At 59.6% G+C, this 53463-nt stretch carries 49 protein-coding genes; 23 read left to right on the top strand and 26 right to left on the bottom strand.

Annotated features, from left to right (window positions below):
• Positions 1-467: IS110 family transposase (locus MHK09_RS09245; protein ID WP_250413368.1), on the bottom strand; the 467-nt coding region annotated here is incomplete at its 3' end.
• A gap of 444 nt (positions 468-911) precedes the next feature.
• Here MHK09_RS09245 and MHK09_RS09240 point away from each other — a divergent pair.
• Entirely contained in the window at positions 912-1772 is an 861-nt protein-coding gene (locus MHK09_RS09240; protein WP_005325125.1) for a PspA/IM30 family protein, read from the top strand.
• A gap of 79 nt (positions 1773-1851) precedes the next feature.
• On the opposite strand, the gene MHK09_RS09235 is transcribed toward MHK09_RS09240, so the two are convergent.
• Genes MHK09_RS09235 through MHK09_RS09225 form a run of 3 tightly spaced genes read right to left on the bottom strand, consistent with a single transcriptional unit; the run spans position 1852 to position 3739 of the window.
• A complete protein-coding gene (locus MHK09_RS09235; protein ID WP_250413367.1) occupies positions 1852-2472 on the bottom strand; it encodes an energy-coupling factor transporter transmembrane component T family protein in 621 nt (206 codons plus the stop codon).
• A gap of 11 nt (positions 2473-2483) precedes the next feature.
• Positions 2484-3176, bottom strand: a complete 693-nt coding sequence (locus MHK09_RS09230; protein ID WP_250413366.1) for an energy-coupling factor ABC transporter ATP-binding protein — start codon at positions 3174-3176, stop codon at positions 2484-2486.
• Positions 3176-3739: a biotin transporter BioY gene (locus tag MHK09_RS09225; RefSeq protein WP_200435532.1), complete on the bottom strand. Its 564-nt coding sequence runs from the start codon at positions 3737-3739 to the stop codon at positions 3176-3178. Before MHK09_RS09225 ends, MHK09_RS09230 begins: the two co-directional genes overlap by 1 nt.
• A gap of 163 nt (positions 3740-3902) precedes the next feature.
• On the opposite strand from MHK09_RS09225, the gene MHK09_RS09220 reads away from it, so the two are divergent.
• From MHK09_RS09220 to MHK09_RS09200, 5 genes are all read left to right on the top strand, one after another.
• Positions 3903-4118 (top strand): DUF3046 domain-containing protein, encoded by a 216-nt coding sequence (locus tag MHK09_RS09220; RefSeq protein WP_005325117.1) that lies wholly within the window; start codon positions 3903-3905, stop codon positions 4116-4118.
• A 182-nt stretch (positions 4119-4300) separates the two neighbouring features.
• Entirely contained in the window at positions 4301-5437 is a 1137-nt protein-coding gene (recA, locus tag MHK09_RS09215) for a recombinase RecA (RefSeq protein WP_005328639.1), read from the top strand.
• 50 nt (positions 5438-5487) lie between these two features.
• Positions 5488-6090 (top strand): recombination regulator RecX, encoded by a 603-nt coding sequence (recX, locus tag MHK09_RS09210; RefSeq protein ID WP_005325115.1) that lies wholly within the window; start codon positions 5488-5490, stop codon positions 6088-6090.
• Between the two features lie 45 nt (positions 6091-6135).
• On the top strand, positions 6136-7698 hold the full coding sequence (gene miaB, locus MHK09_RS09205) for a tRNA (N6-isopentenyl adenosine(37)-C2)-methylthiotransferase MiaB (protein ID WP_200435534.1): 1563 nt from the start codon (positions 6136-6138) through the stop codon (positions 7696-7698).
• 22 nt (positions 7699-7720) lie between these two features.
• Positions 7721-8350 (top strand): Rv2732c family membrane protein, encoded by a 630-nt coding sequence (locus MHK09_RS09200; RefSeq protein ID WP_250410072.1) that lies wholly within the window; start codon positions 7721-7723, stop codon positions 8348-8350.
• A 14-nt stretch (positions 8351-8364) separates the two neighbouring features.
• Here MHK09_RS09200 and MHK09_RS09195 read toward each other — a convergent pair whose 3' ends face one another.
• Positions 8365-9495: a GNAT family N-acetyltransferase gene (locus tag MHK09_RS09195; protein WP_250413365.1), complete on the bottom strand. Its 1131-nt coding sequence runs from the start codon at positions 9493-9495 to the stop codon at positions 8365-8367.
• Positions 9495-10799 carry a DUF349 domain-containing protein gene (locus MHK09_RS09190; protein WP_250413364.1) on the bottom strand — a complete coding sequence of 435 codons (1305 nt, stop codon included), beginning with the start codon at positions 10797-10799 and terminating at the stop codon, positions 9495-9497. Before MHK09_RS09190 ends, MHK09_RS09195 begins: the two co-directional genes overlap by 1 nt.
• Before the next feature lie 136 nt (positions 10800-10935).
• Between MHK09_RS09190 and MHK09_RS09185 the strand changes: the two genes are divergently transcribed.
• Genes MHK09_RS09185 through dapF form a run of 3 tightly spaced genes read left to right on the top strand, consistent with a single transcriptional unit; the run spans position 10936 to position 13297 of the window.
• Positions 10936-11535, top strand: coding sequence for a hypothetical protein (locus MHK09_RS09185; RefSeq protein WP_250413363.1), 600 nt, complete (start codon positions 10936-10938; stop codon positions 11533-11535).
• Entirely contained in the window at positions 11523-12431 is a 909-nt protein-coding gene (miaA, locus tag MHK09_RS09180; protein WP_200435536.1) for a tRNA (adenosine(37)-N6)-dimethylallyltransferase MiaA, read from the top strand. Before MHK09_RS09185 ends, miaA begins: the two co-directional genes overlap by 13 nt.
• A gap of 5 nt (positions 12432-12436) precedes the next feature.
• Positions 12437-13297 (top strand): diaminopimelate epimerase, encoded by an 861-nt coding sequence (gene dapF, locus MHK09_RS09175; RefSeq protein ID WP_005325108.1) that lies wholly within the window; start codon positions 12437-12439, stop codon positions 13295-13297.
• Positions 13298-13329: 32 nt separating this feature from the next.
• Here dapF and MHK09_RS09170 read toward each other — a convergent pair whose 3' ends face one another.
• Both MHK09_RS09170 and MHK09_RS09165 read right to left on the bottom strand, forming a co-directional pair.
• Positions 13330-13941, bottom strand: coding sequence for a hypothetical protein (locus MHK09_RS09170; protein WP_251068738.1), 612 nt, complete (start codon positions 13939-13941; stop codon positions 13330-13332).
• 36 nt (positions 13942-13977) lie between these two features.
• Positions 13978-14775, bottom strand: coding sequence for a hypothetical protein (locus tag MHK09_RS09165; RefSeq protein ID WP_250413361.1), 798 nt, complete (start codon positions 14773-14775; stop codon positions 13978-13980).
• 75 nt (positions 14776-14850) lie between these two features.
• Here MHK09_RS09165 and hflX point away from each other — a divergent pair, with 75 nt between their 5' ends.
• From hflX to MHK09_RS09150, 3 genes are all read left to right on the top strand, one after another.
• The gene (gene hflX, locus MHK09_RS09160) at positions 14851-16344 is read left to right on the top strand and encodes a GTPase HflX (RefSeq protein WP_250413360.1); all 1494 of its coding nucleotides are present in this window, start codon (positions 14851-14853) and stop codon (positions 16342-16344) included.
• A 31-nt stretch (positions 16345-16375) separates the two neighbouring features.
• Positions 16376-17656: a uracil-xanthine permease family protein gene (locus MHK09_RS09155; RefSeq protein ID WP_250413359.1), complete on the top strand. Its 1281-nt coding sequence runs from the start codon at positions 16376-16378 to the stop codon at positions 17654-17656.
• Positions 17657-17787: 131 nt separating this feature from the next.
• Positions 17788-18777, top strand: coding sequence for an HNH endonuclease signature motif containing protein (locus MHK09_RS09150; protein WP_250413357.1), 990 nt, complete (start codon positions 17788-17790; stop codon positions 18775-18777).
• A gap of 68 nt (positions 18778-18845) precedes the next feature.
• On the opposite strand, the gene MHK09_RS09145 is transcribed toward MHK09_RS09150, so the two are convergent.
• Genes MHK09_RS09145 through MHK09_RS09135 form a run of 3 tightly spaced genes read right to left on the bottom strand, consistent with a single transcriptional unit; the run spans position 18846 to position 22281 of the window.
• Positions 18846-19115: an HPr family phosphocarrier protein gene (locus MHK09_RS09145; protein ID WP_005325102.1), complete on the bottom strand. Its 270-nt coding sequence runs from the start codon at positions 19113-19115 to the stop codon at positions 18846-18848.
• A 54-nt stretch (positions 19116-19169) separates the two neighbouring features.
• The gene (locus MHK09_RS09140; RefSeq protein WP_250413355.1) at positions 19170-21302 is read right to left on the bottom strand and encodes a PTS fructose transporter subunit IIABC; all 2133 of its coding nucleotides are present in this window, start codon (positions 21300-21302) and stop codon (positions 19170-19172) included.
• 13 nt (positions 21303-21315) lie between these two features.
• A complete protein-coding gene (locus tag MHK09_RS09135) occupies positions 21316-22281 on the bottom strand; it encodes a 1-phosphofructokinase family hexose kinase (protein ID WP_250413354.1) in 966 nt (321 codons plus the stop codon).
• A 197-nt stretch (positions 22282-22478) separates the two neighbouring features.
• Here MHK09_RS09135 and ptsP point away from each other — a divergent pair, with 197 nt between their 5' ends.
• Positions 22479-24167 carry a phosphoenolpyruvate--protein phosphotransferase gene (gene ptsP / locus MHK09_RS09130; protein WP_250413352.1) on the top strand — a complete coding sequence of 563 codons (1689 nt, stop codon included), beginning with the start codon at positions 22479-22481 and terminating at the stop codon, positions 24165-24167.
• A 26-nt stretch (positions 24168-24193) separates the two neighbouring features.
• Here ptsP and sugR read toward each other — a convergent pair whose 3' ends face one another.
• Both sugR and lexA read right to left on the bottom strand, forming a co-directional pair.
• On the bottom strand, positions 24194-24976 hold the full coding sequence (gene sugR, locus MHK09_RS09125) for a transcriptional regulator SugR (RefSeq protein WP_005325096.1): 783 nt from the start codon (positions 24974-24976) through the stop codon (positions 24194-24196).
• 359 nt (positions 24977-25335) lie between these two features.
• Positions 25336-26040, bottom strand: a complete 705-nt coding sequence (lexA, locus tag MHK09_RS09120; RefSeq protein WP_204608703.1) for a transcriptional repressor LexA — start codon at positions 26038-26040, stop codon at positions 25336-25338.
• 730 nt (positions 26041-26770) lie between these two features.
• Between lexA and nrdR the strand changes: the two genes are divergently transcribed.
• Positions 26771-27229, top strand: a complete 459-nt coding sequence (nrdR, locus tag MHK09_RS09115; RefSeq protein WP_005328590.1) for a transcriptional regulator NrdR — start codon at positions 26771-26773, stop codon at positions 27227-27229.
• Here nrdR and hrpA read toward each other — a convergent pair.
• On the bottom strand, positions 27226-31113 hold the full coding sequence (gene hrpA / locus MHK09_RS09110) for an ATP-dependent RNA helicase HrpA (protein WP_250413350.1): 3888 nt from the start codon (positions 31111-31113) through the stop codon (positions 27226-27228). The genes nrdR and hrpA overlap by 4 nt on opposite strands.
• Before the next feature lie 106 nt (positions 31114-31219).
• Between hrpA and MHK09_RS09105 the strand changes: the two genes are divergently transcribed.
• A complete protein-coding gene (locus MHK09_RS09105; protein WP_250413349.1) occupies positions 31220-32128 on the top strand; it encodes a hypothetical protein in 909 nt (302 codons plus the stop codon).
• A gap of 89 nt (positions 32129-32217) precedes the next feature.
• Here MHK09_RS09105 and MHK09_RS09100 read toward each other — a convergent pair whose 3' ends face one another.
• The gene (locus MHK09_RS09100) at positions 32218-33162 is read right to left on the bottom strand and encodes a hydrogen peroxide-inducible genes activator (RefSeq protein ID WP_250413348.1); all 945 of its coding nucleotides are present in this window, start codon (positions 33160-33162) and stop codon (positions 32218-32220) included.
• 160 nt (positions 33163-33322) lie between these two features.
• Here MHK09_RS09100 and MHK09_RS09095 point away from each other — a divergent pair, with 160 nt between their 5' ends.
• Entirely contained in the window at positions 33323-33916 is a 594-nt protein-coding gene (locus MHK09_RS09095; protein ID WP_005328586.1) for a peroxiredoxin, read from the top strand.
• Between the two features lie 97 nt (positions 33917-34013).
• Entirely contained in the window at positions 34014-34538 is a 525-nt protein-coding gene (gene ahpD, locus MHK09_RS09090; protein WP_204608707.1) for an alkylhydroperoxidase, AhpD family, read from the top strand.
• Positions 34539-34626: 88 nt separating this feature from the next.
• Here ahpD and MHK09_RS09085 read toward each other — a convergent pair whose 3' ends face one another.
• Both MHK09_RS09085 and MHK09_RS09080 read right to left on the bottom strand, forming a co-directional pair.
• Positions 34627-37170 carry a DEAD/DEAH box helicase gene (locus MHK09_RS09085; protein ID WP_250413347.1) on the bottom strand — a complete coding sequence of 848 codons (2544 nt, stop codon included), beginning with the start codon at positions 37168-37170 and terminating at the stop codon, positions 34627-34629.
• A 34-nt stretch (positions 37171-37204) separates the two neighbouring features.
• Positions 37205-38269 (bottom strand): PAC2 family protein, encoded by a 1065-nt coding sequence (locus tag MHK09_RS09080; protein ID WP_250413346.1) that lies wholly within the window; start codon positions 38267-38269, stop codon positions 37205-37207.
• A gap of 242 nt (positions 38270-38511) precedes the next feature.
• Between MHK09_RS09080 and MHK09_RS09075 the strand changes: the two genes are divergently transcribed.
• On the top strand, positions 38512-39597 hold the full coding sequence (locus MHK09_RS09075; RefSeq protein WP_250413345.1) for a DUF4192 domain-containing protein: 1086 nt from the start codon (positions 38512-38514) through the stop codon (positions 39595-39597).
• A gap of 12 nt (positions 39598-39609) precedes the next feature.
• On the opposite strand, the gene galE is transcribed toward MHK09_RS09075, so the two are convergent.
• The 9 genes from galE to MHK09_RS09030 all read right to left on the bottom strand — a co-directional run bounded on the left by galE (position 39610) and on the right by MHK09_RS09030 (position 49278).
• Positions 39610-40596 carry a UDP-glucose 4-epimerase GalE gene (galE, locus tag MHK09_RS09070; protein ID WP_150850346.1) on the bottom strand — a complete coding sequence of 329 codons (987 nt, stop codon included), beginning with the start codon at positions 40594-40596 and terminating at the stop codon, positions 39610-39612.
• Positions 40593-41276, bottom strand: a complete 684-nt coding sequence (locus tag MHK09_RS09065; RefSeq protein WP_150850347.1) for a metal-dependent transcriptional regulator — start codon at positions 41274-41276, stop codon at positions 40593-40595. Before MHK09_RS09065 ends, galE begins: the two co-directional genes overlap by 4 nt.
• 222 nt (positions 41277-41498) lie before the next feature.
• Positions 41499-42512 (bottom strand): sigma-70 family RNA polymerase sigma factor, encoded by a 1014-nt coding sequence (locus MHK09_RS09060; protein WP_005325073.1) that lies wholly within the window; start codon positions 42510-42512, stop codon positions 41499-41501.
• 182 nt (positions 42513-42694) lie between these two features.
• Positions 42695-43480: a helix-turn-helix transcriptional regulator gene (locus MHK09_RS09055; protein ID WP_236587092.1), complete on the bottom strand. Its 786-nt coding sequence runs from the start codon at positions 43478-43480 to the stop codon at positions 42695-42697.
• 156 nt (positions 43481-43636) lie between these two features.
• Positions 43637-45010: an L-serine ammonia-lyase gene (locus tag MHK09_RS09050; RefSeq protein WP_250408415.1), complete on the bottom strand. Its 1374-nt coding sequence runs from the start codon at positions 45008-45010 to the stop codon at positions 43637-43639.
• A 46-nt stretch (positions 45011-45056) separates the two neighbouring features.
• Complete coding sequence (locus tag MHK09_RS09045; RefSeq protein ID WP_005325068.1) at positions 45057-46472, bottom strand: SLC5/6 family protein; 1416 nt, start codon at positions 46470-46472, stop codon at positions 45057-45059.
• A 358-nt stretch (positions 46473-46830) separates the two neighbouring features.
• Complete coding sequence (dtd, locus tag MHK09_RS09040; protein WP_200435550.1) at positions 46831-47274, bottom strand: D-aminoacyl-tRNA deacylase; 444 nt, start codon at positions 47272-47274, stop codon at positions 46831-46833.
• A gap of 42 nt (positions 47275-47316) precedes the next feature.
• Positions 47317-48888: a DUF7782 domain-containing protein gene (locus tag MHK09_RS09035; protein ID WP_250413344.1), complete on the bottom strand. Its 1572-nt coding sequence runs from the start codon at positions 48886-48888 to the stop codon at positions 47317-47319.
• Positions 48889-48903: 15 nt separating this feature from the next.
• Entirely contained in the window at positions 48904-49278 is a 375-nt protein-coding gene (locus tag MHK09_RS09030; protein WP_086587548.1) for a DUF3099 domain-containing protein, read from the bottom strand.
• A gap of 137 nt (positions 49279-49415) precedes the next feature.
• On the opposite strand from MHK09_RS09030, the gene MHK09_RS09025 reads away from it, so the two are divergent.
• From MHK09_RS09025 to MHK09_RS11755, 5 genes are all read left to right on the top strand, one after another.
• Positions 49416-49667, top strand: a complete 252-nt coding sequence (locus MHK09_RS09025; protein WP_005325062.1) for a DUF3039 domain-containing protein — start codon at positions 49416-49418, stop codon at positions 49665-49667.
• Complete coding sequence (locus MHK09_RS09020; RefSeq protein WP_250413342.1) at positions 49664-51430, top strand: DEAD/DEAH box helicase; 1767 nt, start codon at positions 49664-49666, stop codon at positions 51428-51430. Before MHK09_RS09025 ends, MHK09_RS09020 begins: the two co-directional genes overlap by 4 nt.
• Positions 51431-51701: 271 nt before the next feature.
• Positions 51702-52166 (top strand): hypothetical protein, encoded by a 465-nt coding sequence (locus MHK09_RS09015; RefSeq protein ID WP_005325057.1) that lies wholly within the window; start codon positions 51702-51704, stop codon positions 52164-52166.
• Positions 52167-52399: 233 nt separating this feature from the next.
• Positions 52400-52990 (top strand): hypothetical protein, encoded by a 591-nt coding sequence (locus MHK09_RS09010; protein ID WP_005325049.1) that lies wholly within the window; start codon positions 52400-52402, stop codon positions 52988-52990.
• A 188-nt stretch (positions 52991-53178) separates the two neighbouring features.
• A complete protein-coding gene (locus MHK09_RS11755; RefSeq protein WP_366511723.1) occupies positions 53179-53355 on the top strand; it encodes a 6-carboxyhexanoate--CoA ligase in 177 nt (58 codons plus the stop codon).
• Positions 53356-53463 lie beyond the last annotated feature (108 nt).

The following is a 53463-nucleotide window of genomic DNA, read 5'->3' as shown; positions in this document are numbered from 1 at the left end:
GCACTTCGAATCTGATTGATGAGCCTGGTGTAGGAGCGCGCTAAGTCTTCGTCGATACCGTTGAGGACCTTCAATTGGAGGAAAGCTTCTTCGACACGGTCGACGCTGCGGAGGGATTCCGGAAGGTTCTTTGCAGCATGGGCGATGATATAGGCGTCCCGGATATCAGTTTTGGCATTGCCAGCGTGGATGCGTGAGAGTTGACGCATGGCCAAACCGGGAAGGTAGCGCACGTCGATCCCGAGATCTTGAGCAACCGCGACAGTTAGTCGACCAATGTTATTTGGCTGGTCCACGACGACAAGGACCTTGTGGTCGTGTGCGCTGAACGTTGAAAACAGTGCGCGCAGGGATTTTTCGTTTTGGTTGATGCGCTTAGATAGCACCTGGGTGCCGTCGATATCTAAGACGCAAGCGTGGTGAAAGTATTTACCAACGTCCATGCCGATGACATAGTCGTAGGTCATAGCAAACCTCCAAGCGAATTGAATGAGTATGGGACTTATTTCATCGCTGGTGGTCGGACATACTTCACGCTGGCATCCACATTACTTTGAGACCTCGCACATTCTGTGCGGGTCAGGTTCCTATTAGCAGTCTGGAGTATGTCACTGCCTTCGGCGGCATCACCCCCCGGATCATTTTCAGACAGGGACGAAAACAAGCCATACCGAAGCCAGCGACTAGTTCCACTGCAACAAGGCAGAAGGAACGCAGATAAACATAGCCTGCCCCAGCATGGGGCTAGGAGTACGAATCCTGAGTTCCTTCAAGCGGAACTGCCAACAACGTAATGGGCGTCGGCAAGCGCCCGCGACCGCGGGGAGTACAAGCGGCGGAAACAGCGCTTCGCTAGTATAAACAGCAGAACATTACGCACATTTTTTAACCTAGAAAGGTTGAAGCACACCATGGCGAACCCATTTGTTAAGGGCTGGAAGTACCTGATGGCACTCTTTGATAATAAGATCGAGGAAAACGCCGATCCGAAGGTGCAGATCGAGCAGGCTATTGAAGATGCTCAGCGCCAGCACCAGGAGCTGTCTCAGCAGGCGGCCGCCGTGATTGGTAACCAGCGCCAGCTGGAAATGCAGCTTAACCGCCGTTTGGCAGAGGTAGAAAAGCTGCAGGGCAATGCTCGCCAGGCTCTGGAATTGGCTGATCAGGCCCGTGCTAAGGGCGATGAAAATAAGGCCGTGGAGTACGAGAACGCGGCAGAGGCCTTCGCCGCCCAGCTGGTTACGGCTGAGGAGTCCGTGGAGGATACCAAGAAGCTGCACGACCAGGCACTACAGCAGGCAGAAAAGGCCAAGAATGCGGTTCAGCGTAATAACGCCGCGCTGCGCGAAAAGGTCAATGAGCGTTCCAAGCTGCTTTCCCAGCTGGAGCAGGCAAAGATGCAGGAAAAGGTCTCTGAGTCTTTGAACTCCATGAACGAGCTGACTGCCAATGGCAATACGCCGTCTCTGGATGCTGTGCGCGATAAGATTGAGCGCCGTTACTCCAAGGCACTCGGCCAGGCTGAGCTTGCTGAGAACTCCGTGGAAAACCGCATGGCCGAGGTACAACAAGCTGGTATTCAGATGGCCGGTCATTCCCGCTTGGAGCAGATTCGCAGTGAAATGAACTCTTCTAAGTCCGTGGAAGGTAATAAGGCTCAGGCCATTGAGGGCAATAAAGCGTCCGGCTCTGCTGCCGACAACGCTGCTCAGCCAGGCAGTGCCAACAATGATGCTGTGCAGGCCCGGCTGCGTGAGCTGCGTGGGGAGTAAACCCCCGACAGTCTTTTAAATAATTATCGCCTCCCTCGGCCATCATTTGGTGGTGCGTGGGAGGCGATAACTATTGCTGCTAGTCGCCGACGCCGCGGGCCTGCAAAGCGTCACCCATGGCGCGCGCTCGCCGGATGGAGCGAATGATAACCGGGGTGCCAAATGCGAGTGGGGACATTCCGGCACCGCGCGCTTTACGGGCATCAAGGACCTCATAGACGGTTTCAAACATCAGCGGGATGAGCCGAATAGTCAGTGACATAGCCAAGCTGATGTTTTCTACCGGTATTCCGAGTCGCTTTAGGGGCTGCAGCGACTCTTCCAGCGACTCCATGATCTCATCGACCGTGGAGGTCAGCGTGAGCAAGAAGGCAGCCATCATAGCGGCGAAGACATTGAGGAACATCACCGCCGCATAGTCGAAGTCCTTGGCCCACCATTGAAAGCCTGCCAAGGGGACTAGGAAAAAGAGAGGCGGCCAGATCTGACTCCACGCAATGCGCAGTGGAATCCGGGCGCAAGCATAGAGAAAGACGACGAAAATGACGCCGCCTGCTGCCCACGGAATGGACTTGAAAAAGATGCTGGTGACCAGGATAAAGACTAAGAGGAATGCGATCTTCCAACTAGGCTTGATGCGATGAACAAAGCTGGTGCCATCAACATAGACGGAAAGTGGGAGATTCGTGCGTCGTTGCATGACAATTCTCCCTACAGCGGCCGCTGGGCCATGAGGTCTTGGTAAAAATCTATGACCTCCGCCGGCCGGCCATCCGCGGCGATGTGGTGGTCATCGATGCAAATGACCCGATCAAAATCGCGCAGAAATTCCAGATCGTGCGTCACCACAAGTAGTTGCTGTTCCAATCGCGCGAATTCTCTTCTGATTCGATCGCGGTTGCGCAGATCCAGCAGGGTAGTGGGCTCATCAGCGATGATGAGAATCGGGTCGATGACCATGACCGCTGCCAGCGCGAGTAGTTGCTTTTGTCCGCCGGAGAGCGTATGCGGTGAGCGTTCAGCAAATTCGGCGAGACCGAAGCGCTCGAGGGTAGCATCCACGCGGGCGAGGCGCTCGTGTTTGGGCAGCTTAAAGCGGCGGAGCGAAAAGGCGACGTCATCGCGCACATTGGGCATGACAATCTGGTTTTCGGCATCCGAAAAGACAAACCCCACCTTTTCGCGCACCTTTTTGCCCTGCTTGGCGACGTCCATCTGGTCCACCGTCACCGTACCTTCACTAGGCTCGCCCAACCCATTAATGAGCCTGGTCAAGGTGGATTTCCCGCCACCATTCTGGCCGATGATGCCAATGCGTTGTTCGGTGAGGGTGAGGTTGATGTCCTCGAGCACCACGGTGTCATCAAAGGCCACCGTGACCGAGGAAAAGTCGATCGTGGGCACTAGGCAGCCTTTCGTCCCATCAGATCGGGGAAGGCTGAGTGAACACCGAGAGCGATGATGACGGCAACTACAAGCTTTCCGGCATCGACAGGGATGAAGGGCAATTGGGCGGCGAAGGCTGGACCAATTTCCAAGCCGGAGCGGATCATGAGACCAAAGGCGCCGCAGATGTATTGGACGGCAAGGCCGACAATTGCGGCAACGGCAAGTACGACGGCCATGCCGCCCTTGTTCTTAGGGGAGCGGTAGGCAATTGCACCTGCAACCGCAGGCGAGAGAACATAGCCGATGATGTAGCCCGCGGTTGGGCCTGCCAGCGCGCGCAGCGTGGTTCCGCCACCTGCCAGAACTGGGAGGGCAAGGCCCAGGAACAAAAAGAGGAGTCCCACGTATCCGCCGCGCTTGCTGCCCAAAATTAGGCCGGCGAGGATCAGTGCTGCGTTTTGCAGCACGATGGGCACGCCGGCCGAACCGATGGGGATGGACACGAAGGCAAGGACGATGACGAGAGCGGTAAACACGGCAACATAGGCAATGGTGGTTGCCAGAGAGTTCTTTTTCATGCTCAAGAGGTTAGCACTGCATGAAAACTGCAGACAATTGAGGGTTTTGAACGGTGTTCATCCGAGGCTGATAGTTGTGAGGCAGGGCCATTGCGGCGGGCTCCCAATCGACGCTTTCTGGACCGCTGGCGCCCGTGCTTAAGTGCTGAGTAGGATAGCGCGCATGCGATTGACCGAGTATCACCAGCTCATTGTGGACGAATTTGGCGAGTCTAAGGGAAAGTGGATTAGCCACTCCCATGTCTTGCCCGACCTCGGGGCGACGCCCGATGAGCTTATCGAACGCGGCGTCGATCCGCGTCGCGTATGGCTGAGCCTGTGCGATGACTTTGATGTACCGAAGGAGCGCAGGTTGGGAGTCGATTACCCTACTTTATAGCGCCGTTGAATGTGGCGGACTGGCGTGTCCACTTTCGAAATTCGAACAGATGTATGTAATATGGCGGAGGTGTCGATGCAGTCGTCTACAGTGGGATGGCGTTGACGGAGGGAACCGTTTGAGTTCCACGGCAGTCTAATAATGCGTTAGTACATCGTCGTTAAAGATAAGGATGAAAGTTAATGGCAACCAAAAAGAAGTCTTCTTCTGCCGCCTCTAAGGGGGATGACCGCCAAAAGGCCCTCGATGCCGCGATGGCCATGATTGAGAAGGATTACGGCAAAGGCGCTGTGATGCGCCTGGGCGATGACAACCGCCCACCGATTAAGGCCATTTCTTCCGGTAATACCGCAATCGATGTCGCTCTTGGTATTGGCGGTTTCCCGCGCGGGCGCATCGTAGAGATTTATGGCCCGGAGTCTTCCGGTAAGACCACTGTTGCGCTGCACGCTATTGCATCCGCGCAAAAGGACGGCGGCATTGCCGCGTTTATTGACGCCGAGCACGCGCTCGACCCGCAGTATGCTCGCCTGCTTGGCGTGGATACCGATAACCTCTTGGTTTCCCAGCCAGATACTGGCGAACAGGCCTTGGAGATTGCCGATATGCTGGTGCGCTCTGGCGCAATTGACATCATCGTCGTTGACTCCGTAGCTGCCCTTACCCCGAAGGCGGAAATTGAAGGTGAGATGGGCGATAGTCACGTCGGCCTCCAGGCCCGCCTGATGTCCCAGGCGCTGCGCAAGATGACCGGTGCCCTGTACAACTCCGGTACCACCGCTATCTTCATTAACCAGCTGCGCGAAAAGATTGGCGTGATGTTCGGCTCGCCAGAGACCACCACCGGTGGTAAGGCGCTCAAGTTCTACTCTTCCGTGCGCTGCGATATCCGCCGCATCCAGACCTTAAAAGATGGCCAAGATGCCATCGGTAACCGCACCAAGCTCAAGGTAGTAAAGAACAAGGTCTCGCCACCATTTAAGATTGCCGAGTTCGACATCATGTATGGCGAAGGCATCTCTCGCGAGTCCTCCATCATTGACCTTGGCGTCGAAAACGGCTTCATCCGCAAGTCCGGCTCTTGGTTTACCTACGAAGGCGACCAGTTGGGCCAGGGTAAGGAGAAGGCGCGTAATTTCCTGAAGGATAACCCGGATCTGGCCAATGAAATCGAGCAGAAGATTTTCCAGAAGCTCGGTATCGGCGAGGCCGCGGCCGAAGGCGAGGAGGGTGCCGCGATGGACGTTCCTGGTGCCGATGACCCATTGACTGATGAGTCCGTGGATCTCGTTCCAAACGTCGATTTTGACGACGACTAGAAACGTCTAACCCGTCCCCACACAGTCCGCGTACTATTTGAATCTGCATCATGAATCAGCCCGCCCCCGAAAAGCTCGCCCAACTCCGTCAGGCCCTCGAGGCCTATGAGAATGGAGCAGCTGGGGGTGGGCTTTTTGATCGAGAGGCAGAAGAAGCCAAGGCCAAGGTCCGCTCTCGGGCGCTGGGTCTTTTGGATCAGCGTTCTAGGTCCCGGAAAGAGCTTTATGATCGTCTAGTAAACGCCGAGTTCGAGCCAGATGTCGTGGAGGACGTGCTGGATGATTTGGCCCACGCGGGGCTGGTGAACGACGCTGCTTTTGCACACGAGTGGGTGCGCCAACGACATAAGCGGCGCGGCAAGTCCAGCTCGGTTCTCAACAGGGAATTGCGGGAAAAGGGCGTGAGCGAGGCCGATCGTGCTGAGGCGCTCGAGCAGATTGACCCTGCCGATGAAGAAGCCATGGCACAGGCCCTTGCGGAAAAGAAGGCTCGCTCCATTAAATCCGTACCGGAGGATCGCAAGGAGCGCGACAAGGCCCTACGTCGCATTGTGGGGGTGCTGGCACGCCGCGGCTTCAATGAAGGAATGTCGCTGCAGATCGCAATCGCAGCCCTTGACGCGCGGTGCGTGGAGCTGCGCGCAGAGGACTGATACGGCCAAGGCAGGGTAGCGCCGGAATGGCTAAGTCCGGCAGTTATGAGATGCCTAGCTTCATGGCTAAACTATGCCGACGTGGAGCAGACAATCGCAGATAACCGTACTTATGAAGTCCGAACTTTCGGCTGCCAGATGAATGTGCACGATTCCGAGCGCATCTCTGGTCTCTTGGAGGAGGCCGGCTACGCGGCCGCCGGCGAAGGCGTGGAGCCAGATCTCATCGTCTTCAATACCTGCGCCGTGCGCGAAAATGCCGATAAACGGCTCTACGGCACCTTGGGTGCCTTGAAGAAGACAAAGGAAAATCATCCCGGCATGCAAATTGCCGTGGGCGGTTGCTTGGCGCAGAAAGACAAGGACACCGTCCTAGATAATGCCCCGTGGGTTGATGCTGTCTTTGGCACCCACAATATGGCGGCCCTGCCGACGCTGCTAGAGCGCGCCCGGCACAACGATGAAGCACAGGTGGAAATCGTTGATTCCCTCGAGGCCTTCCCGTCGGTCTTGCCAGCCAAGCGTGAGTCTGCCTATGCCGGCTGGGTTTCTGTTTCTGTAGGCTGCAATAACACCTGCACCTTCTGCATTGTTCCTTCCTTGCGCGGCAAGGAAGAGGATCGCCGGCCCGGCGATATCTTGGCCGAGGTTAAAGCCTTGGTGGACCAGGGCGTATCCGAGGTGACTTTGTTGGGGCAAAACGTCAATGCCTATGGCGTCAATTTCGCCGATCCCGATATGCCGCGTGACCGTTTCGCCTTTTCTAAGCTGCTGCGCGAGGTGGGCAAGATCGAAGGCCTTGAACGCCTGCGCTTTACCTCCCCGCACCCAGCGGAGTTTACTTCGGACGTCATCGACGCCATGGCCGAGACCCCTGCCGTATGCCCGCAGTTGCATATGCCGCTGCAGTCCGGCTCCGACAAGGTCCTTAAGGACATGCGCCGTTCCTACCGCACTAAGAAGTTCCTGCGGATTTTGGACGAGGTACGGGACAAGATTCCGCACGCCGCAATCACGACCGATATCATCGTGGGCTTCCCAGGCGAGACCGAGGAAGACTTCCAAGACACCATGGAGCTTGTGCGCCGCGCTCGTTTCGCCTCGGCCTTTACCTTCCAGTATTCGCCGCGTCCGGGAACCCCGGCTGCGGAAATGGAGGACCAGATTCCCAAGGAGGTCGTCCAGGATCGTTTCGAGCGTCTCGTTGCCCTGCAAGATAGCATCCAGGCCGAGGAAAACAAGAAGCTCATCGGCACCGATGTGGAGCTTTTGGTGCAGGCCGAAGGCGGCCGCAAGAACGATGAAACCCACCGCATGACCGGCCGTGCGCGCGATGGCCGCCTAGTGCACTTCACCCCGGTTGATTCGGAAGGCACGGATATTTCGGCGGAGATTCGCCCGGGCGATGTGGTGCATACCCAGGTCACTGGTGCGGGCTCCTTCTTCTTGCTTGCCGACGCCGCCGTGACCTCCCACACCCGCACCAAGGCCGGCGACATGTCCGCTGCCGGCGAAACGCCTACCACCGCACCCATCGGCGTCGGTCTGGGATTGCCGTCGATTGGCAAGCCCGCGGCAGCCGAACCCGGCGATTCCTGCGGTTGCTAGCAGGGGAGTAAGCTAGGGAGCCATGACTGAGGAACATACGACCACCGCAGCCCACAATGCAGCTAACGCTGAGCGGAGAGCAGCACAAACAATGGACCTCGGCGGTCACAAGGTCACGCTGTGCATTGCGGTGGTGGCGTATATCCTCTACCTGATTTTGCCCTACGCCGGTCCAGCCCACGGTTGGGAGGCATTGACCTTTGGCACCACGTCAAGCGGCGTCAGGATTTCCATCATGGAAACCGTCTCTGCGTGGCTCGCGCTCATTGGGCTGGGCATTCTTACTCCGGTGACGCTGTTCACCCGACGCGCCACGCCTGGACTGATTGCATGGATGCTGGTGACGGTGTCCTTCTTCGCCAACCTATGGGGCTTCTGGTTCCGTGGCTCTACCGCCGACGGGGCGTCGCTGGGAATGTGGGTAGGAATGCTAGCTACCTTCCTAGCATTTCTGGCCTATAGCACGGTGGCGCTGCGCCGCAGCCCAGAGCAGAAGGCTGCCGAAGCCCGCGTGCGCGCCACCGCCGGACAACTCGATGAGGTGGGCGAATTTCAATCCAGGATAGACGCGGCACCGCAGCGGGAGCCACTGGTGGACAATCGCCGCAAGCAAGCTGCCGAACGTCATCGCGCCCAGCGCGGCGAGCAGTAGGCCTATCACCGCCACTAGTGCCGCAGCCGCAACTCCCACGCAGAAGAGCGGGAGAGTTCCCGGGCACCCAGGCTGCGGTAAATGGCATTCATTGCCGCATCCTTGGCCGCAACGGAACAATAGCAGCGCCGCACCCGCGGCCAGTAGCCTGCCACCTCATGCAGCGCTGTGAGCTTGGCTAGCTGCGCAAGTCCGCGGCGGCGGTGCGGGCGATCGGTCACAGTCAGGGTCCACTCACATACCTCAGGATTCGCGTCCTCGTGCCGCGCCATTTCGGTCAGCGCGAGAATGCTCCCGTCCTCGGCGGTGAGTGCGATAAGAAGCGTGTGCCCGCGACGAGAACGCAGGCGGCTGTGCGCTTCGCGCAATCGAGCACGCGTCCACACGATGGGCTCCACCGTCAGATCACCAGTTTCCGCATCTGTAGACGCTAGGCTAAGCAGCCGCATGACCTCGTTGAGGTAGCCTTCAGGGATGTCGTAATCTGGCCAGACTCGGGCGGTGATCCCTGCGGGGAGCAGTGCTGCGACAGGGCTTTCGGGGATGTCCATTACCAGCTGGTGCTCCGCGTGCCTTTGCGTAAACCCCAGCTGGCGGTAGATGCTGCCCATAGCGTCGTAGTCTGGGTCCGCGCCCGGCGGGTGCAATAGTCCCACGTGAGCTACGGTGCGGCCGAGTTTCCGGGCCAGCTCCAGCGCCTTTGTCCCCATCCACTCGGCTACTTTGCGCTCCTCCTCATCGAGCTGTTCGCCAGGGAGGGGCAAATCGCACAGCACGCATTCAATCTCTGCTGCCTCGCGCTCTTCTAAAAGCGGCAGGCTAATGTGGATGAACCCGAGGTAATCCAGTTCTGGGCTGGGTTCTATTGCGGGAATCTGTGGCAGCCCCAGCTCAGAAACCTCACCAAGGGTGGAGTCGCCGTCCACTACGGCAAAGAGATGGGTCTGTGATTCGCTAGAACCTTGCAGACGTTGAACCACGCGGCCCGGCGACGTCGATGCCGCGGCATCGCCGCTTGCTTCTTGGGCCGCCAAGTTGGCCCAAAAGACGAAGCTGCGAATGCAGTCCGCAGGTTCGCTGGGCTGGGCGTGAGCGGTAGGCGAGTGCGGCGGCCGCGGTGGCCGCGCAATGTGGACGAGGTGCACTACTTATCGTTGACGGCGTTAGCGGCGGCGTCGGCAAAAGCCTGCCACTGCTCGGCCTGTGCGCGCAGATCAGCGGCCTTTTTCGCATTGCCCTTGGCCTCAGCTGCCTCGGCCTGAGAGTTAAACTCATCGACCTTAGCTTGGAACTGCGCCACGCGTGCTTGCGCCTCCGGGTCGGTGCGGCGCCACTCAGACTTTTCTGCCTCGGTGACGCGCTGCTCCAGCGCCTCAATCTTGGACTCGTACTCGCGCACTTGCTTGCGGGGAACGAAGCCAATCTCTTCCCACTTTTCCTGCAGCTCGCGCAGCTTAGCCTTCGCACCCTCGATGCCCTTGGACGGGTCGATCTGGCCGTCGTATTCCGCAATCAAGGCGTCCTTGGCCTTGGCATTTTCTGCAAACTCGCGGTCGCGCTCGTCATTGACGGCATTGCGGGCATTGAAAAACTTGTCCTGGGCGGCGCGGAAGCGGGCCCACAGCTTATCGTCCACGTCGCGCGGGGCGCGGCCGGCGGCCTTCCACTCGGTCATCAAATCGCGGTAGGCGCGGGCGGTGGGTCCCCACTCGGTGGAATCCTGGATGGCCTCGGCACGCTCGACGAGTTCTTCCTTCTTCTTGCGGGCAACCGCACGGGCGCGGTCCAGCTCGGCAAAGTGGGAGCCCCGACGGCGGTTGAAGGAGTCGCGGGCGCGGGAGTAGCGCTTCCACAAGGCATCGTCGGTCTTGCGATCAATGCCCTTAATCTGCTTCCACTCTTCTAAGATGGCGCGGATGCGGTCACCGGCGGCCTTCCATTCGGTGGAGTTTTCAGCAATCTCTTCTGCTTCCGCCGCCAGCTTCTCCTTGGCAGCAATAGCTTCCTCGCGGCGACGCTCCTTATCGGCCTGCGCCTGCTCGCCGGCTTCTACCGAGTGCTCAATGACGGCAACAAGGCGGCGGTCAAGTGCTGCGATATCACCGATAACCGCAGCGGTAGGCAGGGTTTCGCGTAATTGCGCTGCGGTCTTCTTGATGCCAGCGGCCTCACCGGGGTTGGCGCGCAGGCGAGCCTCGAGCAGTTCAATTTCGGTGGAGAGATCGTCGTAGCGCGCGCCATAGTGCTGTAGGCCCTCCTCGGGGGTGCCGGCCTGCCATTCGCCAATCTTGCGTTCGCCCTCCGGAGCGGAAACGAAGACGGAACCATCCGCATCGACGCGGCCCCATTTAGCCGGGTCATTCTTGCTTGGTGCCTGGACGGGAACAGGCTTTGCGGTGGGACGAGGGCCCTTCTTGGGCATGGAACCTGGGGTAGGGATGGGAGACATGACAAGCCCTCCTATGTATAGATCGCCGCGCGTCACGGCTGCCGAATAAAATCACTGGATACATTACCGCGAATATCCCACGCGTGCCCAGATTCTATTTAATTACCTCCACTTGGGTAGATAGTATGGAGGAATAATGTTCAATCTCATGGTAATGCCAGCCTCGCCCGCGCTGGCCGTGGAGCTTTCCGCTCGTGACGCCGCTTCTCGCGCACTGCTTGCCGCTGCCCGCACCCTCGCGGTGGAGGCTGCGGCCGCCGGCATAACGCAGGCAGATATCGTCGGCAGCCAGGACAAGCGCTGGTACACCGCCCACACCGGCAGCTTAAAGGCGTGGGGTGCGGCCACGAACCTAGGCGGCGGCAATTATCTACCCGAGATTATGGCCCGGTACGTGCTGCACAGCGTGCCGCAGCTTAACGCCCGCGCTAGCCGGGAGCGCATCGGCCAGCCGGATCCAGCGGCGCTCACCATCGTCGTGGCAGATGGCAGCGCGGGCCTGACCGAGCGAGCCCCCATGGCGCTCGTTCCCGGTGCCCAGGAAGCGCACGAGTGGTGCGAGGAGGTGCTGATGGGGGCGTCGGCAAGCAAGGCAGGCGAATGGCTTTCCCAGCGCGGTGTGGTAGAGCCCGCCCTTTGGGAGGAATTGGCGGGCCTAGGCCCTAAGAAGAAGCAGTTGCTGGCCACCGACGCCACCCTGGGGGTTGGCCGCTACGTTGCAGGATGGGAGGTCTAATGCGCCCGATTGCAGTGTTTGGACCCACTGCCTCCGGCAAATCCGCGCTGGGGTTGGCGCTGGCGCAGGAGCTGGACGGCGAGGTGGTCAACGTCGATTCCATGCAGCTCTACCGCGGTATGGACATTGGCACCGCCAAGCTCACCCCGGCCGAGCGCGAGGGAATCCCGCACCACCAGCTCGATGTGTGGGACGTGACCGAAACCGCTTCTGTGGCGCGCTATCAGCGCGATGCCATCGCGGACGTGGAAGGCATCATGGCCCGCGGCAAGACGCCAATCCTGGTCGGAGGCTCGATGCTTTATGCCCAAGCGCTTGTCGACGACTGGCAGTTCCCACCCACCGACCCCGCCGTCCGCGCCAAGTATGAGGCCCGGCGCGTAGAAATCGGCACCGACGCCCTGCACGAGGAGCTGGCGCAGGTGGACCCGGCCGCGGCCGCCATCATTGAAGATAAGGACCCACGGCGCACTGTGCGCGCCCTGGAGGTCATCGAACTGACCGGTAAACCTTATAAGGCCAGCCAACCGCCGAAGGACGCCCCGCCGCGGTGGGGTACCCGTTTGCTCGGCCTGCGCACCAACGCAGATTGGCTTAATCCGCGCATCGAGCTGCGCACCCGCCAGATGTTTGAGCGTGGGCTCATCGAGGAAGTCGAGCGCCTCCAAGCCCAGGGCTTGGTGGCCGATTCCACGGCCGGGCGTGCCATAGGCTATGCGCAGGTATTCCAGGCCCAGCGCGGCGAACTCACCTGGGATGAGGCCGTTGAGCGCACGATTACCGGGACACGGCGCTACGTGCGCCGCCAACGCTCGTGGTTCAATCGCGACAAGCGCATCACGTGGTTGGATGCCGCGGGCGATACGACCGCCCAGGCGCTGCGCGCGCTAGGGTAGGGAGCATGAAATTTGCCAAGGGTCATGGAACTGAGAACGACTTTGTCATCGTCGAAGACCACGCGGCCGCCACGCCGCTTGCCCCCGAGCGCGTAGCGGCGCTGTGCGATCGCCGCGCCGGTATCGGCGGCGACGGATTGCTGCGCGTCGTGCGCGCCGAGGCCTTGCTCGCGGCGGGGGAAATCGAGGCGCTGGCCGAGGGCATCGCGCCCACTGACTGGTTTATGGATTACCGCAACGCCGACGGTTCCGTGGCCGAAATGTGCGGCAATGGCACCCGCGTTTTCGCCCACTGGCTCCGGTCGCGCGGCCTCGTCGAAGAAGACGAGTTCACCATCGGTACCCGCGCCGGCGCCAAGCGCGTGACGGTGCACTCGTGTGATGAGCAAGCGGCCGAGGTCACCGTAGAGATGGGACCGGCCGAAGTAACGGGTGTATCCACCGCGTCTATGGCCGGGGAGAGCTACGCCGGTCTAGGCGTTGACATGGGCAACCCCCACCTCGCGGCCGTAGTGCCGGGGCTGGACGCCGAGGGACTTGCGGCCAAGACTTTCGAGCAGCCAGTCATCGATGAAGCCTTCTTCCCAGCCGGCGTGAATGTTGAGGTCGTGACCCCGCTGCGCGATGGCCACGTGCACATGCGCGTCTTTGAGCGCGGGGTAGGAGAGACCCGCTCTTGCGGCACCGGCACCGTGGCGGCCGCGACCGCCGCGCTTGCCGACGCCGCCGTTGACCACACCACCACCCCTCACGGCACCGTGCACGTACACGTTCCCGGCGGGGAAGTGACGGTGGACATCTACGAGGGTGGCTCGCGCCTGACCGGCCCGTCGGCGATCGTCGCCACCGGCGAGACCTCCCTTTAGACCGCGTCGGGCCCGGCGCGCGCGGTGAGTGCTTAGGCGCTGCGCCCTTCGTTTTCCTCTTCCTCGAACGCTTGCTCTTCTAGGGCTTGGCGGCGCAGGGCGCGATTTTTTACTTCGTTCTTTTCATACTTCGGCCCGAGCGCAAAGGCGGCGCGGCGGGCCGATAGCCAGGTTTCCTTGAGCTCGCGGGCTCGTTCATCTGTCACCTTGAGCAAGGATTCCAGCTCGTTGGTGCTGATCTCTTCCGCGTTGACGCGCAGGTTCAACCGGCGCAGGAACCGTCGGGCGCCCGAAATTTCATAGTGGAAGGCTTCGATGGTGGGGTCGGAGCAATCCAGATCTAAAAGCGCCGGCCGGTAGAGCGTGCGGTCCGCGATCTTCTCGGCCGCCTCGGAGGACCGGAAGTCTTCGTACTCCGCCAAGACGTCCTCAATATCTTCGGCCGAGAGCCGAATAGAGCTGCGCAGCGCCGCCTGCTCCGAGGCGTCCGGCCGGGTGTGGAGCATAAGCAGCGCCGCCGCGATAAGTAGTGCCGCGATGAAAACCCCGGGAAGTTTTAGGGTTGCCACAACCGCCACTGATCCCACCAGGATCAGCGCGAGAACCAGCACCCGCCGGTTTCTCGCATTTTCCGGGAAAGGCATCCACACAGCTATTCCACCAGACCTTTGCGTCAGTTCTTAATGGCCGCCGCAGCCGCAGCCACCAGAGCCACAACCGCAGCCAGCGCCGTCGCCGCAGCCACCGCTGGGCATTTCAATAGAAGCCGTCAGCAGGGCGGTGCCGGCCACGATAGTGTCCTTGGCCGGTAGCTCGTCGCCCCCTGCAGGCAGGCAGAGATCGAAGGGGAAGAGGCCATCCATGACGAGGTGGGCGAATTTCTCGCCGGTTAGCTCATTGGTACGCCACTCGGATTCCATGACGCGGGCCGCAAAAGTAGCGGCTGGGGTAGGAACCTCCGCGCCAGAGCCGGAGGAAATAACCTTTGCTCCTGCGGACTCGAAGAGCGCCGGGAATTCGCCCTCGGCCGCCTCGTAGGCATCTGCCGACTCGTAGGTGCGGACATCAAGGCCCATGGCGGTGAGGGAGATTTGCTGCCATTGCTGCAAGGGTTCGTCGGCAAGCAAAGGCCCCTGCGCCAGGTTCGCGGTGGCCTGGGCGATGGTGGTGCCGAAAGGATCGATGATTTCCAGCAGGGCGAGAACATCGTTGACCATCTCTACGTGGGCGAACCCTTGCGTAACCGCATTGAAGCCAATGTAGGTAGCAAAAGGTTCCACCGCGAGAATATTGAGCTGCGCGCCCGATGGATCGGTGAACTGAATCAGCTGACCACCGCGTACCTCACCGGTAACGGCCAAGCGATCGCTAGCGATGGCGGCCTCGACGGCGTCCTGCCAGCGTTCGAAATTGAGGCCAATGGCCTGCATCTCGGTATTCTGCTTCACCCCAGTGTCCTTAACGTTCATGCCCGCCATTGTATCGCCTTGTGCAGCCAGCTAAGAATCCGCAATTCCCGCTTTCGGCCGCAACGTGCCAAAATGAGAGGTAGTATGACCGAATTTTCCCAGCACAATAACGACGATCTCCTCGCCCGCGCGTTCCGCGATAACGACGCCCCAGCCGCACCAGAGGCGACGCCCACCACCGGTGACCTTGACCTGGCAGAGCGTAACGCCTTCCGTCGCGTTACCCGTGAGACCACCATCCGCGCTGAGGACACCACCGATGGCTACGAGGTGGAGTACCGAAAGCTGCGCCTCGAGCGCGTCATTCTGGTTGGCGTGTGGACCGAAGGGACCGTGGCCGAAGTCGAAGCCACCATGGACGAGCTTGCAGCGCTGACCGAGACCGCCGGCGCCGAAGTAGTAGAGATGATCTACCAAAAGCGCGATAAGCCGGATTCCGGCACCTTCATTGGCTCCGGCAAGGTCAAGGAATTGCGCGACATCGTCGAGGCCACCGGCGCCGATACCGTGGTGTGCGATGGCGAGCTCAATCCTGGCCAGCTCACCGCTCTCGAGCGCGCGCTTAACACCAAGGTCATTGACCGCACGATGCTCATCCTTGACATCTTTGCCCAGCACGCCAAGTCCAAAGAGGGCAAGGCGCAGGTTTCCTTGGCGCAGCTGGAATACCTCTACACCCATACCCGTGGTTGGGGCGGCAACCTTTCGCGCCAGGCGGGCGGACGCGCCGGCTCCAACGGCGGCGTCGGCCTGCGTGGTCCCGGTGAGACCAAGATTGAGACGGACCGCCGCCGCATCCGCACGGAGATGGCCCGGCTGCGCAAGGAGCTGCGCGCTATGAAGACCGCCCGTGAGGTCAAGCGTTCCAAGCGCCAGCGCTCGACCATCGCGCAGATAGCCATTGCCGGCTACACCAACGCCGGAAAGTCCTCGCTCATTAACGCCATGACCGGCGCCGGCGTGCTGGTGGAGGACGCACTCTTTGCCACGTTGGACCCCACCACTCGCCGTGCCACGCTTGCCGACGGCCGCCAGGTTGTCTTCACCGACACCGTCGGCTTTGTCCGCCACTTGCCCACGCAGCTGGTCGAGGCGTTCAAATCCACCCTGGAAGAGGTGCTGGCCGCTGATATTATGTTGCACGTGGTCGATGGCTCTGACCCATTCCCGCTCAAGCAGATTGAGGCCGTCAACCAGGTCATTTATGACATTGTCGCGGAAACCGGGGAACAGGCCCCGCCCGAGATCATCGTGATCAATAAGATCGACCAGGCCGACCCGCTAGTGCTCGCCGAGTTGCGTCACGTACTCGACCACGAGGACGTCGTCTACGTATCCGCGCGCACGGGCGAGGGAATCGACGAACTTACCGCGCGCGTGGAGCTTTTCCTCAACTCCCGCGACAGCCACGTCAAGCTGCAGGTTCCCTTCACCCGCGGCGATGTGGTGGCCCGCGTACATGCCGAGGGCACGGTGCGCCACGAGGAGTACACGGCTGATGGCACGCTTGTCGACGTCCGCCTTCCCGCACCCACCGCCCACGAACTCGCCGAATTCATCGTGGAGGAAGTTTCCTAAAACCACCCCGGGTGATCCATAATTAAGGCTCGTGAGCTTAAAAGGTTGGACCGTCCACGGAGACGGTAAAAGGATTGCACCGGGCGCGGTCGTAGCGCCGGAAGAACGACTCAGCTGGGGCCGAACCATCGGCATCGGAATGCAGCACGTGGTGGCCATGTTCGGCGCTACGCTTTTGGTTCCCACCTTGACCGGATTCCCCGTCAATACGACGCTGCTCTTTTCCGGCCTCGGAACCATATTGTTCCTGCTTATCACCCGCAACCGGTTGCCGTCCTACCTCGGCTCCTCGTTCGCGTTCATCGCGCCGCTTTCGGCGTCGCAACAGTACGGCATCGCCGCGCAAGCCGGCTCCATTTTGGTCACCGGCCTCGTCTTGGCCGCGGTGGGTGTGGTAGTCAAAATCGCCGGCCGCCGCGTGCTCGATGCCGTCATGCCGCCGGCCGTCACCGGTGCGATTGTGGCCCTCATCGGCCTGAACCTAGCGCCGAATGCGGCCGAGAACTTTGCCTCCCAGCCGCTCGTGGCCGCCGTGACACTGCTCGTCATCGTGCTGGCCACCGTCGCCGGCCGCGGCATGGTCTCGCGTCTGTCCATCCTGCTCGGTGTGGTCGTCGGCTGGATTTTCGCCGCGCTGACCGGCAACCTCGGCGATGACGCCGTGGCGGCCATCGATGCCGCCCCGTGGGTGGGCCTGCCGGAATTCCACGCGCCTTCCTTCAACGTCTCCGCCATTGCCGTGGCACTTCCTGTGCTGGTAGTTCTCATCGCGGAAAACGTCGGCCACGTCAAGGCTGTCTCCGAGATGACAAAGCGCGATCTCGATGACCTAGCCGGTGACGCCCTCATTGCCGATGGCCTCGCGTCCACCCTTGCCGGCGGCTTTGGCGGCTCCGGTACCACGACCTACGCCGAAAATATCGGCGTGATGGCCGCAACCCGTGTATATTCCACCGCCGCCTACTGGGTAGCAGCCTTTACCGCCATCCTTTTGGCCTTTGTGCCGAAGTTTGGTGCGCTGATTTTCACCATCCCGACCGGCGTCCTGGGCGGTGCCTGCATCGTGCTGTATGGACTCATCGGCATGCTGGGTGTGCGCATCTGGATGGATAATGAGGTTAATTTCAATAACCCGGTCAACCTGACTGCGGCCGCGGTGGCGCTTATCGCGGGCATCGGCAACCTGACCCTCACCGTGGGCGGGGTCTCCCTCGAGGGCATTGCGTGGGGCTCGGTAGGCATCATCGTGGCCTATCCGATTATGAAGAAGCTCTACGATTCCGTCGGCGAGGGGCACGGCGCCAAGTACTAAATTTCCACCTGTGGATAACTGCCCGTCGCGCGCCCGCGGCGGGCAGTGTTGTTGACGGGCCAACGCGGGTTATCCACAGCGGGCCGATATGCGGCTCGCGAAGGCGTGCGGGGGCTATTTTACTTAGCGGCATGACCGCATTGGACGCATACTTAAACGCAGTGAACGCCGGCATGGACATTGTCGCCGCCGTTCAAGGGCTGAGCGATCGCGAGCTCATCGCGCGGGGCGCCTCCGACATCGCCGCGCGCGACCTGCTGCGTCTATGCGATACCTATTTCGGCCGGTGCGGCTTTGCTGCCAAACAGCGAGCGGCGCGGCAGACTAGGCATTCCCTCGACGTGCTACTGCTGATTGAAAAGTATGCCCTGCGCTTGCCGACGCAGCGGGATGCCTGGACCCTACGCACCGAACTGTGTGCCTTTCGCGGCAGCGCCACCGCCCTGGAAAAGCGTGCCCGCGCCTTGGTACGCGAACTGCGACCGCGCCGTACGCCCGAAAAGGGAGTGCGCATTACCCGCCGCTCCGGCGGCCCATGGTCACTGACCATTACCGGGGATTCGGCCGATGTGGCGGATATGCACGCTGCCTTAGACGCCAATAAGCCCCTGGAATCTGCCAAAGACCTCTTCTTTGGCAAGGCGGATGCGACGCGGGCGACGGTGACGACGCAGGTGGTTCTCACCCTTGATGAACTCGACCGAATAGTCGACGGCGGCGGCGAGGAAATCACCCTCCAACTCACCAATGGCGCTCGAATCACCGGAGCGGAGCTTGTCGCGCGGACACTGAGCGATCACGGCTATGTCACGCTCGCCCATCCCCACGAGGGGCCGGTCAACCTCTACCGGACCTCGCGCGTGGCCAACGACAAGCAGCGGCTCATGGCGGCTGCGGTCAACCCGGTATGCCCGTGGGAGAGCTGCAATTATCCCGCCGACAAGTGTCAGATTCACCACCTCAAAGCCTGGAAGCATGGCGGCGAGACCAACGCTGCGAACCTTGCGACCTGCTGTCCCTATCACAATGGCGTCAATGACGATGACCCCAACGCCCCGCCGCGCCGAGGCCGGCTAGCCCGGGTGCGCGGGCAGGTGAGGTGGGTGCCACCGTGGGGATAGGTGGCGTCGGCAAGCGAAAAGCTCCCCACCGCGCGGGTGGGGAGCCTAAAGTGGAACCGTTTTAGGACTTAGGAAGCGTCCAGGTCCTTCTCGATGAGAGCAGCAATCTTTTCCACTGCTTCTTCGTTTTCAGAAGTGACGGTAACCTCATCGCCCTGTTCTGCGCCAAGAGCCATGATCATCAGGGAAGAGGCCGCATCGGTCTCGTCCTCATCATCGTCGCCGACCAGGTTGAGGAAGATATCCTCATCGAACTCGCCGGCAGCGTCCGCGATAATAGATGCAGGACGTGCGTGCAGGCCTACAGAGGAGCCAACCTTTACAGTCTTGGAAGCCATCGAAAATATCCTTTCTTACGGGGATTTTTAGAATCCAGTGTACGAGTGTTTGGTTTATGCTGCCACGTTCTGGGCGGCTTCTTCGGCGGCCTTGTTAGGCCAGAACTGCTTCATCGCCAGCACCGCCGCAGTGGAGACAACCACGCCGGCCGCAATGGCCACGAGGTAGCCCCAGAACGGGTCGATGGCGAAGAAGACGAACACGCCGCCGTGCGGGGCACGGGAACCGACCGACAAAGCCATCGAAATCGCGCCCGTCACCGCGCCGCCGGCCATCATCGAAGGAATGACGCGGAACGGATCGGCCGCCGCAAACGGGATGGCGCCCTCCGAGACGAAGGACAGACCCAGCAGCCAGGCAGACTTGCCGTTCTCCTGCTCGGCCGGGGTAAACAGCGACTTGCGGATAAACGTAGCCAGCGACAGCGCAATTGGTGCGACCATGCCGGACGCCATGACGGCGGCCATGATCTGCATGGAGGACTCGTCACCGGTAGACAGCCCGGCCGTGGCGAAGAGGTAGGCCGCCTTATTGACTGGGCCGCCCAAGTCGAAGCACATCATCAGGCCGAGAATGATGCCCAGCAATACAGCCGAGGAACCGGACATGGACGATAGCCAATTTTGCAGGCCTTCCATGATGGCTGCCAACGGTGCACCCAGCAGCAGGTACATTGCGAGGCCGACGATTAGAGAGGTCAGCAGCGGGATAATAACAACCGGCATGAGCGAGCCTAGCCAACGCGGTACCTTCCAGTTGCCAATCCACATCGCGATGAAGCCTGCCAGCAGACCGGTAACCAGACCACCGATGAAGCCAGCGCCCAAGGTGACCGCGATCGCGCCGCCCGCGAAGCCCGGGGCGATGCCCGGACGGCCGGCGAGCGCGTAGGCGATATAGCCCGACAGCGCGGCGACGATGAAGCCCATTGCTGCTTGGCCTATAGCGAAGAGAACTGCGCCAAGGTAGAGCAGCAGGCCGGAGCGCTCGAAGTGCATGAGTTCGCCGTCAATGGTCACGTCGTGGCCGGGGAGGTTGCCGAGCGAAAAGTCCGTCGATAGTGCCTGCCAGCCGTTGGCCATATCGGCGCCGCCGAAAAGGAAGCCGAGGGCGAGCAGCAGGCCGCCGGCCGCGACGAACGGGACCATATAGGACACGCCGGTCATAATTGCCTGTTGGATGCGCTTGCCCCAACCGAGCGACTGACCTTCTTCTTCCGCGTCGGCGTGGGTAGCGGTGCCAGAGACCTTGTGGGCGTGCGGGTTGTGAGCGGCAGCGACGGCCTCGTCGAGCATGGTGCCGGGCTCATTGATGGCGCGTTTGACGCCAGATTCGATTACCGGCTTGCCGGCGAAGCGTTCGCGGTCGCGCACGCCGACGTCCGTGGCGAAGATGACTGCATCGGCCGCGTCGATTGTGGATTGGGAGACAGACTCATTATTAGACGAGCCCTGCGTCTCAACGGTCAGAGATACGTCATCGCGCTCGGCCGCGGTTTGGGTGAGGGCGTCGGCCGCCATGTAGGTGTGGGCGATGCCGGTGGGGCAGGCGGTGATGGCCACGATGCGGGTGACATCGGCCGAAGATTCTGCGTCGGTAGGGGATGCGGCCGAGGGCGCCGCGGCGGAGGAGCCGACGGCACCGGCGGCGGCAGTGCCGGCAGCAGTTGCGGCAGTGCCGGCAGCAGCGCCCTGGGCGGCCGGTTCTTCGATTGGCTTCTTCTTCGGCTTTTCGGCATTGACTACGTCCAGGACAAGCCGGACGAATTCTTCCTTGGTGGGGGAGTTGCGCAGGGACTCGAGGAAGTCCTTGCGCACTAGAGCGCGGGCCAACTTGGACAGAATCTTCAGGTGGGCTTTGCCACCGCCGGCTGGGGCCGCGATGAGGAAGACGAGCTGGGCGTCGCCGTCGGGGCCGGAGAAATCCACGCCGCGGCTCAGGCGGGCGAATGCGAGGGTGGGTTCGGTCACGGCCTCGGAGCGGCAGTGCGGAATGGCGACTCCGCCAGGGACGCCGGTACCGGCCTTGGCCTCGCGGTCGATGGCGGGCTGTGCCAAACCGGCGATGTCGGTGGCTCGGCCGGTGTCATGGACTAGCGTGGCCAGGTTAGTGATGACGGAGTCAACGCTGTCGCCGAAGTCAGCGTCGAGCGCGACTAGGTCGGTAGTGATGAGGTCGGAAGCCATGATTAGGCACTCCTTAGGCTAGCGAGTTTACGAGGGTATGTGCGATATCGAGTTCTTCTGGGCGAGGGAATTGGGTGCCTTGTTTGGATGCAGCCGCAGTTCCGTAGGCCACCGACTGCGCGAGACTATCGGCCGGCGACTTACCGGTGGTGCGGCCGAGGAGGTATCCGGCGAGCGCGGCGTCACCGGCGCCTACGGTGGATTTCACCGTTGCTGGCGGTGGAGTTGCAGCCCAAGCGCCATCCGCGGTAACCAGCACCGCGCCGGCACCGCCAAGGGTGACGAGTACTTCTGCGATGCCCTGCTTGACGACGTCCCGGGCCGCCCGAACAACCCCCGAGTACTCGCCGCGTGCGGCCTGGTTTTCTAGTTCGCGGCCGTCGGTTCCGGTGAGCTGGCCGAGCTCTAGGCCGTTCGGCTTAATGAGATCCGGCGCAGCAGAATTGAGGCTTTCGCCAATGGCCTGCATTGGGGCATCTGACGTATCGACGGCAATGCGAGCCTGTGGTGCGGCCGCGCGGACCGCGGAGATGAGGTCGCAATACCAATCGGTGTTAACGCCACGCGGCAGGGAGCCGGCTAGGACCACCCAGTCGGAGGCAAGGGCGCGGGCGGTGAGCTCGGAGGTAATGGCGCGGGAGTCGGCGTCGGAAAGCACGGGGCCTGGGCCGTTGACCTTGGTGGTAGTGCCATCAGGCTCTGTGATGGTGGTATTGACGCGAACTGTGCCGTCCATGGGGATTGCAGAGGAAGGTAGCCCGGCCGAGTGGATGAGATTTAGGAAAGAATCGGAGTCGTGGGCCGGGAAAAGAGCCAAGGATTGCTCGCCGGCCAAGTGCACGGCATGGGTGACGTTTACACCCTTGCCGCCAGCAACCTGTGTGACCTCGCTGGCCCGGTGGACATCACCGGAGGTCAATGGCTCGCTGAGCACAAGGGTGGCGTCAATACTGGGATTGGGGGTCAGCGTGAGAATCAAGTTGTCCCTTTCGCAGGTTGTATATTGGGGCCGAACGCCGTTGGGGAGAACCTCGCGGGCATGGCCCGCCCTTAATGTTGATTCTTGTCCGATTGTGTCCGAAAGTCAACAGAATTTCTGTGGTATACATTGCTTTTCTATCCGATTTGTGGTGTTCTGGAAGTTAATAAACCGCTATCTTCGAAGGAAGTACGCTCATGGAAAACGCGTCTGAGTCCACAATCAAAGGAACCGGTGTCGTTGCCGGAGTCGCCTACGCCGAAGCCGTGTGGGTCCGCCCTCGCCCGGCCCTGCCTACCGAGGGAAGCATTGACCCAGAGCAAGCGAGCGATTCTGAATATGACCGCTTCCTTGCGGCCGTAGATACTGTCGCTGGCCGCTTGGAGCAGCGGGCTGCTGCCGCCGAAGGCCAGGCTGCGGAAGTTCTGACGGCAACGGCCGGCATGGTTAAGGACCGTGGTTGGCATAAGGCGGTGCGCAAGAATATCCGCACCGGCCGGGATGCGGAATTCGCCACTGTCGGTGCCACCGATAAGTTTGTCACCATGTTCGAGGCCGCTGGCGGCGTGATGGCAGAGCGCACCACTGACTTGAAGGACGTGCGCGACCGCGTAATCGCAGAGTTGCGCGGCGAGGACGAGCCGGGCCTGCCGCTCGTAGACGGCGAGGCCGTGCTGTTCGCGGACGATTTGGCTCCGGCCGATACCGCGACGCTGGATACCAAGCACATCAAGGCCCTTGTCACCGAGCTTGGTGGACCTACCAGCCATACGGCCATCATCGCCCGTCAGTTGGATATTCCGTGCATCGTTGCTGTAGGTGCCGCGCTGAGCGATATTGAAAGCGGCACGCTGGTATTTGTCGATGGCGCAGTGGGCGCCGTCACCCTTGGGGCCGACGAAGAGGCTTCCAGAAAGGCTGTGGCCGAGTACCGCGAGCGTGCGGCACGCGTTGCCCGGTGGCGCGGCCCGGCTGAAACCAAGGACGGCCACCGCGTGCAGCTGCTTGCCAATGTCGCTGATGGCAACGCCGCCCGCATTGCTTCGGATTCGCAGGCAGAGGGTATCGGCCTGTACCGCACGGAACTATCGTTCCTCTCGGCCAGTGAAGAGCCCAGCGTTGACGAGCAGGCAAAGATTTACGGCAAGGTCTTTAATGCCTTCCCTGAATCCAAGGTTGTCGTGCGTACGCTAGATGCTGGCTCCGATAAGCCCATTTCCTATGCCACGCTGAGCTCCGAAGAAAACCCAGCATTGGGTGTTCGTGGTCTGCGTATTGCACGCGATAATGAGGCTTTGCTGACCCGCCAGCTGGATGCGATTGCTCAGGCGGCTGAGGCTCGCGATGACAAAGCCTCTACCTGGGTGATGGCTCCTATGGTTGCCACCTCTACTGAGGCCCAGTGGTTTGCTGGCCTGTGTCGCGAGCGCGGCCTGACTGCCGGCGCGATGATCGAGGTTCCGGCCGCAGCGCTCATGGCGGATAAGATTATGCCGCACCTTGATTTCGTGTCCATCGGTACCAATGACCTGACTCAGTACACGATGGCTGCGGACCGCCTGTCGCCTCAGCTGGCCTACCTGACCGACCCGTGGCAGCCGGCTGTGCTGCGGCTCATTCAGCACACCTGCATCGTGGGCCAGGCCAATAACGTTGCGGTAGGCGTGTGCGGTGAGGCAGCAGCCGACCCGATGTTGGCCTGCGTGCTTACCGGCTTGGGTGTGAATTCGCTATCCGCAGCGTCGACGGCTGTAGCAGGCGTCGGCGCGCAGCTGGCAGAGGTTACCCTGGAACAGTGCCAGCAGCTTTCCGAGGTGGCGCTGGATGCGGAAAGCCCTGACGCTGCCCGTACCGCAGTGGTCGAGCGCATGGAGTCCTTCGCCTAAAGTAGGCGAAGGATCGGGGGAGGGGATTATTCGCTGGCGAGCACGACCTCAATCTCGCGTTCGCGCAGCGCCTCCACGAAGGAATCGGGGGCAGCGGCGTCAGTGATGACGACGTCGATATCGGCGGCAGAGGCGAAACTTACCAAGTAATCATTGCCCAGCTTGCTGGAGTCACACATGACCACAACCTTGTGGGCATTGGTGACGAAAGCGGATTTGATGGCTGCCTCTTGGGAGTCGGCCGTCGACAAGCCATGATCCAGGGTTAGGGCATTGGTACCGATAAATGCGACGTCGGCACGCATCATAGCCAGGGTGCGCAGTGCGGTATCGCCAACGACGGCTTGGGTAATCGCGCGGACCGTACCGCCAAGTAGCTGGACGTCAGGCACGCCATTGCCTGCAAGAGACAGCGCAATAGGCAGGCTATTGGAGACAATATTAAACTGCGCCTGCGGGTATTGCTGTCCAATGAGCTCCGCGAACGCGTTAATGGTGGTGCCTGCGTCCAAGAAAATGCTGCCGCCGCCCTGGGGAAGAAAATCTAAGGCCGCGCGGGCGATAGCCGCTTTTGCGCCGGAGGCAGACCGCTGGCGGGTATCCAGGGTGAGCTCCGCGGTCTGGAAGGATTGGGAGGCTACTGCGCCGCCATGCACGCGATGGACGACGCCCTCACGGTCGAGCACCGCAAGGTCGCGGCGGATGGTCTCGGCCGTAACTTCGAAGCGTTCTGAGAGCTCAGTGACGTTGACGCGGCCTTCAACGGCGGTGAGGGAAGCAATTTGGCGACGCCGCTCTTCTGCGTACATGATTCCTCCTTGAATCTAGAGACATCGCGTCATGGCGTGGGGGTAAAAATTGCCACTTTATGCGGAAGTGAAAATCCGGCGATGTTGTTTTGCTTAGTCCATTGTCTCAAAAATCGGGAATAAACGGACTAAAGCAAAAATTTGCACGGCGGCATTCTATATCCGGTGCGCTGAAGTACCTGGTCAGAGGCAAAAGTGGGAAAGTGGGATTTTCGTCTCTTTTGGTGTCCGGGTCCGAAATGGAGCCAAAATGGGGGTGGCAGGAAACGGGCCGCGTCAACGAAGGGTGTACATAGATAGACCCCGCAAGGGCCACGCTTGGCCCTTGCGGGGGTATAGAATCTGCGTCAGGTGCGTGGTTAAAGCTTGCGGAATACCGATACGACCTTGCCCATGATTTCCGCATCATCGCCGTTGATGGGAGCGTAGGCCTCATTGTGAGGAAGTAGCCACACACCGGAGGAATCGCGGTGGAACTCCTTGACGGTAGCTTCAGATCCTTCGAGCAGGGCGGCCACGAACTCGCCCTCTTCTGCAACTGACTGGGAGCGAATGATTACCCAGTCGCCGTCAAGGATGCCGGCATCCTGCATCGAGTCGCCGACTACTTGCAGCATATAAAGGTCGCCGCCACCGACCACCTCGTCAGGCATTGGGAAGTATGTGTCTACGTTTTCTTCCGCGGTAATGGGCGCACCCGCTGCGATTCGGCCAACCACAGGAATGTAGGAAACAGCACCTGCCTCTGCGGGAACCTGCTGTTCGGGCTTAGCCGGTTTGCGGCCCGGCTTCTTGGCGCCATCGTCGGTATTTAGGTGTCGAACATCTACGGCTCGCGGCTTATTTGGGTCACGACGCAAGAAGCCCTTTTCTTCCAATTGCTTTAGCTGGTAGGCAACAGAGGAGGTGGACTGCAGGCCTGCTGCGTCACCAATTTCGCGGATGCTTGGTGGGTAACCACGCAGCATGACGGCGTCACTAATGACGTTAAGAATTCGTCGCTGGCGGTCAGACAGGGAAGCGTAGTCGGTCTTCTCGGTGGTCTTCTTTGGCTTGCGGCCCATTGCTGGCTCCTCGGAGGGGATCGGCTGGATTTATCGGTGGTCTGTTAGCTGGCGGCGCTGAAAAGTTGCCACACGTCATTTGTAGCACGAAAAGTACAGATGTTCGAGATTTGCGTGTTGGGGTGGACAAGTATTCGAAGCGATGCTATAAATCGAACGTACCAACTAAATCGAACATTATGGCGACTGGGTGTCATGACGTGTCGCATGAGGCGCCTACGGTGGGTTCAGTCGTCGAAAGGAAAGTTATGTCTCTGCTGATCAATTCTCGCAATAACCTGGTAACTCGCAAAGCTTCCGAACCTGTAGTGGTGCCTTCTGCGTCCGTGTGGGATGTGGAGCGCGGCTACGGTTCTGCGGCCCGCGGCACCGAAAGCTCTCGGTATGTTCGAACCCTACGTGTGGAAGATCGCACGACCTATCGTTCGAACCGTACGTCGGCCGGAGGCTCTGGGAACAGATCGAATAGGGGACGAAACAGTGTGGGTGAGTCGAACACAGGTAACTACGCATTGGGTGCAGTGTTTGGTGTCGCGGTCTTTGTGGGCACATTGCTAGGGGGACTTGCGGGCACTGAAGGAAATAGTGCTCCTCAACCCCCGGCTTCTGGTGTGCAGCAAGTTGAAGCTGCAGTAGCGCACTAGGGGCTACAGCGGGGTGAAGCCCAGTGGCCGCACGGAATTGGAGATGAGTAAACTACTGGCGTATCAACGTCAGTGAAAGGACCACTGTGTATTGCCCCTTTTGTCACAATGAGCAATCCCGCGTCATTGACTCGCGTGTGGTCGATGCTGGAGCGTCGATTCGGCGCCGGCGCGAGTGTGCTTCGTGCAAGGGGCGCTTTACCACGGTTGAGAAGGCCGTGTTGCTTGTGGTGAAGAGAAACGGTCTGGCCGAGCCCTTTAGTAGAGATAAATTGATTCGCGGTGTGCGCCGTGCCTGCCAGGGGCGAGATGTGAGCGACGATGCCTTGAAGAAGCTGGCGCAAGAAGTGGAGGAGACCGTGCGCAGTCATGGCTCCTCGCAGGTCAACGCGAACGAGATTGGCTTGGCCATCCTAGAGCCACTGCGTGACCTTGACGAGGTGGCCTATCTGCGCTTCGCCTCTGTATATAAATCCTTTGAAAGCGCAGATGACTTTGAATCCGAGATTCGCCTGATGCGAAGGCGCGATCGCGAGGACTTTTAGCGCAGTTTGTCCACCGCCTTTTGGATGCGCCGGAGTGAAACGGCATGGGCTGTGCCAAGGCGCTGAGCAAAAAGGGAAACTCGAAGTTCCTCTATCATCCAACGCACGTCCTTGACCTCGCGGGTCTTTTCGCGGCCGGCCGGTAGATTGCGCAGGCGGTTGGATAGGTAGGCCTTGGCGTTATCTACCTCGGCTTGACGGTCTGCATCGCGGTCGGGGTCAAGGTTCATATCCTCTAGGCGAATGCGCATGGCTTGGATATATCGCGGTAGATGGCGCAGATGGGACATTCCATGGACAGTGATGGCGTTTCGGGGAAGGAGGAAATCCAATTGTGCGCGCATGTCATCGATTGCTGGACCGTCCCAATGAGCAAGTTCCGCTCGCAGGTTGGAGTATTCGGCGAGTCCGGGGGCAATAGCTACCACTGCCTGGCGTACGCGGCCTGGGACCTGGGGCTTGACGGTGTCCTTGAGCTTCTGAAACGCCGCGGGGGTGCGGACGGGCCCGCCGGCTTCGAGCATCAGGTCGCGGATCGCGGCGATGCGGGCGTCATTGACAAGGCCGTCGGCGCCGCCGTGCGGATAGGAATCGACGGCGACGCGCTGTTGCAATGGCAGGCCCTTGACCATTTGGGAGGCGTTGACGGATATCTCACGCATGAGGAGCGTAAGGGTGGTCGTTACCATGGCGGCATCTGCGGCGGCCTTGGTGGGATGAACCTTGAGTTCGACGCCGTCCTTGGTAGCGACCAGGGCAGGGTAGGCGGTGACTTCGTGGCCGTCGACGGTGGTCGTAACCGTGTCATCGATGGTGCCGAGGGTGTCGTCGGTCCATTCGCTAACGGCGGTGGACTCGGAGGTGCGCGAGACGCGGGATACGGAGGACTTGATGTGTCCGGCCTGCCGTCGGACGAGCGCCGCGAGGTCGCGGTCCGAGTCGACGATTTTGCCGCGCTTATCGATGGCCCCGTAGTTCATCCGCAGGTGGGCGGGTAGCTTGCTGGCCTGGAAGTCGGTGGCGTTGATTCCTTGACCGCCGAGTTCGCGGAGGACGTCGGCAAGCTGCTGGGTGATGGGGCCTTCATAAGGGATGAGGCGGTCGATGGCGCGCTCGGCAAATTCGGGCGCGGGTACGACAGTGCGGCGCAGGGCCTTGGGCAGGCTGCGGATGAGCTCGGTGACGAGCTCGAGACGCAGACCCGGAACGAGCCAATCGAAGCCTTCGGTATCCAAGCCGGCGAGCATAGGAATGGGAACCATTACGGTGACGCCGTCGAGAGGATCGCCGGGCTCGAACTTGTAGGTCAGTTCGTAATCGATAGAGCCCTTGCGCCAGTGGTCGGGGAAGGATTCCTCGGTGACCTCGTGGGAGTCGTCGATGAGCTTTGCGGGATCAAAATCCAGCAGGTCAGGAGTGCGGCGGCGCTCCTTTTTCCACCACGAGTCAAAGTGGCGGCCAGTGGTAACTTTTTCCGGAATGCGCTGGTCATAGAAATCGAAGAGCGTGTCTTCGTCTACGATGAGGCCGCGGCGGCGGGCCTTTTCTTCGTATGCGGCGGCGTCGTCAAGCGCTTGGGCGTTGGCCTTGAAAAAGGCGTGGTGGGTGTTCCAGTCGCCGGCGATAAGGGCGTTGCGGATGAACATATCGCGGGCAGCGGTGGGATCGACGCGGTGGTAGGGAACGGTGCGGTCGGCCACGATGGGCACGCCGTAGAGCGTGGATTTTTGGTGCGCGATGGCGGCGGCGCGCTTGCGAGACCAGGTGGGCTCGGAGTAGTTGTGCTTGAGCAGGTCCGCGCCGAGCTTTTCTACCCAGGCAGGATCGATGGCGGCGACATCGCGCGCCCAGAGGCGGGAAGTTTCCACCAGCTCGGCAGCCATGAGGAACTCGGGAGGCTTTTTAGCCAGGGCGGAGCCGGGGAATACCAGGAAGCGGGTGTTGCGCGCGCCCTGGAACTCCTTGGAATTGCCATCGCGGGCGCCGATATTGGAGAGCAGGCCCGAAAGGAGGGACATGTGGATGTCATCGGAGCGGCGCTCGGTGCCTTCCTGGTAGGTCCAGCCCAGCTGCTTGGCGACGTCCTTGAGCTGGCGCACCAAGTCAAACCACTCCCGGATGCGCATGTAGTGGAGGAATTCCTGCTTCATGCGCTTGCGGAACTTATTGCCGGATTGCTCATTGCGGGTTTGCTTGATGTAATCCCACAGCTTGAGCATGGACAAGAAATCCGAGGTCTTGTCCTTGAAGCGGGCGTGGGCTTGGTCGGCCTGGGCTTGGAAGTCGAGGGGACGCTCGCGCACATCTTGGATGGTCATGGCGGCAACGATGACCATGACATCATCAAGGCATCCGTTGGTATTGGCTTCAATGAGCATGCGCGCCATGCGCGGATCCAGGGGGATGCGGGCAAGATCGCGGCCGATGGTGGTCAGCGAGGGCTTGTCTTGCTTGTCGTGGAGGGCACCGAGCTCGTGGAGAAGCGTGAGACCATCGCGGATGGCCTTGTGCTCGGGCGGCTGGATGAAGGGGAATTGTTCGATGTCGCCTAGCTTGAGCGAGACCATCTGCAAGATGACGCTGGCGAGGTTGGTGCGCAGAATCTCTGGGTCGGTGAATTCGGGGCGGCTTTCAAAGTCCTGTTCGCTATAGAGGCGAATGGCGATGCCATCGGCAACGCGGCCGCAGCGGCCGGAGCGCTGGTTGGCGGAGGCCTGCGAGATGGGCTCGATAGGCAACCGCTGGACCTTGGTGCGCGTGGAATACCGCGAGATGCGGGCGGTGCCGGTATCGACGACATAGCGGATGCCGGGCACGGTGAGCGAGGTTTCGGCGATATTGGTGGCCAAGACGATGCGGCGGCCGCGGTGCTCGCTAAACACGCGGTGCTGCTCTTGGTTAGATAGGCGGCCAAAGAGAGGAGTGACCTCGACGTTTTTCCATTTCTTGCCTTCGATGGCTTCCATGGCATCGCGGATATCTCGCTCGCCAGGGAAGAAGCACAGGATATCGCCGTCGCCTTCGCGCATGAGCTCTTCGATGGCCTCGGTCAAGCCGTCGAGCGGGTCTTGGTCCACGACTTTTCCGCCGGCCTCGAATTCGAGTGGCCGGTAGCGGATTTCTACGGGGTAGGTGCGGCCGGAGACCTCGATAATGGGGGCGGGGTTGCCGTCGGCGTCGGCAAAATGGGCGGCGAAGCTTTCAGGGTCGATGGTTGCGGAGGTGATGATCACCTTGAGGTCGGGACGCTTGGGCAATAGGCGCTTCAAGTAGCCCAAGAGGAAGTCAATATTGAGCGAGCGCTCGTGGGCCTCATCGATAATGATGGTGTCGTACTTATTAAGGAAGCGGTCGCGTTGCATCTCGGCGAGCAGAATGCCGTCGGTCATCAGCTTGACGGCGGTGGTCTCAGAGACGCGGTCATCGAAGCGGATGGCGTAGCCGACGGACTCGCCGATTTTCTGGTCCAGTTCCGAGGCGATGCGTTCGGCCACGGTGCGCGCTGCAATACGGCGCGGCTGGGTATGGCCGATGAACCCGCGCCGGCCGCGGCCTAGCTCGAGACAGATTTTCGGGATCTGGGTGGTCTTACCAGAACCGGTCTCACCAGCGATGATGACGACCTGGTTGTCCCGAATTGCCTCGGCGATATCGTCCTTGCGGGCGGTGACGGGGAGGGCGTCGGGGTAGGTGATGGTGGGAACGGCGGCGTCGGTAAGTGCGACGCGATCGGCCGCGGCATGGATTTCAGCGCCGATTTCTCGCAGAGCTTTAGGCGCACGGGCCTTCTTGAGGCGGCGGCGGAAGGAGCGCGCCTCGGCCAAAGTGACATTTTCGAGTGCGGCGAAGAGCTCGTCGCGAGAAGGGGATTCGTTCTTAGTCATGACTAGGCAACGAGTTTACCCGTCCACCTGAAATGAGGAAAAAGTTGTTAAAGTTAAAATACTTATCCATTTTTCTATGTGCATTCCTGAAGGAGGAGCACCGCCTATGACAAACCCGTATGCGGGTGGAAATGATGATTTTCCGCGCTACGAGCCGACCGATCACCCCGAGGACCGACCAAACTACGGACAGCTTCCGTCCTATGGCGGAAGCCATGAAGAAAATACCCAAGGCTATGTGGGCTACCAAGCAGGCCAGCGGCCGTTTACCGGTAAGGCCTCCGCAATAGATGCGGTTTCTTGGGCTTTTCGGACTGTCTTTGGCAATTGGAAGCTGTGGATTCTGGGAGCACTAGCGCTTTTTGTTCTAAGTATCGTTTTTGTAGCCATTGCTGGCGGCATTAATGCCGCGAGCTACTCCGGCTCGGGTGAGCCAACCGCGGGTTCTTGGGTTTCTCAGCTCATTTCGACTGTCCTAAGCCTTGTATTGTCGCTGGTAATTATGCGCCTAGCGCTTTTCCAGATCGATGACGCCCGCACCGGTTGGGGTTACCTTTTTAAGAACGTGCGTTGGTGGCAGCCGCTGGTCATCATGCTTGTCATCGGGGCGGTGGCGAGCCTCATTGCATTCGCTGCAGTAGGCGGAACTGTCTATGGGTTGCTTAACGACGCCGAGAATATGACGGAGGACGAAGCAGTTGCGGCAGTATTAAGCGTCATGGGCATCATGGCCGTGATTTCGCTGATTAGCTTCTTTATCCAACCATTCTTCTCGCTGATGCAATGGTTCGCGGCCGACGGCGATAGCGTTGGTGACGCCGTGAAGAAGGGCTTCCAGGCAGGTAAGAACAACTACGGTCAAATGTTGCTATTGGCAATTTTGAACTTTTTCATCATTGTGGCCGGCTTCTTGCTTTTGGGCATCGGCCTTATCGTGGCGTATCCGGTGACGCTCTTGGCACAGGCGCATATGTTCCGCCAGTGCGCGGGCCGCAACATCTTTCCACAGGCGTAGCGCACCATAGTTGAAGGCCACCGTTCCAGTTAGGGGCGGTGGCCTTTGGTGTGCTTGGCGACGCCCCCGTGTGGGGCCGCCGGGTGAGACTACTGCCGGGAGCGCTCAATCGCCTTGTTACAGGCGGCGGTGATGAGCGTGCCGAATTCGCGGAATTCCTCGGCGCGGGCGGCGGAGGAACGGAACACGAGGCCCACCTCGCGTTCGGCGGTGACATCGGAGGCAAAGTGGGCGATGGCGACGTCCTTGCCGTGGCATTCGGTGGCTAGGGCGGACTCGGGGACGAGGGTGCAGCCCAGGCCGCCCATGACCAGCTGCATGATGGTGGTTAGGGAAGAGGCCCGGGTGACGGAATTGGTGGCCTCGGCTGGGTTGATATCGGCATGGCGGCAGAGGTCGACTACTTGGTCGCGCAAGCAGTGGCCGTCGTCAAGCAGCAGTAAATCCAAGTCCTTGAGCTCCGCAAGCTCGACATCCTCGCGGCCGGCGATGGGGTGATCGGGCGGGCAGACAATGGAGAATTTCTCCGTGTACAGCGGGCTATCGACCATGCCGGTGGCCTCCGACGGAAGGGCCATGATGGCAAGATCCAAGTTGCCATTGCGCAGGCGAGTAATGAGGTGCTGGGTTTGCTCCTCGACGAAGCGCGGCTCGAGGTCCGGGTAGGCTTCAGCCAGCATGGAGAGTAGATCGGGAAGGATGTAGGGGGCGATGGTGGGGATAACGCCGATGGTCAGCGGGCCGGCGAGGGTGCCGTTGGCGCCGCGAGCGTGGGCGAGGAAGGTATCGGCGGCTTCAAGAGTGGCCTTGGCGTAGGGGAGGAGGGTCTCACCGGCCGAGGTGACGATGACTTTGCGGGTAGAGCGCTCGATAAGCTGCAGGCCCAAGCCCTGCTCGAGGGCAACGAGGCCCTGAGAGAGGGAGGGCTGAGAGATTTCGAGTTTGGCGGCCGCGGTACCAAAGTGCTTGTTTTCCGCAACGGTGACAAAGGTGCGCAGCTGAGCAAGTGTAGGGCGATACTCTTTATTATGCATGCCTATCACTCTAACACTTACCTATAGGATTTGCTATTGACGCGAACGGAAAAGATGGTATAACTGATCGTGTTGGGCCGGACACGGTCCGGCCCCGCTGCTTGTACGCCAAGCGGCAGGAAACTTAGAGGAAAAGCCTTTGCTAAAGGAGTTGAAGACTATGCCTATTTTGACCGTCGGCGAAAAGTTCCCAGAGTTCAACCTCACCGCCCTGACCGGTGGCGACCTGCATGACGTTAACGCTAACCAGCCGGAGGACTACTTCGAGCAGGTATCCTTGGACAAGTACGAGGGCAAGTGGAAGGTCGTCTTCTTCTACCCGAAGGACTTCACCTTCGTCTGCCCGACCGAGATCGCTGCCTTTGGCAAGCTGGACGAGGAATTCCAGGACCGCGATACCCAGATTCTCGGTGGCTCCACCGATAACGAGTTCGCTCACTTCAACTGGCGCGCAACCCACCCGGACCTGAAGGAAGTTCCTTTCCCAATGTTCTCCGACGTGCGCCACGACCTTATCCGTGCGCTGGGCGTAGAAAACGCCGATGGCGTTGCTGACCGCGCTACCTTCATCATCGACCCGGATGGTGTTATCCAGTTCGTTTCCGTTACCCCGGATGCTGTCGGCCGTAACGTAGACGAGGTTCTGCGCGTCCTCGACGCCCTGCAGTCCGAAGAGGTCTGCGCTTGCAACTGGGAGAAGAACGACCCAACCAAGAACATCAACAAGATGGACGTCGTTCAGTCCGCACTCTAAATCTCACTGAGATGCAGGTTCACCCCGCTTTCGTGGCGGGGTTTCCTTTTAAATCCAGCGCAGTAAATTCCTATCAAAACCTCAAAGGAGAAAAGCTATGTCTATTGATAATCTGAAGTCTTCCCTGCCGGAGTACGCCAAGGACCAGAAGCTCAACCTGGGCACCCTGACCCGTTCCAAGGACCTGGACGAGGAGCAGCTCTGGGGCTGCCTGCTGGCATCGGCAGCTGCAACCCGCAATGACACCGTGTTGTCTGAGATTGCGGAGGAAGCAAAGGAGCACCTCTCCGAGGAGGCCATTGAGGCAGCCTACGGCGCAGCCACCGTTATGGCGATGAACAATGTTGCCTACCGCGCCAAGGGCTGGTTGGGCGATGACTACGCACAGGTTAAGTTCGGCCTGCGCATGAACATTATCTCCAAGCCGGGCGTAGACAAGGCCAACTTCGAGCTGTGGAATACCGCAGTCTCCGCCATCAATGGCTGCGAGCACTGCCTGGGTGCCCACGCTCACGAGCTCAACGAGGCTGGCCTGAGCAAGGAGCAGGTCTGGGAGGCCGTCAAGGTAGCGGCCGTTGTCCAGGCTGTGGCACAGGCTGTCCAGATCGAGGCCGCACGCTAAAGTAGCCGGCCTAAAGCCGCCCTCGCGCTTGCCGACGCCCCCCTTACCCCGGGCGCGGCTGCCAGGGCGGCTTTGTCGTTTTCGCTGGCTAGTACTCCACGCGCAGGTCTGACAGCCGGACTTCGCCGGCCTCATCGGAGGCATCGAGATCTACCGTAGCGACGAACTGGTAGGCGTGGTCGCCGTCTGGGTCCTTGATGATCTGGCGCACGGACCATGCACGCGAGTCAGTATCGCCTAGGCGGAAAAACTCCGGGCCGCGGGCCTCGGGGCCGGAATCGATGTCATCATACTCATCGAAGTAATCATCTAGGATAGCGCCGAAGTCCGGGACCTCGTCCAAGTAATCGAGCAGCTCCGCCAAGCGGTCTTCCTTTTCCAAAGCAAAGAGCTGCACTAAGCGGAACATGTAATTGCGCACCATGATGGTAAAGGCGCGGCGATTGGCCGTGAGCGCGGTGGGGTCCTCCACGCCAAAGGCCAGCTCGCGGTCCACCGTGTCTTGGTCGATGGGGGAGTCTTCGCCGGCCATTTGCGCCCATTCGTCGACAAGCGAGGAATCCACCTGGCGGATAAGCTCACCTAGCCAGATAACGATATCTTCGAGCTCTGGAGTGTTGTACTCGTCTGGAATGGATTGCTTAAGAGTGCGCCAGGCGTCGGTCAGGTAGCGCAAAATCACCCCCTCGGAGCGGGCCAAGCCGTAGGTGGCGACCAGATCCGAGAAGGTCATGGCGTTCTCGAGCATGTCGCGCACCACGGACTTAGGCCGCAGATCGAATTCCTTGACCCACGCATTGGTTTCAGCGAAAGTATCGTAGGCCTGCTCCAATAGCTCCTCGAGCGGCTTTGGCCAGGTGATGTCTTCTACGATATTCATGCGGTCGGTGTAGTCCACCCCGTCCGCCTTCAGCGCGGCGATCTCTTCGCCGCGGCGCTGCTTCTGCTGGGCAATGAGCACCTGGCGCGGGTCATCCAGGATGGCCTCGAACACGGAAATGACGTCCAGGTTATAGGTTTCTGCCTCCGGATCCAGCAGCGAGAGCGCCGCCAGCGCGAATGGGCCCAGCGGCTGATTGAGCGCAAAGTCTCGCGGCAGCTCTCGCACCAAATGGTAGGGGCGACCGTAGATATCTAATCCCTTGGTCGATTTTTGCACCACGCCGGAATCTACTAGCCCGCGGAAGAGATCGAGTGCGGTGAGGATGTCTTTATTCTGCTTGCTGCGGTTATCGTGATTGTCCCGCAGCAGGTGGCGCATGTGGTCATAGCCATTGCCGTGGCGCGCCAAGACGTTGAGCAGCATGGAATTAGATACGCGGAACTGAGAGGTAAGCTGTTCCGGCTCAGCCTCAGTAAGGCGCGCGAAGGTCTTCTCGGACCAGGACACCTCGCCTTCGCGGGCGGACTTTTTCTTGAGCTTCTTCAAGCGCTTGGGGTCATCGCCGATGCGGCGGCGTTCCTTGGCATTTTCAATCTCGTGCTCGGGGGCCTCGACCACCACAGTGCCCTCGGTGTCATAGCCAGCGCGGCCGGCGCGGCCGGCAATCTGGTGGAATTCGCGCGATTTGAGGATGCGTTGGCGCTGTCCGTCGAACTTGGCAAGCCCAGTCATCAGCACGGTGCGGATGGGCACGTTAATGCCCACCCCCAGGGTATCGGTGCCACAAATGACCTTAAGCAGGCCTTTTTGCGCCAGGCGCTCTACCAAACGGCGGTATTTGGGTAGCATGCCCGCGTGGTGGATACCGATGCCCTTGCGCAGGAGCTTGGACAGATCCTTGCCAAAGGCAGTGGTGAAGCGGAAACCACCGATTTCCTGGGCAATCGCTTCCTTTTCTTCCTTGGTGATGATCCCCGAAAGCGAGGTAAGCGCCTGGGCGCGCTCGGCCGCTTCGCGCTGCGAGAAGTGCACCACGTAGATGGGAGCCTTCTTATCGGCCAAGAGCTCCTCGATGGTCTCGTGCACCGCGCTAAAGACATAGGAAAAGTCCAGCGGCACAGGACGCGTGGAGCCGGCGACGAGGTTGGTGGCGCGGCCGGTACGACGAGTGAGATCTTCCTCTAGCCACTGAGTATCGCCCAAAGTGGCGGACATGAGCAGGAACTGCGCCTTGGATAACTCCAGCAGCGGCACCTGCCAGGCCCAACCGCGGTCCGGCTCGGAGTAGTAGTGGAACTCGTCCATCACTACCTGGTCGATATTGGCCTCGGCGCCATCGCGCAGCGCAATATTGGCCACAATCTCGGCGGTGGCGGCGATGATGGGGGCATTGCCATTAACGGTGGCGTCGCCAGTCATCATGCCCACATTCTCGGCGCCGAAGATATCGCACAGGGCAAAGAACTTCTCGCTCACAAGGGCCTTAATCGGCGCGGTATAAAAACTGCGCTGGCCACGAGCTAGGGCGATGAAGTGTGCAGCATTAGCCACCATGGACTTTCCCGAGCCCGTAGGGGTAGCGAGGATGACATTATCGCCGGCCAAAATACCGAGCGAGGCTTCTTCTTGCGCTGGGTACAAATTGATACCCCGGCCGGTAGTCCACGAGGTAAAGGTATCCCAAATTGCCTCGTCTACGAGGGGGTCGGGTACTTCCGTTAAATCTGGCAGCAGCTGAGATAAGTTCACCCCCACCACCTTAGCGGCGATGGGGGCGGGTTAGTTAGATATCGTCACCTAAGTCGCCCTCGCCCGAAGCAGAATCAGGGCCATCCTTCCCATCATCGGACTGCGGGCCTTCCTCCTCGGCGGAATCTTCGCGGTCATCGATCTCGGTATTGATGATCTGCTGGCTTTCTTCTTCATCCAAGGAAGCCAAAAATGCCTGGAACTCCTCGCTGATTTCCTCACCGGTAGGCATGGGCTCCTCGCCAGGCATGATCGCCTGCGGATGCTCCTTGCGGTAGCGCTCCATATAAGCGTCATACTGCTGCTCGAGTTGTTGGACTACGCCTTCAATCTCATCCGAGCCACCAACTTGCTCCTCCAGCTGGTTTTCCACGCGAGAAATATCGGCCTCAATGCTGCCTAAAGGAATATTGAGGCGCGCCGCCCGCGCCACCGAATCCAGCAACTGGAACGTGGCCTGCGGATAAGGCGAAGCTGCCAGATAATGCGGCACGTGGACGGTATATCCAGCCACGGTGCGGTGCTTATCCGCCAGAGCCTTTTCCAGATACAGTGCGGCGGAGCCCGGCACCATCATGGTGGAATCCATCGAGAGCATGTGCTCGGTCAAGCGGGAGGAGGTGCCATGGGCCGTAACCACCGTGGGGCGGGTATGCGGCACCGGCATCGGCGCGGCATAGAGCATGATGGTGTCTTCGATATTGAACTTTTCCACCAGCTTCACCACGGCGGTAGTAAACGCCTCCCAGCGCATGTCTGGTTCAGGGCCAGACAGCAGTAGGAAGGTCTTGCCGGAATTATCGCGCAGGACCTTAATACCAAGATCCATGGACTCGATTTCCAGCGCCCGATCCTTATCAATCGTGATGGCTGGGCGGCGCGAGCGGTAATCAATCAGCTCATCAGAGTTAAACGATGCCAGCTGACGGCCTTCCAAAGCGGCCTTCAGGTGGTCAGCACTTGCCTCAATGGCCTGGCCAGCGTCAGCATATCCGTGCATGGCAACAATCATGGTGGGGCCTTGTCCGTCACCGGAATCATCCCTAATCACCGGAGCCGGATATTCCAGCTCATACATGCGGCGATCTTCTTCGTGCATGTTGTGTTACCTCCTTGCTTTCTTACCTACCCCAACGCCGCGCGCGTGCTTACTATTCCCGCGCGCACTGCGAGGTTAAATAAACAATTGTGCCCCAAACCGCTGCGCATTGCCAGCGCAATCGCGGGCGGGGTGTGGAAAGCCGCTTGCCGACGCCCCCTTCACCCCACCTATCCACAGATCCCCACCACCTAGCCCCTGGTGGCCTATACAGAGTTGCGCGCGAGGTTGAAGCTGGGGCCATGGACATCACAACACCAACTCAGCCCATCCGTACGCCCGGCGATATCCTCGCCAATATCCCAGGAATCCTCGGATTCTTTCCTACCGAATCAGTCATCCTCATCTCCATCCAACCCAGCCAACGCGGACACAGCATCGGACCAGTAGCCCGCCTCGATCTGCACGATGTGCCTGGTGCCCTGCACGAGGTGATGGAAGCGTTTCACTGCGGAAACCCCGAAATCATTTTCTGCTTCGTGCTCTCCCAGCGCAAGGAAGGAGAGCTCTGGGACATTCTGCAGTCTCTATACCATTTCCAAGACCGGACAGGTATGGGCATCGATGCCTGCTGGCTGGCCGAAGAACTATCCACCGATACCGCCTATGACCTCATCTTTGGCCACGCCACAGAAAGCGGCGAGGGCCCGCTGCAGAACTGGATGGAAGGAACCATACCCGCCATCTCGACGAGCCACACGATGCGCGCTTGCGTGAATAACGGCATGCTGCCGGAACTTAGCCGCCATGACATGGTGCAGCGCTTTAAGGACCCGAACCCATACTTTGGGGAAGAAGAGATTAGGGCCATGGAGCGATGCGCCGAAGAGATTGCCCGCCAATTGCGCGCCGGGCACGGATACGGCACCACAGATCCAGTGCAGGTGGTCAAACACCTCATCGCCGATGTGCGCTATGTGCTCAGCGAGGTCGAATCGCTGGAGGAAACCCTAGAAAATGAAGAATTGTTGTGCGTGGCAGCCATGTGGATGTCTACCACCTGGACCCGTGACCTAGTCATTGCGGAGCTCGTCTCCGCACCGCAGGAAGCAGGAGACCTGTTATTGGCGGTAGCCCGTACATTCCAGGGGTCTATTCGCTATAACGCCCTAGCTTTATATGCTGCTAGCCAGGTGTCCCACGAATTCGGAATTTATGCCGGTCCGGCGCTTTCCGTAGTGGTAGAAGAGGCGCCCCATCACAATTTGGGGCGCCTCATAGCGCAGGGATATCGCAGTGGTATGGGAAAGCGGTTGGTCTCCAGCCTATGCCATGGCTGCGAGCTAGCCCGCGAAGCGGCGGGGCTCCACGTCGACAGCCCCGCCTAACACGCGCGGCGTCTAGGACCGCTTTGCGGAATGTGCCTTATCGCCAAGCTGTCGGGTGAAGTTCCACGCGTCGGTGACGATGGTTTCCAGGTCCGTACGGGTGGGATTCCACCCGAGCTCCCGCTGAATCTTCTCAGAGGAAGCGATGAGCGTAGCTGGGTCGCCCGCGCGGCGCGGGGCCACCTCAGCCGGAATGTCGTGGCCGGTGACCTTGCGACACATCTCGATGACTTGCTTGACGGAGTACCCATCGCCAGAACCCAAGTTGTAAATGCGGTGGGTGCCAGATTCATTGGACTCGAGGGCAAGCACGTGGGCGTCGGCTAGATCGCGGATATGGATGTAGTCACGCACTGGGGTGCCGTCTGCGGTATCCCAGTCATCGCCGAACATGAAGATCTTATCGCGGTGGCCCAAAGCAACCTGCAACACGATGGGGATGAGGTGGGTTTCTACCTCGCGGTTCTCGCCAATATTTCCGTAGGCGCCAGCCACATTGAAATAGCGCAGCGAGGTAGCGCCCAGGCCGTAGGCGTGGGCAAAGGACGTGATCATGTAGTCGATGGCCAGCTTGGTCGCACCATAAGGATTGGTGGGCTGGGTCGGCATGTCTTCCGTAATCGGGACCTGGTCGGGCTCACCGTAGGTTGCAGCGGTGGAGGAAAAGACGAGGTTTTTGACGTCGTTATCCCGCATGGCATTAAGCAGCGTCAGGGTAGTAACGACGTTGTGCTGCCAGTACTCATCAGGCTTTTCCACGGATTCGCCCACCAAGGAGCGCGCAGCGAAGTGAATGACGCCTTCGAAGCCACCTTCGCCCAAGACATCGGCAGCCTTGTCCGCGACGTCGCCCTCGACGACGCGGGCGGCTTCCGGAACGGCCTCACGGTTGCCAGTGGAGAAATTATCGATGATGGTTACGTCATGGCCTTGTTCGACCAATACTGCGGCGCAGACACTGCCCACATAGCCGGCGCCACCGGTGACAAGAAGCTTCATGGTTGTACCTCCACGCGCACTGCGTGCGCCAAATCGTCGGAAAGCACGACGCTGCCACCTTCCGGTGTCGACAGCGTAATCGTGCCGCTGTTATTGACCACAGATACCTTGGCACCCACACGAATGCCGGCATCGGTGAGCTCCTGGAAGGTTCCATCATCAACCTGCAGGATTTCATTGACCTGGATGACGGTCGCGGAGACCTGCTCGCCATTGGGGAGGTCGACCGCGCGCGTGCCCTGATCCGGCTGCGGAACATCGAAGCCAAGTGCAGACAGCGCCGGAATAGGATTGCCAAAGGGGGACCGCGTCGGGTCATCGAGAACGGCGACCATGCGCTTTTCCACCTCTTCACTCATGACGTGCTCCCACCGGCAGGCCTCGTCGTGGACCTTGGCAATGTCGAGCCCCAGGACGTCGGTAAGCAAACGCTCTGCCAACCGGTGCTTGCGCATGACTGCGGTAGCTAGGTCGCGGCCCTTGTCCGTGAGATCCAAACTGCGGTCGGTGCGCACGTGCAAAAGGCCATCGCGCTCCATGCGAGCTACAGTCTGAGAAACCGTAGGCCCGGACTGCTCCAAACGCTCCGCAATGCGGGCGCGCAGGGGAGTGATGCCTTCTTCCTCTAGCTCGTAGATGGTCCGCAGATACATCTCCGTTGTATCAACTAGGTCCCTCACGTGGGCATACCTTTCTGTGTGAATACAGTTACGCGGCTATAGTCCCGCCCAAGAACGGGAAAGCGCTTTCTAGACTCTGCAGTCCAGATTAGCCTACCTAAGGCTTGGCTCGCCGCTAGGAACCAAGCCGATGCCTTATCAACGCCAAAACCCGAGCCCATGGCGGTACGTTGCCAAATGGGCCCGGGGAGAGGGTGTGCTGCCGAATACAGTAGGCGTGGATTACAAAGCGTACTCGCGCAGGCGATCGGCGCGGTTGCCATCGCGCAGCTTAGCCATGACTTCGCGCTCAATCTGGCGTACACGCTCGCGCGAGAGGCCGAAGCGGCGACCAATCTGATCCAAGGTGCGCGGAACACCATCATCGAGGCCGTAGCGCAGGCGGATGACGTCCTGCTCGCGCTTTTCCAAGGTGTCAATCACACCGCGGATATCGGAGTGGCGCATAGAAGCGACGACCGCAGTTTCAGCATCGGTAGCTTCCGCGTCTTCGATGAAGTCACCCAAAGGAGCTTCTTCATCGGTACCTACCGGCATATCGAGAGAGACCGGATCGCGCGACTGGCGCAGCAGCATCTCAATCTTGTTCTCATCAATACCGGATTCTTCCGAAAGCTCCTCGTTGGTAGCTTCGCGGCCCAAGGATTGATACATCTCGCGCTTAATGCGGGAAAGCTTGTTTACCTGCTCCACCAAGTGGACTGGGAGGCGAATGGTGCGGGACTGGTCAGCCATGCCGCGGGTAATCGCCTGGCGGATCCACCACGTGGCATAAGTGGAGAACTTGAAGCCCTTGGCGTAATCGAACTTCTCCATTGCGCGGATAAGGCCTAGGTTGCCCTCCTGGATGAGGTCCAGCAGTGGCATACCGCGGCCGGTGTAGCGCTTTGCCAGCGAGACGACGAGGCGCAGGTTGGCTTCGAGCAGGTGGGAACGCGCCTTCTTGCCTTCGCGGGCGAGAATCTTCAGGTCACGCTTTTCTGCGCGGGTGAGCTTTTCTGCGTTATTGAGCTTGTACTCCGCGTACAGTCCAACCTCGATGGCTTGAGCGAGTTCTACCTCATCTTCCGCGCTGAGCAGCGCGGTCTTGCCGATGCCGTTGAGATAAACGCGGACGAGGTCTGCAGAAGGATTATCGTTGGTTTGGTTGCGGCGAGATCCGCGGTCTACTTCCTGTTCTTCATCAGTAGTGGCACTTGAAGTGCCCTTGGCGGTGGTGGCAGATGTCTTCGTCATAGTGAAGCCTCCTGAATTTGTCGCCGGTTTCACAAAGTACAACGGAGTCTTGAGAGTTTTAGTTCCCGGTGCGGAGAGAATTTTTAAAAACAGTTGTTCCCCGTGGTGCAAATCCACCTTTTCGGGGGAGAGGAACCACGGGGAACGGTTACGAGCTGCGAGTAGCTAGAAATGTGGGACTACTATCCGCGCACCTGTACGAGGTAGCGGTAGATGGTGGGCTCAGATACGCCGAGACGCTCTGCAGCTGCGGCAATTCCGCCTTTAAGAAGGAAGAATCCTGCATCCTCAAGGTCAGAAACCACCTCGAGACGCTCTTCGCGCTGCATGCGAGGAACTGGCGTGCTCTGGTTGGAAATCGCAGAGTTCAGCATGGAATCGAGAAGGTGCTCCACGTTAGAACGCAGAGACTCGCTTACCGCTTCGCTTTCAGGCTCTTCTGCAGTCTCTTCAGCTACTTCTTCTGGAACCGGGTCAGGTACCGCTACGGGGCGCTGGGGTTGCTCCTCTGCGCCGGGGTAGCCGCCGAAAGCCTTGGACTTGTCAAACGCGGGATCGTCTGCGTTGCCGATAAGCGCGGCGGCAGCATCGCGAATGTGTACCAACTCGGAGACATCGACATTGATGCACAGCATGCCGCGCATATGGCCGGAGTCATCTCGGATGAAGTAGCTTGAAGAGCGGCAAATTTTGCCTTCCGCATTGACGGCGCGGTAGCCGGTCATCATGGGGATTGCTGCCGCATCGCCTTGTTTCATAAACCACAAAGCGAAGTCGGTCACCGGGCCGCCTAGCTGCCGGCCGGAGATGTGGCCGTTGGCGATGGCCATGATGGATTTATCGGGGACGTCGAGATCGTGAAGTACGATTTCGGTGTTGGGGCCCATTGCCTTACCGAGGAATTCGACGAGGGGAATGTACTGCTCGAGGAAGTTTTCTTCGGAGGCATTGCCGCTAGGGAAGTTCATTAGCTGAAGCATGTCCTTTAATTCCTGTCAGGTTATAGAGAAGATATCACACGGAAGCGAATAGGCGAAAGGGGGAGTAGCGCCAAGAAAGCCGGATGAACACAAGCGGCTTAGCGCTGTGCTCACCCGGCTCATCGCTTCTTTACTGGGTGGTCTCTATCCGCACACCGGAACTGGTGGGTGAACTGCTAGGGCCAGGCCACCTTGTGAGGTTTCCCTGTACTTGGCGTTCATATCCTTACCAGTCTTATACATGGTCCAGATAACTTCGTCCAAAGAAACGCATGGCTTGCTTTCGCGCTCCAGCGCCATACGTGCGCTGGTGATGGAATCAACGGCAGCGACAGCGTTGCGCTCAATGCAGGGTACCTGAACCTGTCCGAGGACCGGGTCACAGGTCAGGCCAAGCTTGTGCTCCATGCCAATCTCGGCTGCGATGCATACCTGCTCTGGGGTAGCGCCCATGAGCTGGGCGAGACCGCCAGCAGCCATGGAGCACGCTACACCAACCTCACCCTGGCAGCCGACCTCAGCGCCAGAGATGGAAGCGTTCATCTTGTACAGGGAAGCAATCTGGTTGCAGGCGAAGATGTAATCAGCAAACATCTCGGTGGTAACGGGCTCAACGAACTTGTCGTAGTAGGCCAGTACTGCCGGGACAACGCCGCATGCGCCGTTCGTAGGAGCGGTAACAACGCGGCCGCAGGATGCATTCTCCTCGGAGATAGCCAGAGCGAACATATTGACCCAGCTGAGGATGTTCAGACCATCGTGCGGTTCGGACTGCTCCAGGCGGCGCTTGAGGGCAGCGGCGCGGCGGGGGACAAGCAGAGAGCCTGGGAGTGGGCCGTCGGTAGCGGAGCCGCGCTTGATGCCGGTGTACATGACATCGCGAACTTTGCCCAGGTGCTCGTTGACTTCTTCTTCGGAACGCAGTGCCAACTCGTTGGCAAGACCCAGCTCCGGGAGGGTCATGTTGTTCTTCTCGCACAGCTCGAGCATCTCTGCGGCGCTGGCGTATGGGAAGGGGATATCAACCTTGGCGTCGGTGCGCTTGGCAAAGTCTTCCTGCTTGACGATGAAACCGCCGCCGACTGAGTAGTAGGTCTTGTGCAGGATGTCTTCCTCGCCAGCGAAGGCGATAAGACACATGCCGTTTTCGTGCATTGGCAGGTACTCGTCGTGGAAGAAGAAGCCGCCGTCCTTGGGGAATTCTACCTCGTGGGAGCCGCCCAGCATGAGCTTCTCGCTGCTGCGGACGTTCTTCATGAATTCGGAGATGCCGTCGATATCAACCGTCTCTGGCTCTTCACCGGCGAGACCGAGGAGGATGGCCTTGTCGGTGGAGTGGCCGATGCCCGTGAGGGAGAGGGAACCGTAGACATTTGCCTGAACTCGAGTGACCTTGTCAAAGAGGTCCTTTTCCTTGAGCTCGTCCACGAAAGCCTTGCCGGCTTTCATTGGCCCAAGAGTATGTGAGCTTGAGGGGCCGATGCCAATCTTGAACATATCGAAGATGCTGATGAACATTGTTCTTTCCTTGAATCCTCTGCGATTTTCTCGTCTGCGGCGGTGCTTAGAAAGCCTGGACGATGGAGTAGATGATGGTTGCTAGGGCGACGAGGCCCATGAAGAAGACGAAGTAGTTGGAAGCCTTGCCCTTGTAGCGCTTCAGCGCAGGAACCTTGTGGATGGCGACCATTGGGATGATGAAGAGCATGATGGCAATCGTCGGGCCACACAGGGTTTCAATCATGCCCAGGATGGATGGGTCAGCCCAAGCGACGAGCCAAGCGGTGACCAGCATGAAGATGAGGGTGATGGTATCGAGCTTGTGGGCGGACTCAGCGTCGTCCTTGCTTGCGTTCTTGCTGCCCTTGATGACGAGGCCTTCGAAGCCTTCGGCTGCGCCGAGGTAGTGGCCGAGGAAGGACTTAGCAACTGCAATCATGGCGATGACTGGGGCAATCCACTGGATGAGCGGGTTATCGAAGTGGTTGGCCAGGTAGGACAGGATGGTGATGTTTTGTGCCTTAGCTTCTGCCATGTCAGCCGGGGAGAGGCTCAGGGCGCAAGAGAAGACGAAGAACATAACCACGACGACCATGAGGATTTCTGCGCGGAGCAGGGTCTTGCGGGACTTGGCCTCAGCGAACTTGCCGTAGGTCTGGCGGCGGTCAACGGCGAAGGAGGAAATCATCGGGGAGTGGTTGAAGGAGAAGACCATAACCGGAACCAGCAGCATCAGGGTAACGCCCATGCTGTGGCCAGAAGCCTCGCGAGCAACGTTGAGGTCGAAGGAATCAAAGAGCGCGGTATTCCACTTCGGGATGAGGTAGAGGGAAAGCAGAACCAGGATGCCGATGAATGGGTAGACCAGGTAGGACATGACGTGAACTACGACGTCCTTGCCCATGCGGACGACTAGGATGAGGCCGCCTACCAGCAGGAGGGAGGTAAGCCAGCGGTCCGGCGGGGTGATTCCGAGCTGGTGCTCCAGGAAGGAGTTGACCGTGTTGGTGATGGTTACCGAGTAAACCAGCAGGATGGGGTAGACCGACAGGAAGTACAGGATGTTCATCAGAACGCCGGCCTTCTTGCCAAAGTGTTCCTCGACGACATCCGTGAGGTCACCGTCTGGCTTGGAGCTGGAAAGCACCAAGCGGGTCATTCCGCGGTGGGCCCAGAAGGTCATTGGCAGTGCTACGACCGTCATGATGATTAGTGGGATGATGCCGCCGATACCGGCGTTGATGGGGAGGAAGAGGACGCCGGCGCCGATTGCGGTGCCGAACAGGGAGAGCATCCATACGGTGTCTTCCTTATTCCACTTCGGTGCACCCTCCTGGCCATCAAACGGGGTGTCAATGCCAGGGGCTGGTGCGGATTCTTTGGAGGAGGGAGCTGCCTTGGAGGTCTTGAGATCCTGGGGCATCTCAGCCTGGTTCTCTGGGTGCTGGGCTTTGTTGCGCCGCGTGATTGAGTGGGACATTTTCTTTCCTACATCTAGTTGGTCGGCCGAAGCGTTTGGGCTTCTGCAACCATGATTGAGAAAATTTCTTCTCACTCAATTTTGCGTTTGTAGGATTTTGAGAAATTATCTCGCATCCTGCATATCCAGCCCTTTTGCTTCGCTGTGCCTTCAGTATAGAACAAAATCTTGCAGGGTGATAATAAATTATTGCACTGCGAGTAGGGTATTTATCACTCTCTGAGAATTTGCATTCCCCAGTGCTTTATGGCTTGCTCTACACAAAATCCGGAAAAGTGGTCTGGGTCACGGGATAGCTTGTAAAGGGCCTGCTTAACACGATTTTCAGATCTCGCGGGCCAGAAATTGAGGGTGCGGGCTAGGTCTCTACCAAGACGGTGAAAGGTCCTTCGTTCACAGAGGAAACGCGCATTTTAGCCCCGAATTGGCCTGTTTCCACTGACACGCCGCGTTCCCTGAGGTTCGCAATAATTGCCGCGATGACCGGTTCGGCCTCGGGTCCTGGAGCGGCATCCGCCCACGAAGGGCGCCGCCCTTTGGCAGTGCGGCCGTACAAAGTAAATTGGCTCACCACAAGCACAGGGGCTGCGGAATCAATGACTGATACTTCGCCATCAAGAATGCGCAGTTCTGCAATCTTGCGTGCCATCTTCTCAGCGCGGGGCTGCCAATCATGCATATCCTCGCGCGAGACGCCAACTAGAGCGAGAAGGCCACCCGTTTCGGGGCAATCGATGGCTCCTACGGTTTCTCCATCGACGGTCACTGTGGCCTCTGATACCCGAGTCAAAACTGCGCGCATGGTTTACTTCTCCTTATATAGCGAGTTGGGGACAGTGTGGATTTAGCTGAGGTCCGGCGAATCGGTATTCAAGAGGAGATCAGCTGGGATAAGCAGGCCATGTCGGACCATATCGATCACGGCAGGTAGGGCGGCAGCAGTAAGTTCTGCTTCGTCGAATCCATGTGCCGCCGCATACAAGCCGATGGTTTCTTCAAGGTTCAAGCCCTGTGGGTTGAGCCCGGCGACAATGGCAGCGATGTGTTCATCTACTTCGTGGCTCCAGCGCGGACCGTCTGTGCGAGTAAGACGTAGAGCGGCTCGTGTAAAGCCCTGGCCCAATTCCGCATCTGGGGTGCTGATATCTTCGCGTGCCAGCCCCGGGCGTACCTGGAAGTGCTTTCCCTGGAGCTCGCCGGGTACGAGGTCGCGCAACCACGCTACACGAGCAAAGTATTCCTCTACTTCAGGGCCAAGTGGGTCGCTAAAGGCCTGGGGCATTTCTTCGGCCAAGATATCGGCAGGTTCATCGTCGCCGATGCGTTGGATAGCGACAAATCCAAAGCCAATGCCATTGACCTCGTGCTGCTGGAAATGCTCCAGCCAGGCGCGAGAGCGCTCTTGTCCTTCAGGGGAGCGTACATCCAGGGATTCATCCTCGAGCCAGGTGGACACATAGAGTGCGGGATCGGCTACGTCGCGCTGGATTATCCAGGCGGCAATTCCTTTGTCCGGTAGCCAGGAAGCAACGCGTTGCTGCCAGGTCTCGCCGCTGGTGTGTACCCAAGCTGCCAGAAGGTGAGCCGTTCCGCCACGGGTTAGGTGGTCGGTGGCTCGAGAGACAACCAGCTCGCTGGCACCGTCCAGATTTAACCCGGAATCGCGGTAGACGTGGCCAACTTCGGGAAGGCCAACAACAAAAGGTGGGTTAGCTACGAGGCGGTCAAAGCGGCGGCCGGCTACGGGGTCGAACCACGAACCTTGCAGCAATTCCACTTTCTCGCTATCGCCAGTAGCGGCAATGGTAGCCTCGGCCAATTCCAACGCACGCTCATGCACGTCGGTGGCGGTAATCTTTTCAGCGCAATCGAGCTGCCCCAGCAATTGGACGCCCGAACCAGTGCCTAGATCTAAGACGCTGCCCACTGGGCTTACTGGCGTGGATTGCAGCAGGGAGAGGCTTGCCGCGCCAACGCCAAGCACATGGTCTGGGCCAGGTACGTGGTCGACCAAGGAGGCGTCGACGTCGGAGAAGATGAGACGGTTGGCGCCAACGATGGTGTGGGGGCGGATATCGAGGGCGATGTAGGCCTTGCCATGGGCGTCGGCAAGCGCAACATTGGCATCGAGCAACTGGGTAGCCAAACGCGCGCCTACCGCCTCGCCCAAAAGCGTGGCCGGCAGGTGTTCATGCAGGAGGAAGAAGCGGATCAAAAGATCCAATTGAGATTCGCTGTGCGCGGCGAGCGCAACTGGTGCGGGTTCGCCGCGGAAGAGGGCCTCGGTAACTTCCGGACCTAGGTGCCCGGCTACGCCATCGGTAGTAAAACCGGCGGCGGTAAAGACGTCGGAAAGCTCTGCGGCCAGCGTGGCTAGCGCGGTGGCATCAAAGTCGGGGCCAAAAGCGGTCGTCATGTAGGCAGGAATCCTTTACTCTTCTTCGTGATCAATGATGTCGTGGTGTGCCTCAATAGGCCGGGCAGTGCCGCCGGATACCTGTGGGGCGTGGGTCTGGCTATAAAGCTGCCGGTTCATGGCTGGCTTGTACACGTTTTTCTCGCGCTTATCCTTCTTTTCTCCCCGGCCGTTGCCAATCACCACGGCTATCCAGGGGAGGGGAAAAGTCACGCCCACAATGATGGCGGCTAAAAGCCACCAATGCATATAAAGGAAGAAGCCGGCGATGAGCAGGGAAGGAACGCGCAAAAACTGGAAGATTCCATACCGAATTTCGCGGCGCTTGCGGTCCTGGCCAGGCGAGAGCTTGGCATCTGTGATGAGGTAGCGCTCTTTTTTGCCAAACAACCTAGACTCGGCTCCCCTCGTGCGCATCGGCGTTCCCTCGATAAGGGGAGAGGGGCGCAGTGGCTGGCGTGCATGACGTGTACATGTTCTCCAAGGGTAGCCGCCTGACTCGCAAAGTTCGATGCCGATGCGGCAAAATGGAGTGCGTGACTACGACTACGAAGACAATTGAACGGCCAGATATTCGTGAAGACACTTCGACGACGGATAATGACACGCCGAAGTTCTTCCACTACGTCAAAAAGGATCACATCCTCGATTCCGCAGTGAACGGCAAGTACGTCGTTGCGCTGTGCGGCGAAACTTTCCCGGTGACCAAGCAGGCAAAGCCGGGTTCTCCGGTGTGCCCCGATTGTGAGCGTGTGTATAAGGGTCTGCGCCGCAAGTGAGGACTTTTAAAAAGACTAACCTTCGCGCCTGGCAGCAATCCGCCCTCGATAAATTCCTCGCCACTAGGCCGCAGGACTTCATGGCGGTGGCGACCCCGGGCGCCGGAAAGACTACCTTCGCGCTGCGCATTGCCACCGAGCTCATGGAAGACCGTACGGTCGAGCGCGTAATCGTGGTGGTGCCTACCGAACACCTCAAGACCCAGTGGTCTAGCGCTGCCGCGCGCGTAGGTCTGGCTCTAGATCCCGCGTTTAGCAATTCCTCCGCCGTTAATCCTTCGATGGACGGCATCGTGGTGACTTATGCGCAGGTGGGTATGCACCCCTTTAAGCACCGCGCGGTGGCTTCTGCCCGGCGCACTTTGGTGATCCTGGATGAGATTCACCATGCAGGCGACGCCAAGAGCTGGGGCGATGGCGTCAAGGAAGCCTATGACGATGTGAACCACCGCCTGGCTTTGACCGGTACGCCTTTCCGTTCCGATGACTCGCCCATTCCATTCGTCCAATACGTGGACGATGGGGAGGGGCACAAGGTATCCTGCTCGGACCATACCTATGGCTATGGCGATGCGCTTGCCGACGGCGTCGTGCGCCCCGTTGTCTTTCTTTCTTACTCGGGCGAAGCCCGCTGGCGCGATTCGGCCGGTGAGGAACATGCAGCCCGTTTGGGCGACATTATGAATGCGGAGCAAACCGCCCGGGCGTGGCGCACCGCCTTGGACCCCAAGGGCGAGTGGATCCCAGCTGTGCTGCAGGCGGCGCATACCCGCCTGATGCAAATGCGGCGCAATATGCCGGATGCCGGCGGCCTGGTGCTGGCTTCGGATACGACGACAGCACGCGCGTATGCCAAGATCCTCAAACAGCTTTCTAATACGCCAGTGTCGGTGATTTTGTCTGATGATCCCGGCTCCTCGGACCGCATTCAGGAATTTTCTGAGTCCACCGATGAGTGGATGGTAGCAGTGCGCATGGTGTCCGAGGGCGTCGACGTCCCGCGCCTAGCGGTGGGCGTTTATGCTACCTCGGCATCGACCCCGCTCTTTTTCGCCCAGGCCATCGGCCGCTTCGTGCGCTCGCGCATGCCGGGTGAAACCGCTTCCGTTTTCCTTCCTTCGGTGCCTGTCTTGCTGGGCTTGGCAGAAAATATGGAAAAGTCCCGCGATCACGTTTTGGGTGAGGAAAAGCCGGACAGGGAAGGCTGGGACGACGAACTGCTAGAGCAGGCGAATCAGAAAAAGACCGAACCAGACATGCTGGAGAAGTCTTATGAGTCGCTTGGTGCCGAGGCAGAGTTCTCGGGCCTGCTGTATAACGGTTCTCAGTTCAATACCGGGGATATGACCACCGATGAGGAAGCAGACTTCCTTGGCATTCCCGGGCTACTTGATGCAGACCAAGTCAAAGATTTGCTGCGCAAGAAACAATCCGAAGAAATGGACCGCCGCGAAGCGGAGGAAAAGGCGCGACGCGCCGCTGAGGCGGAGGAGGCTCACCGCCGCAAGCTCTACGGCATGGATTATGCACCGGCCTCACGGAAGAAGTCTATGGAGTCTGAGTCCAGCGATACTGGAGTTGTCGATGAGCTAGGCCAGCTGCGCAAAGAGCTCAATACGGTCGTATCCATCGCTGCCCAGCGCTCGGGCCGCCCGCACGGTGCCATCCACACTGAGGTGCGCAAGGCCTGTGGCGGCCCGCCCACCGCGCTGTGTAATGCCGAGCAGCTGCGCGAACGCATCGAGTACTTGCGCAAGTGGTAGGGGTAGGCGGTCATGGTCAAAGTCAAGGTCAAGCAAGGCCGGATTGGGACAGTACTCCAGTACCTTTCGTGCGGTGCACTTCTAGCGCAGTGCATTCCTAGCCCGGTGCACTCCTGGCGCGGAGTGCACCCAGCCCGGCCTTTTCTGCGCTCTACCAGAAAGCGATCGCCGTACAATGCGCAGCCAGCGTGGGTAACGTAGTTAAAAGCAAAAGAACGATTAGCAATAACACGATTAAGGCTTTTGGGCTGCGCTCAAGGAGGCTAAGCGTATGACCATCCCGAACGGCCCTCACACCCCGGGCAACGGAAAGAATTCCGACAGTTCCGAAGGCGCGGTATACCCGGCCTTTGCCGGTGGAGGTGACGGTTATTCCTCGGCCGAAAAGAAAAGCGTGATTGCGGTGTGGGCTCTCGTTATCGGCATCATTGCGCTGGTGTCTTTGCTCCTAGTTGTTCCACCGCTGCTGCTAGGGCCGATTGGCATCATCGTCTCCATCATCGCATTGCTAAAAGGCAAGAAGCGACCAAAAGAGCTGCGCCGCGCTTGGATGTCCATCGCCGGCTTGATTACCTCAATTATCGCTTTAATCTTGTCCGTTGCTTTCTTGGTTTACTTGTATACGCATATTGGTTGGACGATGACGCCTGACCCTGAAATGTGCACGACCATCGATGACCCAGCGCAAAAGCAAGCCTGCATGGAAGATTCCTTGAACGGTTCTACTCAAAACTAGGCGTTTCCCAAACGTCGAATATCGCATCTGTCCACCCATGGCACCATCCATGTGGAGGTGCGCAAGGCTTGCCGCGGCCCGACCGCCCACAAACTCGGCCACTCGTTAGTTGCCAGCGATTTCACAGGTTCCGTAAGTAACGTGGCCGAAAGCGATTACAAACGCGAAAGTTATTAGACGCACATATTTGATAAAGAGCACGCAATTTGGGCTGCCCCAAGGAGGCCAACCACATGACCACCCCGAACAACCCAGAGAACCCGGACAACGCGAAGAACCCATTTAGCAGCGACAGCACCGGCAAGCTGCCCTCCTACGGTGAGGCAACCTCCAAGGCTAACGAGGAGCACACCCACGACGCAAACAACTATGGCGTAGAAAACACCGCTCACGACCACGCCTCCCACGATGCTTACGGCACGAACGCAACCGCCGCTGGCGCCGGCTACCCGGCCTACGCCGGTGTCGACAGCCAGCCGGCAAAGAAGAACGCAGTTGCTATCTGGGCGATGGTCATCGGCATCATCGCTCTGCTGTCCCTGCTGCTGATTGTTCCGCCGCTGCTGCTTGGCCCAATCGGCATCATAGTCTCCATCATCGCGCTGGTCGTCGGCCGCAAGCGCCCGAAGGAGCTGCGCCGCACCTGGATGTCCATCGTCGGCCTGGTTACCTCCATCCTGGCCCTGGCCGGCACCATCGCCGTCATGGCCCTCGGCGTCAAGCTCTTCGGTGACACCGGCGCCGACAAGTGCCTGGAGATGCAGGACCCTGCCCAGCAACAGGCCTGCATAGAGGAAACCCTGGGTGCCGCACCACAGCAGTAGGGGAAATACCCGTACACTGCACTAAGCAACCCCCACGAGCCCCGACCACCTACGTGGTTGGAAGGCACGTGGGGTTCTTAATGTCTCGTGGAAGTCGCACTGTCACTTGGCGTCGGTAAGTGTGTTTCCGAGCGGAACTAGGAGAGGGGATTAACCCCTGTTTCGATAATTATTGAACGGTGTTCAAGATGCTGGGGTACGATACTTGCATGGCAGAAACCTCGACTGTGCCGATGAGTATTAAGATGCGTGCAAGCCTTGAAGGTAGGCATATCTCGGGCGCTGAACGCATCGTGGAACCACACCTTGTTCCTAGCGTGAGTTCTGAGCTTGCAACCCGGGCGTTGCGGCATCTTGATTTCTAGCGGTCGTGGAAACACCTGACATGGGTTAGGTGATTGTGTGGAGTCGAAATGGGTTCCGGATTCTGCTGTTGTGGCGCGGTTTGCGTCGTTGGTTCGGGCTGGTAGTTC

It is taken from the genome of Corynebacterium tuberculostearicum, from assembly GCF_022347235.1.
Lineage (GTDB): Bacteria > Actinomycetota > Actinomycetes > Mycobacteriales > Mycobacteriaceae > Corynebacterium > Corynebacterium tuberculostearicum_F.
The sequence above is the reverse complement of the archived record's forward strand: the minus strand, read 5'-3'. Positions and strand labels throughout refer to the sequence as shown.

Bases quoted from the DNA above. Each gene is read 5' to 3' on its own strand.
- MHK09_RS09240 (WP_005325125.1), top strand. From the start codon at position 912: ATGGCGAACCCATTTGTTAAGGGCTGGAAGTACCTGATGGCACTCTTT.
- MHK09_RS09235 (WP_250413367.1), bottom strand. From the start codon at position 2,472: ATGCAACGACGCACGAATCTCCCACTTTCCGTCTATGTTGATGGCACC.
- MHK09_RS09225 (WP_200435532.1), bottom strand. From the start codon at position 3,739: ATGAAAAAGAACTCTCTGGCAACCACCATTGCCTATGTTGCCGTGTTT.
- MHK09_RS09220 (WP_005325117.1), top strand. From the start codon at position 3,903: ATGCGATTGACCGAGTATCACCAGCTCATTGTGGACGAATTTGGCGAG.
- recA (WP_005328639.1), top strand. From the start codon at position 4,301: ATGGCAACCAAAAAGAAGTCTTCTTCTGCCGCCTCTAAGGGGGATGAC.
- recX (WP_005325115.1), top strand. From the start codon at position 5,488: ATGAATCAGCCCGCCCCCGAAAAGCTCGCCCAACTCCGTCAGGCCCTC.
- miaB (WP_200435534.1), top strand. From the start codon at position 6,136: ATGAGATGCCTAGCTTCATGGCTAAACTATGCCGACGTGGAGCAGACA.
- MHK09_RS09200 (WP_250410072.1), top strand. From the start codon at position 7,721: ATGACTGAGGAACATACGACCACCGCAGCCCACAATGCAGCTAACGCT.
- MHK09_RS09190 (WP_250413364.1), bottom strand. From the start codon at position 10,799: ATGTCTCCCATCCCTACCCCAGGTTCCATGCCCAAGAAGGGCCCTCGT.
- MHK09_RS09185 (WP_250413363.1), top strand. From the start codon at position 10,936: ATGTTCAATCTCATGGTAATGCCAGCCTCGCCCGCGCTGGCCGTGGAG.
- miaA (WP_200435536.1), top strand. From the start codon at position 11,523: ATGGGAGGTCTAATGCGCCCGATTGCAGTGTTTGGACCCACTGCCTCC.
- dapF (WP_005325108.1), top strand. From the start codon at position 12,437: ATGAAATTTGCCAAGGGTCATGGAACTGAGAACGACTTTGTCATCGTC.
- MHK09_RS09170 (WP_251068738.1), bottom strand. From the start codon at position 13,941: ATGCCTTTCCCGGAAAATGCGAGAAACCGGCGGGTGCTGGTTCTCGCG.
- MHK09_RS09165 (WP_250413361.1), bottom strand. From the start codon at position 14,775: ATGGCGGGCATGAACGTTAAGGACACTGGGGTGAAGCAGAATACCGAG.
- hflX (WP_250413360.1), top strand. From the start codon at position 14,851: ATGACCGAATTTTCCCAGCACAATAACGACGATCTCCTCGCCCGCGCG.
- MHK09_RS09150 (WP_250413357.1), top strand. From the start codon at position 17,788: ATGACCGCATTGGACGCATACTTAAACGCAGTGAACGCCGGCATGGAC.
- MHK09_RS09145 (WP_005325102.1), bottom strand. From the start codon at position 19,115: ATGGCTTCCAAGACTGTAAAGGTTGGCTCCTCTGTAGGCCTGCACGCA.
- MHK09_RS09140 (WP_250413355.1), bottom strand. From the start codon at position 21,302: ATGGCTTCCGACCTCATCACTACCGACCTAGTCGCGCTCGACGCTGAC.
- ptsP (WP_250413352.1), top strand. From the start codon at position 22,479: ATGGAAAACGCGTCTGAGTCCACAATCAAAGGAACCGGTGTCGTTGCC.
- sugR (WP_005325096.1), bottom strand. From the start codon at position 24,976: ATGTACGCAGAAGAGCGGCGTCGCCAAATTGCTTCCCTCACCGCCGTT.
- lexA (WP_204608703.1), bottom strand. From the start codon at position 26,040: ATGGGCCGCAAGCCAAAGAAGACCACCGAGAAGACCGACTACGCTTCC.
- hrpA (WP_250413350.1), bottom strand. From the start codon at position 31,113: ATGACTAAGAACGAATCCCCTTCTCGCGACGAGCTCTTCGCCGCACTC.
- MHK09_RS09105 (WP_250413349.1), top strand. From the start codon at position 31,220: ATGACAAACCCGTATGCGGGTGGAAATGATGATTTTCCGCGCTACGAG.
- MHK09_RS09100 (WP_250413348.1), bottom strand. From the start codon at position 33,162: ATGCATAATAAAGAGTATCGCCCTACACTTGCTCAGCTGCGCACCTTT.
- MHK09_RS09095 (WP_005328586.1), top strand. From the start codon at position 33,323: ATGCCTATTTTGACCGTCGGCGAAAAGTTCCCAGAGTTCAACCTCACC.
- ahpD (WP_204608707.1), top strand. From the start codon at position 34,014: ATGTCTATTGATAATCTGAAGTCTTCCCTGCCGGAGTACGCCAAGGAC.
- MHK09_RS09080 (WP_250413346.1), bottom strand. From the start codon at position 38,269: ATGCACGAAGAAGATCGCCGCATGTATGAGCTGGAATATCCGGCTCCG.
- MHK09_RS09075 (WP_250413345.1), top strand. From the start codon at position 38,512: ATGGACATCACAACACCAACTCAGCCCATCCGTACGCCCGGCGATATC.
- galE (WP_150850346.1), bottom strand. From the start codon at position 40,596: ATGAAGCTTCTTGTCACCGGTGGCGCCGGCTATGTGGGCAGTGTCTGC.
- MHK09_RS09060 (WP_005325073.1), bottom strand. From the start codon at position 42,512: ATGACGAAGACATCTGCCACCACCGCCAAGGGCACTTCAAGTGCCACT.
- MHK09_RS09055 (WP_236587092.1), bottom strand. From the start codon at position 43,480: ATGAACTTCCCTAGCGGCAATGCCTCCGAAGAAAACTTCCTCGAGCAG.
- MHK09_RS09050 (WP_250408415.1), bottom strand. From the start codon at position 45,010: ATGTTCATCAGCATCTTCGATATGTTCAAGATTGGCATCGGCCCCTCA.
- MHK09_RS09045 (WP_005325068.1), bottom strand. From the start codon at position 46,472: ATGTCCCACTCAATCACGCGGCGCAACAAAGCCCAGCACCCAGAGAAC.
- dtd (WP_200435550.1), bottom strand. From the start codon at position 47,274: ATGCGCGCAGTTTTGACTCGGGTATCAGAGGCCACAGTGACCGTCGAT.
- MHK09_RS09035 (WP_250413344.1), bottom strand. From the start codon at position 48,888: ATGACGACCGCTTTTGGCCCCGACTTTGATGCCACCGCGCTAGCCACG.
- MHK09_RS09025 (WP_005325062.1), top strand. From the start codon at position 49,416: ATGGAGTGCGTGACTACGACTACGAAGACAATTGAACGGCCAGATATT.
- MHK09_RS09015 (WP_005325057.1), top strand. From the start codon at position 51,702: ATGACCATCCCGAACGGCCCTCACACCCCGGGCAACGGAAAGAATTCC.
- MHK09_RS09010 (WP_005325049.1), top strand. From the start codon at position 52,400: ATGACCACCCCGAACAACCCAGAGAACCCGGACAACGCGAAGAACCCA.
- MHK09_RS11755 (WP_366511723.1), top strand. From the start codon at position 53,179: ATGCTGGGGTACGATACTTGCATGGCAGAAACCTCGACTGTGCCGATG.